This is a genomic window from Lysinibacillus sp. TE18511 (assembly GCF_054062295.1).
Window position 1 is genome coordinate 1 of the sequence record NZ_JBSSFD010000022.1, and the last position, 57,671, is coordinate 57,671.

Annotated in this window: 58 protein-coding genes (1 of these 58 running past the window's edge); 33 read left to right on the forward strand and 25 right to left on the reverse strand. The window is 37.3% G+C overall.

Annotated features, from left to right (window positions below; translation table 11 throughout):
* Positions 1-168 precede the first annotated feature (168 nt).
* Positions 169-297, reverse strand: a complete 129-nt coding sequence (locus ACVWXS_RS15690; RefSeq protein WP_456958949.1) for a hypothetical protein — start codon at positions 295-297, stop codon at positions 169-171.
* A 59-nt stretch (positions 298-356) separates the two neighbouring features.
* Between ACVWXS_RS15690 and pduL the strand changes: the two genes are divergently transcribed.
* The 5 genes from pduL to mdh are packed head-to-tail and all read left to right on the forward strand — an operon-like array spanning position 357 to position 3,449.
* Positions 357-947, forward strand: a complete 591-nt coding sequence (gene pduL / locus ACVWXS_RS15695; RefSeq protein ID WP_368637358.1) for a phosphate propanoyltransferase — start codon at positions 357-359, stop codon at positions 945-947.
* Positions 948-959: 12 nt separating this feature from the next.
* Positions 960-1,829: a phosphate propanoyltransferase gene (locus ACVWXS_RS15700; protein WP_456958950.1), complete on the forward strand. Its 870-nt coding sequence runs from the start codon at positions 960-962 to the stop codon at positions 1,827-1,829.
* 33 nt (positions 1,830-1,862) lie between these two features.
* Positions 1,863-2,147 carry a EutN/CcmL family microcompartment protein gene (locus ACVWXS_RS15705; protein ID WP_368637360.1) on the forward strand — a complete coding sequence of 95 codons (285 nt, stop codon included), beginning with the start codon at positions 1,863-1,865 and terminating at the stop codon, positions 2,145-2,147.
* The gene (locus tag ACVWXS_RS15710; RefSeq protein ID WP_368637361.1) at positions 2,140-2,505 is read left to right on the forward strand and encodes a BMC domain-containing protein; all 366 of its coding nucleotides are present in this window, start codon (positions 2,140-2,142) and stop codon (positions 2,503-2,505) included. The genes ACVWXS_RS15705 and ACVWXS_RS15710 overlap by 8 nt, the downstream gene beginning before the upstream one ends.
* Positions 2,505-3,449: a malate dehydrogenase gene (mdh, locus tag ACVWXS_RS15715; protein ID WP_427521295.1), complete on the forward strand. Its 945-nt coding sequence runs from the start codon at positions 2,505-2,507 to the stop codon at positions 3,447-3,449. The genes ACVWXS_RS15710 and mdh overlap by 1 nt, the downstream gene beginning before the upstream one ends.
* 490 nt (positions 3,450-3,939) lie before the next feature.
* Here mdh and ACVWXS_RS15720 read toward each other — a convergent pair whose 3' ends face one another.
* Positions 3,940-5,082, reverse strand: a complete 1,143-nt coding sequence (locus ACVWXS_RS15720) for an MFS transporter (protein WP_456958952.1) — start codon at positions 5,080-5,082, stop codon at positions 3,940-3,942.
* Positions 5,083-5,144: 62 nt separating this feature from the next.
* On the reverse strand, positions 5,145-5,741 hold the full coding sequence (locus ACVWXS_RS15725) for a TetR/AcrR family transcriptional regulator (RefSeq protein ID WP_423474474.1): 597 nt from the start codon (positions 5,739-5,741) through the stop codon (positions 5,145-5,147).
* Between the two features lie 177 nt (positions 5,742-5,918).
* Between ACVWXS_RS15725 and ACVWXS_RS15730 the strand changes: the two genes are divergently transcribed.
* The 5 genes from ACVWXS_RS15730 to ACVWXS_RS15750 all read left to right on the forward strand — a co-directional run bounded on the left by ACVWXS_RS15730 (position 5,919) and on the right by ACVWXS_RS15750 (position 13,687).
* Positions 5,919-6,743 (forward strand): MerR family transcriptional regulator, encoded by an 825-nt coding sequence (locus tag ACVWXS_RS15730; protein WP_456958953.1) that lies wholly within the window; start codon positions 5,919-5,921, stop codon positions 6,741-6,743.
* A 24-nt stretch (positions 6,744-6,767) separates the two neighbouring features.
* Positions 6,768-7,769 carry a serine hydrolase domain-containing protein gene (locus ACVWXS_RS15735; RefSeq protein WP_456958954.1) on the forward strand — a complete coding sequence of 334 codons (1,002 nt, stop codon included), beginning with the start codon at positions 6,768-6,770 and terminating at the stop codon, positions 7,767-7,769.
* A 95-nt stretch (positions 7,770-7,864) separates the two neighbouring features.
* Positions 7,865-9,361, forward strand: coding sequence for a carboxypeptidase M32 (locus tag ACVWXS_RS15740; RefSeq protein ID WP_456958956.1), 1,497 nt, complete (start codon positions 7,865-7,867; stop codon positions 9,359-9,361).
* Between the two features lie 420 nt (positions 9,362-9,781).
* Positions 9,782-13,327 carry an SIR2 family protein gene (locus tag ACVWXS_RS15745; RefSeq protein WP_456958957.1) on the forward strand — a complete coding sequence of 1,182 codons (3,546 nt, stop codon included), beginning with the start codon at positions 9,782-9,784 and terminating at the stop codon, positions 13,325-13,327.
* Positions 13,328-13,507: 180 nt separating this feature from the next.
* A complete protein-coding gene (locus tag ACVWXS_RS15750) occupies positions 13,508-13,687 on the forward strand; it encodes a hypothetical protein (protein WP_456959022.1) in 180 nt (59 codons plus the stop codon).
* A gap of 32 nt (positions 13,688-13,719) precedes the next feature.
* On the opposite strand, the gene ACVWXS_RS15755 is transcribed toward ACVWXS_RS15750, so the two are convergent.
* The 4 genes from ACVWXS_RS15755 to ACVWXS_RS15770 all read right to left on the reverse strand — a co-directional run bounded on the left by ACVWXS_RS15755 (position 13,720) and on the right by ACVWXS_RS15770 (position 16,823).
* Positions 13,720-15,381 (reverse strand): b(o/a)3-type cytochrome-c oxidase subunit 1, encoded by a 1,662-nt coding sequence (locus ACVWXS_RS15755; protein WP_456958958.1) that lies wholly within the window; start codon positions 15,379-15,381, stop codon positions 13,720-13,722.
* Positions 15,368-15,859: a cupredoxin domain-containing protein gene (locus ACVWXS_RS15760; RefSeq protein ID WP_368637369.1), complete on the reverse strand. Its 492-nt coding sequence runs from the start codon at positions 15,857-15,859 to the stop codon at positions 15,368-15,370. Before ACVWXS_RS15760 ends, ACVWXS_RS15755 begins: the two co-directional genes overlap by 14 nt.
* 24 nt (positions 15,860-15,883) lie before the next feature.
* A complete protein-coding gene (locus ACVWXS_RS15765; RefSeq protein WP_423492299.1) occupies positions 15,884-16,006 on the reverse strand; it encodes a hypothetical protein in 123 nt (40 codons plus the stop codon).
* A gap of 361 nt (positions 16,007-16,367) precedes the next feature.
* Positions 16,368-16,823 (reverse strand): chemotaxis protein CheX, encoded by a 456-nt coding sequence (locus tag ACVWXS_RS15770; RefSeq protein ID WP_368637495.1) that lies wholly within the window; start codon positions 16,821-16,823, stop codon positions 16,368-16,370.
* A gap of 618 nt (positions 16,824-17,441) precedes the next feature.
* Here ACVWXS_RS15770 and ACVWXS_RS15775 point away from each other — a divergent pair.
* Complete coding sequence (locus tag ACVWXS_RS15775; protein WP_456958960.1) at positions 17,442-18,056, forward strand: pyroglutamyl-peptidase I; 615 nt, start codon at positions 17,442-17,444, stop codon at positions 18,054-18,056.
* 344 nt (positions 18,057-18,400) lie between these two features.
* Here ACVWXS_RS15775 and ACVWXS_RS15780 read toward each other — a convergent pair whose 3' ends face one another.
* Together ACVWXS_RS15780 and ACVWXS_RS15785 are read right to left on the reverse strand one after the other, a co-directional pair.
* Positions 18,401-18,721 (reverse strand): DUF4183 domain-containing protein, encoded by a 321-nt coding sequence (locus tag ACVWXS_RS15780; RefSeq protein WP_456958962.1) that lies wholly within the window; start codon positions 18,719-18,721, stop codon positions 18,401-18,403.
* 36 nt (positions 18,722-18,757) lie between these two features.
* Positions 18,758-19,219 (reverse strand): DUF4183 domain-containing protein, encoded by a 462-nt coding sequence (locus ACVWXS_RS15785; RefSeq protein ID WP_456958963.1) that lies wholly within the window; start codon positions 19,217-19,219, stop codon positions 18,758-18,760.
* Positions 19,220-19,750: 531 nt separating this feature from the next.
* On the opposite strand from ACVWXS_RS15785, the gene ACVWXS_RS15790 reads away from it, so the two are divergent.
* Complete coding sequence (locus tag ACVWXS_RS15790) at positions 19,751-23,362, forward strand: dynamin family protein (protein WP_456959024.1); 3,612 nt, start codon at positions 19,751-19,753, stop codon at positions 23,360-23,362.
* Between the two features lie 10 nt (positions 23,363-23,372).
* The gene (locus ACVWXS_RS15795) at positions 23,373-24,182 is read left to right on the forward strand and encodes a sulfurtransferase (protein ID WP_427420174.1); all 810 of its coding nucleotides are present in this window, start codon (positions 23,373-23,375) and stop codon (positions 24,180-24,182) included.
* A 44-nt stretch (positions 24,183-24,226) separates the two neighbouring features.
* On the opposite strand, the gene ACVWXS_RS15800 is transcribed toward ACVWXS_RS15795, so the two are convergent.
* Genes ACVWXS_RS15800 through ACVWXS_RS15820 form a run of 5 tightly spaced genes read right to left on the reverse strand, consistent with a single transcriptional unit; the run spans position 24,227 to position 25,914 of the window.
* Positions 24,227-24,421, reverse strand: coding sequence for a hypothetical protein (locus ACVWXS_RS15800; protein ID WP_456958964.1), 195 nt, complete (start codon positions 24,419-24,421; stop codon positions 24,227-24,229).
* Positions 24,422-24,436: 15 nt separating this feature from the next.
* Positions 24,437-24,709 carry a hypothetical protein gene (locus ACVWXS_RS15805; RefSeq protein ID WP_456958966.1) on the reverse strand — a complete coding sequence of 91 codons (273 nt, stop codon included), beginning with the start codon at positions 24,707-24,709 and terminating at the stop codon, positions 24,437-24,439.
* On the reverse strand, positions 24,622-24,852 hold the full coding sequence (locus ACVWXS_RS15810) for a hypothetical protein (RefSeq protein WP_456958967.1): 231 nt from the start codon (positions 24,850-24,852) through the stop codon (positions 24,622-24,624). Before ACVWXS_RS15810 ends, ACVWXS_RS15805 begins: the two co-directional genes overlap by 88 nt.
* A 15-nt stretch (positions 24,853-24,867) precedes the next feature.
* Positions 24,868-25,098, reverse strand: a complete 231-nt coding sequence (locus ACVWXS_RS15815) for a hypothetical protein (protein WP_456958968.1) — start codon at positions 25,096-25,098, stop codon at positions 24,868-24,870.
* Positions 25,099-25,113: 15 nt separating this feature from the next.
* Complete coding sequence (locus ACVWXS_RS15820; RefSeq protein WP_456958969.1) at positions 25,114-25,914, reverse strand: hypothetical protein; 801 nt, start codon at positions 25,912-25,914, stop codon at positions 25,114-25,116.
* A gap of 214 nt (positions 25,915-26,128) precedes the next feature.
* On the opposite strand from ACVWXS_RS15820, the gene ACVWXS_RS15825 reads away from it, so the two are divergent.
* Both ACVWXS_RS15825 and ACVWXS_RS15830 read left to right on the forward strand, forming a co-directional pair.
* Entirely contained in the window at positions 26,129-26,959 is an 831-nt protein-coding gene (locus ACVWXS_RS15825) for an MBL fold metallo-hydrolase (RefSeq protein ID WP_456958970.1), read from the forward strand.
* Positions 26,960-27,375: 416 nt separating this feature from the next.
* Entirely contained in the window at positions 27,376-28,578 is a 1,203-nt protein-coding gene (locus ACVWXS_RS15830; RefSeq protein ID WP_456958971.1) for an NAD(P)-dependent malic enzyme, read from the forward strand.
* 59 nt (positions 28,579-28,637) lie between these two features.
* On the opposite strand, the gene ACVWXS_RS15835 is transcribed toward ACVWXS_RS15830, so the two are convergent.
* The 3 genes from ACVWXS_RS15835 to gdhA form a co-directional block, all read right to left on the reverse strand.
* Positions 28,638-29,285, reverse strand: coding sequence for a Yip1 family protein (locus tag ACVWXS_RS15835; protein ID WP_456958973.1), 648 nt, complete (start codon positions 29,283-29,285; stop codon positions 28,638-28,640).
* Between the two features lie 279 nt (positions 29,286-29,564).
* Positions 29,565-30,251: a phosphoribosylaminoimidazolesuccinocarboxamide synthase gene (locus tag ACVWXS_RS15840; RefSeq protein WP_423492304.1), complete on the reverse strand. Its 687-nt coding sequence runs from the start codon at positions 30,249-30,251 to the stop codon at positions 29,565-29,567.
* Between the two features lie 185 nt (positions 30,252-30,436).
* A complete protein-coding gene (gdhA, locus tag ACVWXS_RS15845; protein ID WP_427420167.1) occupies positions 30,437-31,810 on the reverse strand; it encodes an NADP-specific glutamate dehydrogenase in 1,374 nt (457 codons plus the stop codon).
* 187 nt (positions 31,811-31,997) lie between these two features.
* Between gdhA and ACVWXS_RS15850 the strand changes: the two genes are divergently transcribed.
* Complete coding sequence (locus tag ACVWXS_RS15850) at positions 31,998-32,471, forward strand: YaiI/YqxD family protein (RefSeq protein WP_456958976.1); 474 nt, start codon at positions 31,998-32,000, stop codon at positions 32,469-32,471.
* Positions 32,461-33,801: a D-serine ammonia-lyase gene (locus tag ACVWXS_RS15855; protein ID WP_456958978.1), complete on the forward strand. Its 1,341-nt coding sequence runs from the start codon at positions 32,461-32,463 to the stop codon at positions 33,799-33,801. Before ACVWXS_RS15850 ends, ACVWXS_RS15855 begins: the two co-directional genes overlap by 11 nt.
* Before the next feature lie 78 nt (positions 33,802-33,879).
* Here the strand turns inward: ACVWXS_RS15855 and ACVWXS_RS15860 are convergent, their stop codons facing one another.
* From ACVWXS_RS15860 to ACVWXS_RS15870, 3 genes are all read right to left on the reverse strand, one after another.
* On the reverse strand, positions 33,880-34,071 hold the full coding sequence (locus ACVWXS_RS15860; protein WP_049666523.1) for a hypothetical protein: 192 nt from the start codon (positions 34,069-34,071) through the stop codon (positions 33,880-33,882).
* A 269-nt stretch (positions 34,072-34,340) separates the two neighbouring features.
* Positions 34,341-35,414, reverse strand: coding sequence for an LLM class flavin-dependent oxidoreductase (locus ACVWXS_RS15865; RefSeq protein WP_456958980.1), 1,074 nt, complete (start codon positions 35,412-35,414; stop codon positions 34,341-34,343).
* Positions 35,415-35,517: 103 nt separating this feature from the next.
* Positions 35,518-36,699: an MFS transporter gene (locus ACVWXS_RS15870; RefSeq protein WP_456959025.1), complete on the reverse strand. Its 1,182-nt coding sequence runs from the start codon at positions 36,697-36,699 to the stop codon at positions 35,518-35,520.
* Between the two features lie 292 nt (positions 36,700-36,991).
* Here ACVWXS_RS15870 and ACVWXS_RS15875 point away from each other — a divergent pair, with 292 nt between their 5' ends.
* A complete protein-coding gene (locus ACVWXS_RS15875) occupies positions 36,992-37,573 on the forward strand; it encodes a TetR/AcrR family transcriptional regulator (protein WP_456958982.1) in 582 nt (193 codons plus the stop codon).
* Between the two features lie 242 nt (positions 37,574-37,815).
* Here the strand turns inward: ACVWXS_RS15875 and ACVWXS_RS15880 are convergent, their stop codons facing one another.
* Entirely contained in the window at positions 37,816-38,997 is a 1,182-nt protein-coding gene (locus ACVWXS_RS15880) for a pyridoxal-phosphate-dependent aminotransferase family protein (RefSeq protein WP_456958983.1), read from the reverse strand.
* Between the two features lie 311 nt (positions 38,998-39,308).
* Here ACVWXS_RS15880 and ACVWXS_RS15885 point away from each other — a divergent pair, with 311 nt between their 5' ends.
* The 4 genes from ACVWXS_RS15885 to ACVWXS_RS15900 all read left to right on the forward strand — a co-directional run bounded on the left by ACVWXS_RS15885 (position 39,309) and on the right by ACVWXS_RS15900 (position 43,579).
* The gene (locus tag ACVWXS_RS15885) at positions 39,309-40,925 is read left to right on the forward strand and encodes an amidohydrolase (RefSeq protein ID WP_456958984.1); all 1,617 of its coding nucleotides are present in this window, start codon (positions 39,309-39,311) and stop codon (positions 40,923-40,925) included.
* 16 nt (positions 40,926-40,941) lie between these two features.
* Positions 40,942-41,793 (forward strand): nitrilase-related carbon-nitrogen hydrolase, encoded by an 852-nt coding sequence (locus ACVWXS_RS15890; RefSeq protein ID WP_456958986.1) that lies wholly within the window; start codon positions 40,942-40,944, stop codon positions 41,791-41,793.
* 98 nt (positions 41,794-41,891) lie between these two features.
* Entirely contained in the window at positions 41,892-42,089 is a 198-nt protein-coding gene (locus ACVWXS_RS15895; RefSeq protein WP_049666508.1) for a DUF3311 domain-containing protein, read from the forward strand.
* A complete protein-coding gene (locus ACVWXS_RS15900) occupies positions 42,089-43,579 on the forward strand; it encodes a sodium:solute symporter family protein (protein WP_456958988.1) in 1,491 nt (496 codons plus the stop codon). Before ACVWXS_RS15895 ends, ACVWXS_RS15900 begins: the two co-directional genes overlap by 1 nt.
* Positions 43,580-43,791: 212 nt before the next feature.
* On the opposite strand, the gene ACVWXS_RS15905 is transcribed toward ACVWXS_RS15900, so the two are convergent.
* Together ACVWXS_RS15905 and ACVWXS_RS15910 are read right to left on the reverse strand one after the other, a co-directional pair.
* Complete coding sequence (locus tag ACVWXS_RS15905) at positions 43,792-44,277, reverse strand: hypothetical protein (RefSeq protein ID WP_456958990.1); 486 nt, start codon at positions 44,275-44,277, stop codon at positions 43,792-43,794.
* A gap of 564 nt (positions 44,278-44,841) precedes the next feature.
* Positions 44,842-45,345: a hypothetical protein gene (locus ACVWXS_RS15910; RefSeq protein ID WP_368637393.1), complete on the reverse strand. Its 504-nt coding sequence runs from the start codon at positions 45,343-45,345 to the stop codon at positions 44,842-44,844.
* Positions 45,346-45,710: 365 nt separating this feature from the next.
* Between ACVWXS_RS15910 and ACVWXS_RS15915 the strand changes: the two genes are divergently transcribed.
* The 5 genes from ACVWXS_RS15915 (at position 45,711) to ACVWXS_RS15935 (ending at position 48,138) form a co-directional block, all read left to right on the forward strand.
* Positions 45,711-46,034: a pyrophosphohydrolase domain-containing protein gene (locus ACVWXS_RS15915; protein WP_456958992.1), complete on the forward strand. Its 324-nt coding sequence runs from the start codon at positions 45,711-45,713 to the stop codon at positions 46,032-46,034.
* Between the two features lie 7 nt (positions 46,035-46,041).
* The gene (locus tag ACVWXS_RS15920) at positions 46,042-47,043 is read left to right on the forward strand and encodes an HNH endonuclease signature motif containing protein (RefSeq protein WP_456958993.1); all 1,002 of its coding nucleotides are present in this window, start codon (positions 46,042-46,044) and stop codon (positions 47,041-47,043) included.
* A gap of 129 nt (positions 47,044-47,172) precedes the next feature.
* Complete coding sequence (locus ACVWXS_RS15925; RefSeq protein WP_456958995.1) at positions 47,173-47,406, forward strand: hypothetical protein; 234 nt, start codon at positions 47,173-47,175, stop codon at positions 47,404-47,406.
* Positions 47,407-47,609: 203 nt separating this feature from the next.
* The gene (locus ACVWXS_RS15930; RefSeq protein ID WP_456958997.1) at positions 47,610-47,831 is read left to right on the forward strand and encodes a YdbC family protein; all 222 of its coding nucleotides are present in this window, start codon (positions 47,610-47,612) and stop codon (positions 47,829-47,831) included.
* A gap of 199 nt (positions 47,832-48,030) precedes the next feature.
* Positions 48,031-48,138: a putative holin-like toxin gene (locus ACVWXS_RS15935; protein WP_220443510.1), complete on the forward strand. Its 108-nt coding sequence runs from the start codon at positions 48,031-48,033 to the stop codon at positions 48,136-48,138.
* Between the two features lie 179 nt (positions 48,139-48,317).
* Here the strand turns inward: ACVWXS_RS15935 and ACVWXS_RS15940 are convergent, their stop codons facing one another.
* Positions 48,318-48,944, reverse strand: a complete 627-nt coding sequence (locus ACVWXS_RS15940) for a nitroreductase family protein (RefSeq protein WP_456958999.1) — start codon at positions 48,942-48,944, stop codon at positions 48,318-48,320.
* Positions 48,945-49,072: 128 nt separating this feature from the next.
* Positions 49,073-50,353 (reverse strand): ferredoxin reductase family protein, encoded by a 1,281-nt coding sequence (locus ACVWXS_RS15945; RefSeq protein WP_456959001.1) that lies wholly within the window; start codon positions 50,351-50,353, stop codon positions 49,073-49,075.
* 162 nt (positions 50,354-50,515) lie between these two features.
* Between ACVWXS_RS15945 and ACVWXS_RS15950 the strand changes: the two genes are divergently transcribed.
* The 6 genes from ACVWXS_RS15950 to ACVWXS_RS15975 all read left to right on the forward strand — a co-directional run.
* Entirely contained in the window at positions 50,516-51,004 is a 489-nt protein-coding gene (locus tag ACVWXS_RS15950) for a metal-dependent hydrolase (RefSeq protein WP_423492358.1), read from the forward strand.
* Between the two features lie 376 nt (positions 51,005-51,380).
* Entirely contained in the window at positions 51,381-52,778 is a 1,398-nt protein-coding gene (locus tag ACVWXS_RS15955; RefSeq protein WP_456959003.1) for an APC family permease, read from the forward strand.
* Between the two features lie 295 nt (positions 52,779-53,073).
* A complete protein-coding gene (locus ACVWXS_RS15960; protein WP_456959026.1) occupies positions 53,074-54,546 on the forward strand; it encodes an aldehyde dehydrogenase family protein in 1,473 nt (490 codons plus the stop codon).
* 60 nt (positions 54,547-54,606) lie between these two features.
* The gene (locus ACVWXS_RS15965) at positions 54,607-55,785 is read left to right on the forward strand and encodes an iron-containing alcohol dehydrogenase (protein ID WP_456959005.1); all 1,179 of its coding nucleotides are present in this window, start codon (positions 54,607-54,609) and stop codon (positions 55,783-55,785) included.
* A 70-nt stretch (positions 55,786-55,855) separates the two neighbouring features.
* Positions 55,856-56,866 carry an agmatinase gene (gene speB, locus ACVWXS_RS15970; RefSeq protein ID WP_223555019.1) on the forward strand — a complete coding sequence of 337 codons (1,011 nt, stop codon included), beginning with the start codon at positions 55,856-55,858 and terminating at the stop codon, positions 56,864-56,866.
* A gap of 360 nt (positions 56,867-57,226) precedes the next feature.
* Positions 57,227-57,671: the 5' portion of a MerR family transcriptional regulator gene (locus ACVWXS_RS15975; protein ID WP_374967362.1), read on the forward strand. 386 nt of this gene lie beyond the right edge of the window; 445 of the gene's 831 nt are visible here — the first part of the coding sequence; its start codon is at positions 57,227-57,229; the stop codon falls past the right edge of the window.

The window sequence follows — 57,671 nt, forward strand, 5'->3', positions numbered from 1 at the left end:
AGCCAGAGCGACGGAATGAAGGTCCGAACCGACGGAAGGAAAAGTCGAACCGACGGATGAAATCACTGGAGCGACGGAAAGAGAAGCCGAAGCGAAGGAAAGAAGCCAGAGCGACGGAATAAAGGTCCGAACCGACGGAAGGAAAAGTCAAAGTGACGGAAAAAAGAGTCAAAGCGACGGATAGAAGCCAGAGCGACGGAATGAAGGTCCGAACCGACGGAAAGAAAAGCCAAAGTGACGGAAAGAAGAACCGAAGCGACGGAAAGAACACATAAAGAGAAGGGCAGGGTGCATCACATTGTGCCTCATCCTGCCCATTCATTTTCAACAGTAATTAAGATATAGAGGTGGCTAACGTGAAAACAGCGACAAAATCATTTCCTGTGGCCATTTCAGCTCGGCATATACATGTAAGTGAAGAGGATTTACAAGCACTTTTTGGTCCAAATGCGGCGCTAACAAAGGATTTTGAACTTTCGCAGCCAGGACAGTTTGCAGCAAAAGAGCGTGTATCCATAGAGGGACCAAAAGGTGTCCTTCACAATGTACGTGTATTAGGTCCTGTAAGAGCGGCAACACAGGTGGAAATCAGTCGAACAGATGCAATGAAATTGGGATTAACCCCTCCTTTAAGGCAATCTGGTGATATCGAAAGTTCAGCTGGCATCAAATTAATTCATCAAGAAAAAGAAATAATGATCGAGCAGGGTGTCATTATTGCACAGGCACATATTCATATGACGGAAGAAGATGCGTTGGCATTGGACGTACAAAATAATGAACTAGTATGTGTTGAAGTGGATAGTGAGCGACCGGTGACATTTCGTGGGGTTGTAGTTCGTGTGTCGAACGATTTTAGTTTAGAGATGCATATCGATACAGATGAAGCGAACGCGGGCTTTATTGAACAGCAAGCGCAAGGAAGAATTGTCAGATCATTGACGTAAGGAGGAGGTTAGATGCAAGAAAATTTAGTCCAAAAAATTGTTGAAGAAGTATTGCAGCAAGTCTTGAAAAATCAGCCTTCCCCTCAACATGACGGAAAAATTCCTATTGGTGTATCAGCACGACATGTACATCTTGCACAAGCGGAAGTGGAGAAACTTTTTGGTGAGAATTATCAATTAACACCTAAGTTTGAGCTTTCACAGCCAGGCCAGTTTGCTGCTGAGGAAACAGTTGTTATTGCTGGTCCAAAGGGGTCCATTGAGCGGGTACGCATTTTAGGTCCAGCTCGTTCATTATCTCAAGTAGAAATTAGCTGGACAGACGCAATGAAATTAGGGGTTAAGCCGCCTTTAAGAGTATCAGGAGATATAAAAGGCTCTAGCCCCGTTACACTTATTGGTCCAAAGGGCAGTGTCGTGCTAAATGAAGGACTCATTATTGCTCAAGCTCATATTCATATGTCACCAGCTGACAGTGCTCGCTTCCAAGTAGCGGATGGACAATCAGTGCAAATCAAAGTTGAGGGTATAAGACCCATTATTTTATCAAATGTAATAATTCGTGTTTCTGAGCGTTATCGATTGGAGATGCATATCGATACAGATGAAGCAAATGCAGGTTTAATCCAACAAGGTGTCTTTGCAGAAATTGTCAATGCTCAAGCGAATGAACAAATGAATGTCAAAGAACTTCCTCCAGTCGTAAGCCAAGCTGACAAACCATCGATCTATCATTTTGATAAGAAGCTACTTTCGCAGGTAGAAGTACTTGAAATAGAAGCAAAGGAAATTGTTGTTCCTAAAAAAACAATTGTGACAGCATTGGCTTATGACAAAATAAGAGAGTTGAATAAAACGTTAACAATTCGCTCTAGTAATTAGAAAAGTCCAGGCAGAATAAAGAGGGTGAAGTTCATGCAGATGGGAAGAGTGATAGGTAGTGTATGGGCAACACGTAAAGAAGAAGGGTTGAATGGCTTAAAATTATTAATTATTCAACCAATCGATTCCAATCAACAGCCGATTCGCACAGAAATTGTAGCAGCTGACCGGATCGGGGCGGGAATTGGAGATGATGTGCTCATTACGAGTGGTGGATCATCACGATATATTATGACAGACAATCCATTACCTATCGATGCAGTTGTTATAGGTATTATTGATTCTACGGAAGTTATGCGAGGTGAAGAGAATGAGTAGCGCTATTGGAATGATTGAGACAAAAGGATTAGTAGGCTCTTACGAAGCTGCTGATGCGATGATTAAGTCATCAGATGTAACCATCGTCAAGCAAGAGTTTGTTGATGGTGGGATTGTGACAGTCGTCGTGAAGGGTGATGTTGGTTCTGTCCAAGCAGCAGTAGAAGCTGGAAAAGCCGCTGCAATGCGTGTCGGTGAATTATTAGGCGCTCATGTTATTCCGAGACCTGATGAAGATGTGTTCCAAATGATTAAAGGACCAGAAGCACCAAAGAAAAAGCCAGCACCGACTACAACATCAACGCGTGCTAAAAAAACGACGGAAACAGCAGCTACTGAAAATCGAGGTGAGGCTTAATGACATTTCGAAAAAGTAAAATCGCTGTGATCGGAGCTGGTCATACAGGCGCGACATTAAGCTTATTTTTAGCACAAAAAGAGCTAGGAGATGTAGTTCTGTTGGATATTCCAGAAGCGGAAAATCCGACAAAGGGAAAGGCGCTGGATTTATTACAAACAGGACCGATTGAAAAGTTTAATGTTTCCATTAAAGGAACGAGTAATTATGAGGATATAGCTGGAGCAAATATTGTCATTATTACAGCTGGTATCCCTCGTAAACCTGGTATGAGTCGTGATGACTTAGTGACGACGAATGCGAAAATCATTCAACAAGTTTCTAAACAAATCAAACACTATGCACCTAACAGCATTGTTCTTATTTTAAGCAATCCTGTAGATGCTATGACTTATGTTTGCTATAAGGAAACAGGCTTTCCGAAAAATCGTATCATTGGCCAATCAGGTGTGTTAGATACAGCACGTTTTAATACATTTGTAGCACAAGAGCTTCAAATTGCTCCAGAGGATGTTTCAGGATTCGTCTTAGGTGGACATGGCGACGAAATGGTGCCATTAATTCGATATTCTTATGCTGGAGGTATTCCCTTAGAAAAACTGATTCCGCAAGACAGACTACAGCAAATCGTAGAACGTACACGTAAAGGTGGCGGAGAAATTGTTGGGTTGTTAGGGAATGGCAGTGCTTATTATGCACCAGCTGCAGCATGTGCTCAAATGGTAGAAATCATTATGAAAGATCAGCGAAAAATAATTCCTTCTATCGCCCTTTTAGAAGGTGAGTACGGTTACCATGAATTATTTTTAGGGGTACCGACAATATTAGGTGGCAATGGCATTGAATCAGTTATCGAATTGCACCTGACAAATGAAGAAAAAACGGCGCTCCATCAATCAGCAGAAGCCGTCAATCAAGTATTACAAATTTGCCGAAACATCTAAATAAGGTAATCAGACCCTATTCGTCAATAGGATATATTGGATCCCCAACTATATATCTATTGTCCTGAATTTTAGCTCTTAAAAATGTTTGATTGGAAACCGAACATATAACTTCTTTCAGCAGTAGTCTTCCACCTCTATAGGTGGTTAGATGAATGCGGTTTTAAGTCACTTTTCAGCGAGTGTCCAAACATCCGCTGAAAGAAGTTAAAGCCTCCGGCGGATGTCACGGAAATCGGAAAGGAGTTCTTTGTGCAAGCACAAAGCCGATTCCGGACGCAATTATGCCGAGGCATAATTGATTTTGAAAGCTAGTAAAATTCCCCGTATTTATATAAAAGTAGAAGCTCTCCTTGATCGTGAAAATGATGAGGAGAGCTTCTTTTGTATATACAACTCAAATTGAGCAATTTAAAATAGGGTGAATGTTTAGGCACACTTGCTGAAAAACAGCTTGATAGTCATCGGAACACATGTGATGTAGTACCCATTAATTTTTCTTCCTTTTATGTAAATAGGGGAATAATGATAGTAATCCTAGGATAGCTAAACTAACGCCAATCCACAGTGGTGATATATAGCCATATCCCTTACTAATACCTAGACCGCCAAGTGATGAACCAATAACAATACCAAGCGTAATAAAAGAACTATGAATGGTATTGATCATCGTGCTATTATTAGCTGTTTTCATCACTCTCGCCACCATAGCTGGATTCATTGCAACACCAGTAAAGCCAATAAAAATAGTCGTAATAACTGCAATGTATTTATTTTCAGCACCTAAAGCAAATAAAGACAATGCTACGATTAAAATAATCAATCCACTCAAAAGTGTTTCCATTGTATATTTATCAGCAAACTTGCCAATCACTATATTCCCGATTACTGTTGCACTACCATAGAGAGCAAGTAAATAGGGAATACTTGCGCTTGAAAAGCCTGTGATATTTGTAAAGATAGGCGTGAAATAGCTAAATGCTGCAAACGTACCACCTATAATAAACATACTTGTTATGTACGCTGCCCAAAGATGAATATTTTTAAAGCTCATGAGCTCGTCTTTCCAGTTTAATAGTTCTTTGTTTGGCGAAGATGGTAGTAACAATTGAATCAAAATCCCGGAAACTAGTACGAGAATAGAAACAAAGCCAAAACTAATACGCCAGCCAAAATTTTGCGAGATAACTGTTGTTATAGGTAAGCCTAAGACTGTTGCGATCATTAAACCTGCAAGAACAATAGATGCAGCTTTTCCTCTTGAATTAGGGGGAACCAATGTTGCAGAAAAGGAAATGGCAACACCAAATGCTGAAGATGAAGCAATGCCGGTAATAATGCGTGAAACCATCATACTATCATAGTTCCAAGCGATAGCTCCAAGTGACTGGCCGATTAAAAATACAAACATTAAAAATAATAATGCTTGTTTACTGCGTATTCGTAGAAGAGTTGCAGTTAAAATAGGTCCTCCTACTACCATTGCTCCTGCATAAGCTGTAATTAAATACCCGATTGAAGATACAGAAACCCGAAATGCTAGAGCAAGCTCGTTCATCATACCTGCAACCATAAACTCAGATGTAGTCATACAAAAAATTGCTAAAGCTAGTAAATAAATAATCGATGGCATAAAAACACTCCTAATTTATTATTGTAACGCTTGGTACAAAAATGATGCTAAAAAAGAGCGCACTAAGCGCCAAAAATAGATTCCAATGTTCCTTTCATAATCTGCTCAGACAACATCCGATTTTGCATCGAAACATTAAGAACACGAAACCCGTAATAACTGCTTAAAAATAGACTAGCTAATTCCTCAGCTGTTTGCTTTTTTGAAAATTCGCCAGTTTGCAATCCTTCCTCCATTACTTTTTCAATAGCTTGTCTAAGAAGCTCGACATGTCGTGAGAAAATTTCCTGAACCGCTGAATCGTTTTGAGCTCGTTCCACGCCGGCATTAATTAATAAACATCCTTTTTGATCACTGTTCTCAAAGTCTTCTTTCAATGCCCATTGAAAAAAATTACTTAATCGTTCTTTAACTAGGATTGGAGCATCTAGCAATTTCATTTGTTCCCTAATCCCAGTTTCATGATAGCGTTCTAATACTTGTTCATACAGTTCATGTTTACTACCAAAAGCATTGTATAAGCTGCCTTTCCCAAGTCCAGTATCATTGCATAAATCCTGTGTAGAACACCCCTCATATCCTCTTTTCCAAAAGGTTTTCATGGCGACATCTACAATTGAGGAATACTCAAACTCTCGGGGTCTGCCTCGTTTATTCAAATTTATCCTCCTCCCACATACATTAATAGAATATCTTTTTTGTACTAAACGGTCAATAAAAGTTTTCAGTCAAGGAAAGTTAAAGGGAGTAAAGCATAAATCTTGATTGACTTTGCCCTAAGGGGAAGGTGTATAAATGAATTGTAGCAATAACAAATCTTTGAGTGAGGTGGTTTTGTGCTCTCAATAGGAGAATTCTCGAAAATATGTGGTGTATCTACAAAAACACTTCGATATTACGATGAAATTGGATTAATTAATCCTGATGAGATTAATGTAGAAAATGGTTATAGATATTATTCTATTAAGCAATTAAAAAAGATGCTCTTTATAAATCGACTAAAATCTTATCAATTTTCACTTGAAGATATTAGGGCCATTATAGAAATGGAAGAACATCAAGGAGAAGAAAAGCTCTTTTTAATGCTCCGTCAGAAGGAAAGAGAAATGCGGGAAAAAATAAAGGCTTATGAAAATACGTTGAAACAAATGAGCGAAGATATTTTATGTTTAGAGAACGGTACATCCATTATGTCTTACCTTGAAAATATTCAAGTGCAGCTTGTTGAAACAAAGCCAATGAATATCCTTTATAAGCGCCAGATGATGAGTAGTGATGACTATGCATCGGGATATGGCAATTATTTTAGTGAAATATATCAAAAGATTGCGACGGAGAAGCTCACATTACTTGGTAAGCCGATGACGATTTACCATAGCCCTGAATTTAATCCTGCTGGCAATGATACTGAGTTTGCCATCCCAATAGCCGAGGCTGTCAAAGGGACAAGAGATTTACCCGGAGGACTTTGTGCAAAATCAATGTTAAAGGGAGCTTATCCAGAGTTATCATCAGTCTATGCTAATTTAATTGAATGGACTGAAAAAGAGGGGTATGAATTGATACTGCCACCATATGAAATATACATAACAGATCCAAATCTAGCAAATGTTCCTGAAAATTATGTAACAGAGGTATATTTTCCGGTAAAGAAGAAATGACAAAACCAACATTGGGAGGTTCCTATGCAAACAACAATCAATTGGCAAATGGTAGAATCGAAGAACGTAAAGATGGACAGTAATAAGCTATCCGAGCTAGAGCAGACGATAACAAGTGAGTATAGCAATATAAATGGCATTGTTATTGCCAGAAATGGTTGTTTAGCTTATGAAAAATATTTTCATGGCAAAGGTCGTGAAGATACTCATCATGTAGCATCTATAACAAAAAGTGTCCTATCTGCACTTATTGGTATCGCAATTGCTAAAGGTTATATTAAAAGCGTTGAACAGAAAGTGTTGGATTTTTTCCCTGAATATATTTTAGATGCTAAAAAACATGATATTACTTTACGTCATCTTCTTACGATGACGGTACCATATCCATTTGAGGACTGGCATGAACCATTAGATATACTTTGTCAGCAACAGGACTGGGTACAGTATACGCTAGATATTATGGGGGAAAAGGGGGATGTGGGCACGTTTAAGTATTCCACAGCAGGGGCTCATTTACTGTCAGCCATTCTTACTCGAAGTACAGGCAAGAATGCTCGTGCGTTCGCGAATGAACATTTATTTACACCGCTTGGCATGAAAGAAATTCCTGACTATCGAATGGATGCATATGGGTTTGATGATTTATTCGGGAAAAACGTAAAAGGGTGGGTTCACGATCCAAACGGTAACTCGACAGGTGGATGGGGGCTAACTTTAACTACTCGTGATATGGCACGATTTGGCTACCTCTATTTAAACAATGGCGTTTGGGGTAATAACGAGATTCTTCCTGAGAGATGGATTCGTGAAACAACAGAGTTGAACGATAATAATTACGGGTATTTATGGTGGCTACGACAAGAAGATGGAATTTTTACATATGCAGCAATAGGGGATGGAGGCAATATGATTTGTTGTATACCGAAAATGAATATGGTTGTGGCAATTACATCAGAATTTATGATGAATCCACGCGATAGATGGTTATTAATTAAAGAGCATATTATTCCTGCGGTAATAGATTAAATTTTCTTACCATTTATACAAGGGAAGTTTGTCCATAATATACAAAATATTCGAAAATATGATAAACTAGTAGCGTGAAAAAGGAGGATGATAGTATGACTGTACAACAATTTACAGACTATGTGAAAAAAATGCAGCACTATGAAGAAGCGCTCAATGTGATTTATTGGGATATGCGCACTGGTGCACCTAAGAAGGGATTAGCACAACGCGCAGAGGTAGTTGGAACATTATCCGCCTCCTTGTTTGATATGCAAACTAGTGAAGAATTAGGGGAGTTATTAACTGTTCTAGAGGCACAAAAGGCAGAACTCGATTATGTTACGCAGCGTTTAGTGGAAGAAGTACGCAAAAATTACGATCAAAATAAAAAAATTCCTGCTGATGAATATAAAGAATACGTTATTCTACAATCAAAAGCAGAAACAGCTTGGGAAGAGGCAAAAGCAACTAATAATTATGCTTCATTCCTACCTTATTTAGAGGAAATTATAAGCTGGCAGAAGAAATTTATTCAATATTGGGGTATTAAAAACGGGTCTCCATACAATACATTATTAGATTTATATGAACCGGATATGACGACAGATGTTTTAGACCAAGTATTCGGTGAATTACGTGAAACAATTGTTTCTCTTGTGCAAAAAATTACAGCTTCACCAAATAAACCAGATACAAGCATGTTATTTAAGCATTTCCCGCGAGAGTCACAGCGTGCATTATCATTAGAAATGTTAGCGCAACTAGGCTATGACTTTGAGGCAGGTCGCTTGGATGAAAGTGTGCATCCATTTATGATTGGGTTGAATCATGGAGATAATCGTATTACAACGAAATATGATGAAAATGATTTCCGTTCAGCAATTTTTGGCACAATTCATGAGTGTGGACATGCCATGTATGAACAAAACATCGATGCTAAGCTTGGTGGTTTACCATTAGCAACAGGTACATCCATGGGTATCCATGAATCGCAATCTTTATTTTATGAAAATTTTGTTGGTAGGAACGAAAAGTTCTGGGAGCATAACTATGAGCGCCTTCAAAAGTATTCACCTGCACAGTTTGGAGATATAGCTTTAGCTGATTTCCTTCGAGCAATTAATATGGTAGAGCCTTCTTTTATTCGTATTGAAGCGGATGAGTTAACATATCCACTACATATTATGATTCGTTATGAAATTGAACGTGACCTATTCAATGGCGATCTTCAAGCAAAGGATCTTCCGCAAGTATGGAATGATAAGTACGAAGAATATTTAGGTATTCGTCCTGAAACAGATGCAATAGGCGTATTACAAGATATGCATTGGTCAGGAGGCATGTTTGGTTATTTCCCATCCTATGCTTTAGGCATGATTTATGCTGCGCAATGGAAGCATGCCATGGATAAAGATATTCCAAACTTTGATGAGCTGTTAGAAAAGGGTGAGCTTCTACCAATTCGGGAATGGTTAACAGATAAAGTCCATCAATATGGTGCACTGAAAAAGCCGTTTGAATTACTACAGGAGGCGACAGGGGAAGGCTTAAATGCTAAATATTTAGCAAACTATTTACAAGAAAAGTATACGAAGCTGTATCAACTTTAATGAAAAAAGCGATTTCTCAACTAGAGAAATCGCTTTTTTGAAGATGCTAAAGATTGTTACCAAAGTTGATAGCCTTTAGAGCCAGGTGGAGAATTAGCAATGATATCGAAAATTGGGATAGTATAATTCTACAGATTATTAAGAGGATAGTTAGATCCATTCAAAAATGGTGTAAAACGTGGCATAGAAACTGTAATAAACATAACATTGGAAAACAGAAAAACTAACTACTCTACAAATATAATCTAAGGGTTGTTGTCAACTTAATTGTTCTGCTCTCAGCACGTTTTACTAGAAATTGTTGTTTGAGCATTCTTTTTCTTTTGTTAATATTATGGAATATGTATAATTATATGTAATATTGTGAAAAAACGGTTTGTAAATTGGTAATTCTATTAAATAATGATTGGAGAACAAATTATGAAAGAGTATAAGATTAATATAGATTTAATAAATGCAATACAAAATGATAACTTATTAGTATTTGTTGGTGCAGGTTTATCTAAGAATTATGAATTTCCTTCTTGGAAAGAATTAGTCTTTGATATACTTAATCAGCTTTCAATTGACGACAAAAAGTATGAAGGGTTAAAAAAAGTATTAGAAGAAAATATTTTTTCTGAAATAGAGATACTTGATAGATTACTGATAATGAACCCAGGTAATCGAGGAAGAGTATATGAAGTTTTGGAATCCAGCATTAATCGTAATATAATTGATTTAGATCTTAGTATACCTAAAAAGATTGGAAATGTGTGTTCAAAAATAATAACTACAAACTATGACATGATTTTAGAAAATGCATTACCTAATTTTAAGAAGATTGTACATGATGATACTTTTCATTTAGCTCGGTTACCAGATTATAAAGAATATATATTTAAAATTCATGGATGTATCGAGAAACCAGAAAGCTGTGTTCTTTTTAGAGACGACTATAAAGCTTTGTATACCACAACTGCTGCTATAGATCGTTTAAAATCAATTATATCAGATAAAACAATATTATTTATAGGCTTTAGTTTTAATGATGAATATGTAAAAGAAACATTTAAATACATTTGCGATGTGTATAATAATTTTAATAAAACTCATTATATACTAACTACAGAACATGTTGATTTTTCGGATTATAATTTAATGCCTATATCTATCGATTCTTGGAAGGAACTACCTGAATTTCTGGATTTTTTAATGGAAAAAAAAGAAAATTCACTCTTGCCCCAGATCACTAATGAAATTGTGAAGAAGAAAGACCCTCAATTAGCTCTAGTCGAAGATAGTGTATTCAAAATTGCAATACTTTATTGTAATCCTATAGATTCAGACCCTTATTACAATTTAGATGATTTATTAAAATATTTTAATAAATTTAATATTAATATCGATTGTTATCACTTGACTGAAGAGAACTTAAATGAACTTGAATCCTATAATTATTTATTTATTTTTACAAAAGAAATTCAAAAAAGAATCATAATTGAAGATGAATATTTTAGAAAAAAAACAATAACAATAAAACGGTTAGAAGATCAACTAGCAATACTAAAACCAGATGGGATATTTTTGTTTTTAGATAAAGTAACTGACCTGACTGACAGCGAGAGCCTTAGTTATCCAATTGCAGTTGTTCAATATGAGGGGAATTTAAATAATTTATTATTTAAATTATTTAAAAAAATCGAACTAGACAACTTGAGCAACTCTATTATTTATAACCGTTCAAGTTTTTTTGTAACTTCCGTAAATAAGGGTAAAGGACTTGTCAAAAATAAAAATTATGGTAATCACATATCTAACAATATAGAAAAAAAGAATCTCATTAATTTTGTGGGTAGAAAAATTGATATTACTGATATTATTCGAAAAATTATAGTAAGCCGCCAAGATAAAATAGTCACAATTAAAGGTTCAGGGGGTATTGGAAAAACTTCAACAGTAAAAAAAATTGCACTAGAGTTTTATGAACGAGGACTATTTAAAGATGGAATTGATTTTATTGACTGTGAATTTGTTAAGGATTATAAGACTTTTGAAAAGAATATCGCTAGAACCTTTAACCTAGAAGGTTCAATAGACTTTGTGGAACATATAAGTAATTACGAAAATAAATCTGACTCATTAATAATATTAGATAATTTCGAACCCTTATTATACTTAGAAGACATTGAAAAAATGAAGAATTTAATTACATTTATTAGTGATTATAAAACTGTTATTATTACTTCAAGAGAGTGGATAGGTTTTGAATTTGAAGAAATGCATGAGTTGCGAAACTTTACTTCTGAAGAAGCTGAGGCTCTCTTTGAAAGACTTTACCCATCAATGCTCAAGGAAGATGACAGAAAAATATTAAAAGAAGATATTCTTGAAAAATTATTAAACAATAATCCATTAGCAATTAAAATTGTCACACAAAATCTTCCTAAATTCATTAGAATGGATGCATTAAGGGAGGAACTAAAAGAGGACTTTTTCAGAGCTACAAACACGGGGTACATAGATATATTCGATAAGAAAGTAGATGGTAATATCGAAAGGTCTGTGTCTTTATATCAGTCTATTTACTATTCCTATAAACGATTAACACCAAGGGAACAATTAGGTTTTGAACTTTTGTCTCTGTTCCCTAATGGAATACATATGGAATCGTTTAAGGATTTCTTTAAAACTGATGAATTCAAGACAGATATCTATAAAATTACCAATAAAGAAATACGAAGCTTGGAAAATAAATCATTAATAGAAATAAATGGAGGTTTTATTTCCCTACAATCAATAATTGGTAGATTTGCTGAGTTCCACTTCAATAAAAGATCGGAAGAGGAGAAGTATAAATATTATAAAAGAGCGTACGCCTTTAATCGATATCTATTAGAAATATTAGATGAGAGATTCGATGAGTATAGAGTAGAAAGCTTATCAGTTTTTGATAAAAATGAAGATAATTTTCTAAAATCTTTAGATTACCTAGAAAAGCTTAACTATGAAAACAAGGATTATATTTTTTATATAGAAACACTCACAAAATACTATCATGGAATAGGACAGTTAAAAAAGTTCCGTATGAAATTAACAAAATTTGATAAATTATTTCAGGGTGTAACTAATGGACCTTTACTGAGGGACATACTTATTGCATATTTAAAATATTATGAGGGAGACTTTGAAGCAGCATTTAATTTTTTAATTTCTGAAATCTCTGTTGAATCTTTAGATAACATTGAACCAGACACTGATCCATTTATAAAAAAAATAATCATTAGTTATGCACTTCATTTATATGCTTTAGAAGGTTATGAATACCAAGTGATAGAGTTTTATATAAAAAATAGCAACTACGCGAGAGGGCAAATTTATAGCATTTTATTTAAGCTTGGTGCCTATAAGGCTGTTGAAGAATACACGAGAAAAGAAGATTTTTTCCAATTTGAAGTTAAACTAAATACAGGAAAAATTAATCTTGAGGAGCTTGAATCATATATTGAAGCTGGCATTTATAATAAACAGTATATAGAATTAATGCAAACAAACTATATTAAAACTAAGTTAGGAATGATTAATAGTGAGGTAATCGATAAATTAGTTGTAACCAACCCTTATACAATGGGCATAAAAGCTCTAATGTTAGCATTAATTGAGGAAGATGTAACCTATAAATCTACGCTTTTTGAAAATGCGATTGATAAGCTCACTCACATAAAATATTACTATGTAGAGGCAATCTATTTCTATTGTGAATTCTTAAAAGAAAAAGACCTGGAACAATTCACGTATTGGTATGATTTAGGTAAGGGTCTATCAGAAAAATATCATTATTATTATCATCTCCATAGGTTTAACACGTTAATAAGTGAATTAGATTTCATTGAGTATGATGAAGAGATATATCTATCTCTTATTAAAAATGAAATTAATCAGCTAGTTGATGAAAATAATAAAGATAAATTTGTATTAGTTGAATAGCTAAGCTCAAAATGGGAGTCCTACTTTTGGAGGTCACAGAAAAATTATAAACTTTTATTAAAAGATGATTTAATATAGAAAAAGTGTATTTTAAACAATCTTGTTTCAAAACACACTTTTTTATTTGCTCTTTTATTAAGGTTTATTAAGTTAGCTTAATGAAACTTTTTTAAAACTACAATACATACTCATTTCCTCCCATTAGGCGATTCAGCACCAAGTCCAGAAGACATTGAAGTAACAGAACGTCTTGCGGATGCTGGTAGGTTACGGGAATCCCACGCATTTAAACGCAACATTCTCGAATATTTCTTTGAATATTATGCTATCAACATTCGGAAAAAGCGATTTCTCAACTAGAGAAATCGCTTTTTTGAAGACGCTAAAGATTGTTACCAAAGTTGATAGCCTTTAGAGCCAGGTGGAGAATTAGCAATGATATCGAAAATTGGGATCGTATAGGCAAATAAAATTAATGCTACTAAAATAACAAGCCATACTTTAAAGTTTTCTAAAATAGCTGGTGTTGTTCCGCCATTTTCATGTACTTCACCAACCGGGAACTCCTCTTCGCCTTTTGGCGCAAACCAGGCTAATTTCACCACAATATAAATAATGACTAAGATGGCGATGAATAGGATCGTGCCACCAACTGCTTGCGCAATTTGATAAGGAATCCAATCATAAGCTTGTTGAGCACCACCATACTCAGAGTAATCAGAGCGGCGAGGTGCGCCAATAAGACCAGCTATATGCATAGCAGAAGACATAATTGTCATACCAGTTGCCCATAAAATACCAGCAAAATTACCAAGATTGTTTAAAGATTTAGTCAGTGTGCGACCTGTTAAATGAGGAATTAACCAAAATGCAGCACCGAAATAAGTTAATACGACTGTTGTTGCAATTGTTAAATGGAAGTGTCCTGTCACCCAAATGGTATTATGGATTAGTTGGTTCATTTGGTAAGACGCATTGACGATACCGCCTGCACCACCAGGAATAAATGCCACCATACCGATAAATGGTACGAAGAAACGAGCATCTTTCCATGGTAATTTTTTAAACCAACCGAAAAGCCCTTTACCACCTAATTCACGACCACGTAATTCAAACATTGCAAACATTGAAAAGGCAGTCATTAAAGATGGTACGATTACGGCAAATGTTAAAACAACTTGTATGAATTTCCATGTACTATCAATACCAGGCTCTGTTAATTGGTGATGAATACCAACTGGTACAGAGAAAATTAAGAACAGCATAAATGACAGTCTTGCTAAAGAATCTGAGAAAATTTTTCCACCAATAACCTTTGGAATAATGACATACCAAATCATGTAAGCTGGTAATAACCAGAAGTACACAAGAGCATGACCGAAATACCAGAATAATGTACGTGATAATGCTACGTCAACACGTTCGATGAAGCCTAATGACCATGGAAGTAGCTGGAATAGAACAGAAGTAGCTACGCCTAAAGTTGCTACGAACCACATGAGATTGTTAACAACAACCATAAATGATAGTAATGGGCTTCGTTGTCCGCTTCCTTTGTTTTCTTTCCGCCACTGTGCATACCGTAAAATTTGACCTGCGCCGCCAACCCAAGAACCGACAACGACTAATGTAAGGCCTAAATAGAAAATCCAGTGAGCTTTCAGTGGTGCATAGAACGTATATAAAACAGTTGCTTTGTTAAGTAAAACCATTGTTGCAGCAGCAGCTGTACCAATTGTCATTAACCAGAAGCCGATCCAGCCAAGACGACGTTGACTAGCTGTAAATGTCCCGGACGTACGGCTAACACTAGCAATTTGGAAACCATAAATGAAGAACGTTGTTAAAATAAGTCCGAGTAAAACACCGTGTACAGTTAAAATTTGATAGTAACCAATGCCTGCTGGTAATGTGAATTGACCAGAGCGTACGAAAACTTGTAATAAACCTGCAAGACCTCCTAATAACAATGCGATGAATGCCACGTAAATATGTGCCATTGCAAGCTTCGCATCACGATGATCCACCTTAGTCAAATTATTATTTAGACTCATTTGGATCCACCACCTTTAGCATAGAGTGCATCATCGTATGTCCTGTACCACAGTACTCATTACATACAATTAAAAACTCGCCTACTTTATTTACTTCTGTTACATATTCAGAAATATAACCAGGTTCAAGCATCATATTAATATTTGTACCTGCAACCTCAAAACCGTGCATCACATCTTCGCTTGTTGCGATAAATTTCACCTTTGCGCCAAGCGGAACTTCAATTTCAGGTGGGTTGTAATAAAATGCGGATGCTAAAACAACAACTTCATAATCCCAATCCTTACCTTCGACTTTATGAACACCAGGATTATCGAAAGGTGGAAATTCTTTTACTTTCTCATAATCTAGTGTTTTTTTACCAATGTTCGGATGTGAACCTTGATGAAATGCACCGATGCCGAGAATGATCAGGAATGCTACTAAAGTAGTAACTCCAAACACAAGCCAATATTTCTCATACTTATGTAAGTGCATAAGTCTCTGTCCCTTCTTAGTAGATTAAAAACGTTCGATGAACAAATTGAAGCAGTACACCCAAAGCAAGATGATAATGATGCCTACTCCAAATACCGCATAGAGTGAACCTTTTAAATTCTCATCAGGTTTTTTTTTATTTGCCATTTTTGCTCCTCCTACGCTTTTATTGTGGTCTTTCTTATTGACATGATATATAAATAAATTTTCTTTCGATGTGAAAAAAATCACACATATTAGCGAATTATGTGAAGGAAATGTGAAATATTGAGGAGGGGATTTAAAAAAGCCACCTCAATAGTCATTGAGATGGCATGAATTAAAGTTGAAATTGGAGTAATTTTATTAAAATCTCTTATTTTTCTAGAAATTTTACTATTAGTTAATTTGGCTCAAGGCTTATGATGTAGCCTCTACTAATTAATGCGAATGACAATGCGTATTCATAGATGCAAATTGCAGTACATAGGATATATTATTTGGAATAGTCCGATATCCTATCGTTCTATTATCCTTCTTCAATCGTCAATAGAACTGTTAGTGCACCAATGTTTGGAATTGTAACAGGGAGTACGAATGCCTTATCAAAGCCATATAGTTTTGTGTTACCAACCATTACTGTTGGCGGTGTGATATCAATTTCTAAGTTTTCTTGTCCTACGGTTGTACATAAATTACCTGCAATCATATTTCCAAACTCACCGGTGAAAGATTCTAGCATTTCTCCTTCAAGAGGCATACCAAACATAGTATTGCCGATGCCACTAAATACTTCAGGCGAAGAATCGATGATTACACGGCCTTTTAAATCTCCTATTAAGCCAATTAAAACACCCATTTGCTGTTGTTGAAAGGGTTCTGAAATTATATTTGGCGTTTTCACTTCAATATCCACAGGGAGGATCGATTTTAAAGCGTGAATTGTCCCGTTTAAAATAGTTTGAAAGTACTTCGAATTACTCATCATTACCGCATCCTTTTTCCGACTTTTCTACATCTTACCATGATAAATAGGTAAGATGAAAGTATGTCTTGACGAATTACTGGGAAATTTATATTATATTAATGAGAATGATTTTCAAATTCAATAAATGGACGCTTACGTCTACATTAAAATAATTCTTTAGTCCAAATTTTTTATAAAAAAGGAGCGGTCGGCAATGACATTCGTATTTATTGGAGCAACAGTAGCTATCTATATAGGGGTAGGAAAATACGTCATGAAACAGGCTACTGCACATTTAAAATAAGAAAACTATGCATGTTGATTAGGGAACTATGGGTTTATTAAAGGTTTTTTTCGATCCTTGCTTATGTATATGATGATTGTAGCGGAAGCTAGCGGTTCTATTATATAGATAAAAGTGGGCAATAATATCACGTATAAATAGCGACCATTTTCATACAGGTAGAGCATGACCCGAGTAATTTTTGGGTTATGCTTTTTTATTAATTTTAAACCTAACGTTGCAATGAAGCACAAAAAGTTGTTTGTTTTTTCTGAAATTTATTTTAAAATTAAATAAATCCGTACGGTTAGGAAACAATGAAAAAATGTTCAATAGAAAATTAGGTGAAGAAAATGACAAAAATATTATTAACAGGGTTTGTACCATTTCTTGAATATAAAATTAATCCAACAATGCAAATTGTAGAAAATTTAAATGGAGAAAAGATGGGTGGCTATGAAATTGTAGGACGGATTTTGTCTGTAGATTTTCAGCAATCTGCTCAGCAACTGAAACAATATATTGCTGAGATAAAGCCACAAATTATTATTTCATTAGGATTAGCTGGAGGACGTTTTAAAATAACGCCAGAGCGAATTGCAATTAATGTTAAAGATGGTGAAGCAGATAATAATGGTTATACACCAGTAGATGAGCCCATTTATGATGGCGGTGTAGATGCCTATATAACGAATTTACCTATCAGAAATATGGTGAATCGATTATGCAAAGAAGGGTATCCAGCGGAAATTTCAAATACGGCAGGTACCTATTTATGTAATAATATTATGTATGAAGGGTTAGCTTACGCAAAGCAATTTAAAGGGGTCCGTGCTGGATTTATACATATTCCTGCGTCATTTGATTTGGCGATTCAGCATGGAAAAATACCGGGATGGAATATTCAAGATTTAATGACTTGTATTAGACTTTGCATCGAGGAGACAATTCACGTAACAAATGATTGATTTTCCTCATACGATGTGGAGTAGCCAATACACAATTCGTTTTGCATTTAATGAAGAAAATTCAAATGCATATATATATCAAAGGAATTTTGACATCGAATGAAGTTATGTCTACAGCAAAAGAAAATCAAAATTTCCGTGCAAATAATATGTATACACGGAGAAGACTCATATGCATGGGACGATTAAATCGTCAAGCGACATAGTTAGTAGTATGGATGGATGCCCTAAAATGTAGGGCATCCACTTTTAATTATAGGAAGGTATTTTATTGGAAAGTAGTGTCTCTATATGATTGTAGTATTCGATTACATATACATCTCAACCCAATTTATTCAAGAATACTAAATTGTAGTCACTAACTCTACAGCTTCAATAACGATTGGTGTTCCAGCGGAGATAGCGCCTGTAACAGTATGAAACGTTAATTCTGTAGCAGAAACTGTATAGGATGCACCTTCTTGAAGCACACCATTTATATATAAATTATAGTAACCATTTGTTACGATTGGAAAAGTAGTTGCAGCATTACCGCTATCAGTTAAGAAGGTAGTAGCAGCAACCGTTGTACCATCCGTGATCGTTAAGGGTGTAGCTAAAACATTAAAAAATCTTGTCGAAGTACCTGAAACATTTACATGGATATTAATAATGGAAAGCGCCACTTATTTTCACCCCCTTTCAAAGCGATGATTCTTATCTTATTTTGTAGAAAATCCTAATGATTCTATAATAATGGGTGTTCCTCTATAAATTGTTGAATTATAAGGATTCAAGGTTAGGGAGGTTGTAGTTATGGTATATATCCCACCCTCCTGCATAACACCATTGATATAAAGATTGACGTAACCATTTGGATTAAAAATTGAAAATTCGGTTATTGGATTCCCGTTGTCATGGAAAAATAGGTTAGCTAGTAGAGTTGCCCCATTAGTCAAATCAATATCTGATGTAACGATATAGAAATATCTATTGACTGTTGGAATAATTTCTCCATTAGGCACAATGACTGGGGGAGGGGCTACCGTAGGAATGGTGCTGACTTTTATACGGGGCCATATAAAACGATCTTCACAATCACATGCCCATTGTCGCTCGAATTTTCGGTGTTTACTATAATTTACCATATTTTTATCACTCCATTTATTTATTGTTACCCCCATAGCTTTGTTGCTTAGCTTTCATTGTTATTAGTGATGCAATCGCTCATCAAACAATTTTTAAACTTTATTTATCCTTACCTTAAAATATGAAGAAAATTATTTGCTTCTTAGATATGCATCCTTTATGAAATAGAAATTAGTAGTTTTTTTAGAAGTATCATGCTTTATTACAACACCGTGTGTACAAATATTACGTCTGAAACCCTGATATATATGCTTTTGAAAGTAAATTAGTGTTATACTTTGCTTGTCGAATAAGGTAGAATACTAATTATGACTATCTTCATTCAGAGAAACTACCACCTCTGAAATGGTAAGATGAATGCGGTTATAGTTCCTTTCCAAACATTACTGAATGAAGATCAAGCCTCTGGCGGATGTCACGGATTTTTAAAGGAGTGAATTGTGCTTGCACAATTCAAAATCCGGACGCATTGTTTATCTGTGCGAAAGCGAAGCGACAGCAACAATTACGCCAAGGCTAAATTGATTAATATGAAGATTAATATGAATAAAGGGGTTACTGGTTTTATGAATGATTTTGAACAACAGTTGGAGGGGCTTTTAAAGCAAGCCGCGTTACAATACATAATTTATCAGCATAATGATGATACAGAGCGTATGGATAAGACATCACTTTTTGCACGTAAAATACAGCAAAAAGAATATGTTATTGGCTTTGCAGGTCATTTCTCTGCTGGTAAGTCGAGTATGATTAACGCATTATCAGGTGAAGACTTACTTGCGTCAAGTCCAATTCCAACGAGTGCCAATATCGTAAAAGTCCATAAATCAGATGAAGACTTTGCGATTGTCCATATGCACAATGAAAAACCTGTGAAATTTGAAGCAGGCTATGATTTTAAAACGGTAAAAGAGCTAAGTAAAAATGGGGATCTCGTGTCACAAATTGAAATTGGACATAGCACATCGACATTACCACTAGGCGTCACTGTAATGGATACGCCAGGTGTCGATTCAACAGATGATGCACACCGTATGTCAACTGAGTCAGCCCTTCATATTGCTGATATCGTATTTTATACAATGGACTACAATCACGTGCAATCGGAATTGAATTTCCAATTTACTAAGCAATTAATGAAGTACAATCCAAACGTTTATTTAATCGTTAACATGATTGATAAGCATAAGGAAAATGAATTAAGTTTTGAGGAATTTAAAGCAACGGTTCACAATTCTTTTGCGGCTTGGGGAGTAGTACCAAAAGGCGTATTTTTCACTTCCTTAAGAGAGCCTGAACACCCTTATAACGATTTTGAGGTCGTAAAGAAAATCGTTATGGATAGTATGAATGATTGGCAGGATCAGCTTGTACAGACTGCATCAAATACATTGCGTTTATTACAAAGTGAGCATGACAATTATTTAACGGAAGAAAGACAGGATCGTTTAGATATCGATGAAGAAGTATTAAGTGCCGATGACTGGGCACACCATAAAGATATTTTAGAACAGTACAATAAATTAAATCGTCAAGTTGAATTGTTCTCAGTAGAGGCATGGAATGAAACGTTTGAAGAGCAACGTAAAGAACTACTTGCGAATGCAGCGATTATGCCTGCAGATTTACGCGATAAATTACGTCTGTATTTAGAAAGTCAGCAAGAAGGCTTCAAGGTGGGAGGTTTATTTACCGCCAAGAAAAAAACAGAGGAAGAGCGTAACCGCCGTAAAGAAGACGTCTATAGCACTTATCAAAACGTGGTGCATGCACAGATTACGGGACATTTAAAAGGGTTGATGAAAAAGGTGATAAAGGATGTTGGTGCGTTAAATGAAGAACGTGCTACAGCTATTGATGCCTACGCCTTTGAATTACCATTTTCACTTATTGAGCAGCATGTACAAGTAGGTGCAATTTTAACGGGAGATGCTGTGTTAAACTTTGCTAATCGTGTGGCAGAGGCGACTAAACGCTACTATATCCAGGAAACAGATAATTGGAAGGATGCGCAAGCCTCAACATTACAGGCGGTAGCAACAGAAACAGCTGCTCCATCTAAATTAAAAATGGCAGGGATGCAAGCGAAAGTTGATGCCATTCGTGCAGTGCTTGAAATTGAGGGTTATCAGCAATATAGTGCAAGCATTATGCATCAGGCGAGTAATGAAATTCGTAAGTTGGCAAATCAACAGCTTACAAACTGGGACAATGCCTTTAAGAAAGATTTGGCAGATATTCGATTATTTGATGAATCGATGTTAAAGCCAAAAGAGGAAGCGTTACAGCAGGAAGAAGCGCAGCAAGCCGTTAGTGCAACAAGTCTTCCTATTGAAGGTGTAGTTAAGCGTGCACTTCATACGGCAAATGCGGTAAAAGATGTACAAGGCTTTGCAGAAGTGGCAAGTTACTTAGAAAATAAAGTAGAACGATTACAGAAAAAGGATTTCACAATCGCGCTGTTCGGTGCATTTAGTGCAGGGAAATCTTCGTTCTCTAATGCGTTAATGGGTGCCAAGGTTTTACCTGTATCACCAAACCCTACAACGGCGGCAATTAATAAAATTCGTCCTGTGACTCCAGAGCATCCGCATGAAACAGCAGATGTATTGTTAAAAACAGCTGACCAAATGCTAGAGGATATTCAAGCTTCATACGCAGCAGTTGGTTTATCAGTTTCTTCTTTAGAAGAGGCATTTAATCGTGCAGATGAGGGACTTGCGGTGCAGCTATCGGACGAACGCTTAAATGTGCATAAATCATTTATTCGTGCATATAAAGAAGGATTCCCAACATTTAAGTCTGAGCTTGGGAAAGTATTACGTGTTGACCGTGTGGAGTTCGAAAAATTTGTTGCACAGGAAAACAAATCATGCTTTGTTGATAATATTGATTTCTATTATGATAGTCCGTTAACACGCATGGGTGTGACACTTGTTGACACACCAGGAGCAGATTCTATTAATGCGCGTCATACAGGTGTTGCATTTGAATATATTCGTAATGCAGATGCAATTTTGTTTATTACTTATTATAATCATGCATTTGCTAAAGCTGACCGTGAGTTTTTAATCCAGCTAGGACGTGTGAAGGATGCTTTCGAACTTGATAAGATGTTCTTTATCGTCAATGCGATCGATTTAGCGACAACGGAAGAAGAACAGGAAGATGTAAAAGGCTATGTACGTTCAGAGTTACAACGCTTTGGCATTCGCTTCCCTCGACTTTACGGTGTGTCGAGCTTAATGGCTTTAAAAGAAAAAGTAGAGGGTGCTGATTTAACATCAGGTATGCCACCATTCGAAGAAGCCTTCGACACGTTCTTAAATGATGAATTAAGCGCATTGGCTGTTCAGGCACTGGCAGAGGAAGTCGATAAAACTGAACAACGTTTAGGTGATTTGATTGCACAGACAGAAGAGAACTTAAAGCGTAAAGACGAGCGTTTAGAGGAATTAACAACACTAGAACAGCATATTAAATCGAAGTTCAATACGCTCAATACAAGTATGTTAGAAAGTGAAACGAAGCAAGAGCTTGATGAATTACTGTATTATGTCCTTCAACGCGTGTATTATCGTTACCCAGAGTTCTTTAAGGAAGGCTACAATCCGTCAACATTTGCAGCAATGCCAGCCCAGCAAGCTTTAGAGCATGCATTAAAGGAAGTAATGCAAAGCTTACGATTTGATTTTACGCAAGAAATGCGAGTAACAAACTTCCGTTTATCACAGTTTATAAGTAAGAAGATGCAACTGCGCTTTAAAGATGAAGTACGTGAGCTTAAAGAATTAAACCGCAGCTTCTCATTTTTAGCGTTTGAACCTTCTGAGCCGGATTTGCTTGATTTTGAAGGACCATTTACAGATATCGCGAAATATGCAGGGGTGAAATCACACTTCCGCAATCCAAAGGCATTCTTTGAAAAGAATGAAAAAGTGAAGCTAAGTGAGGCGCTTGAGGTATTAACGAAACCAGATGCACAAAACTACTTAGATGCACAGAAAATATCTCTCATGACATGGGCGATTACTTTTATTGCTGAGGAAGCAGAGAAATTACGTCTGTATATTTACCATCAGGCACTTGAACAAATTGCCACAGAAAGACTTGCACTTCAAGAAGAAAGTCGTTTAGCTTCTTGGAAAGCTATTTACACTCAATTACAATACGTGTGAGGTGATTCACTTGGGAAAAGTATTCAAATTAGTTGAGGAAATTCAATTAGACGGAGCCCGTTTCGTAGATGCTCGCTTTGATTTACAAGACAAAGAAGCAGGTAAAAAAGCATTTGAAGAAGGTCATGCACCAGGAGCAATTTATGTTGATTTAGAGCAAGAGCTGTCAGATATGGAGTCCAACAATGGTCGTCATCCAATGCCAAACAAGGAAAAGCTAGCGGCCGTATTTCAAGGATTAGGGTTACGCTATGAAGACCAAATTGTTGTTTACGATCAAGGAGCTGCACCATTTGCACCACGTGCTTGGTGGATGCTGACGTATGCAGGCTTTCCAAATGTAGTGATTGTGAATGGCGGTGCACCCGCTCTTGAGGAAAAGATATCGTTCACAAAAGATATTATTAAATACCCACCAACTACGATTGAATTTACTTGGCAAGATGAATTGTATGCTCCACGTCAAGCGGTAAAAGCCATTGTAGATGGAGAGGTGAATGCGACGTTGTTAGATGCGCGTGCCGCAGTTCGCTACCGTGGTGAAATAGAGCCTCTTGATAAGGTAGCTGGGCATATTCCAACGGCGAAAAACTTTGACTGGGAGCAATTAAAATCCGATGGTCAATTGCAAGCCAATGATACGTTACGTAGCAAAGTTGCACGCGACGAGCACGTAGTTGTTTATTGTGGCAGCGGTGTTACAGCATCACCATTGTATGCAGTGCTAGCAGATGAAGGTTATGAAAATATTCAACTGTATGTAGGCAGCTTTAGTGACTGGATTACAGAATATGATGTAGAAAAAGGTACAAATGAATAATTGATTGAAGACGAAACGCTCACTTCGGTGGGCGTTTTTTGGTTTTATTGGAGTGGAAAGGGGAGTAAGAGCCAAGGTGACGGATAGAAATCAGAGCGACGGAAAGAAAGGCAAGAGCGATGGAAAGAAGAGCCAAGATGACGGATAGAAATCAGAGCGACGGAAAGAAAAGCCGAAGCGACGGAAAGAAAGGCAAGAGCGATGGAAAGAAAGGCAAGAGCGATGGAAAGAAGAGGCAAGGTGACGGATAGAAATCAGAGCGACGGAAAGAAAAGCCGAAGTGACGGAAAGAAAGGCAAGAGCGCCGGAAAGAAGAGCCAGGGTGACGGATAGAAATCAGAGCGACGGAAAGAAAGGCAAGAGTGATGGATAGAAAGACAAGAGTGACGGAAAGAAAGGCAAGAGCGACGGAAAGAAGAGCCAGGGTGACGGATAGAAATCAGAGCGACGGAAAGAAAGGCAAGAGTGATGGATAGAAAGACAAGAGTGACGGATAGAAAGGCAAGAGCGACGGAAAGAAGAGCCAAGGTGACGGATAGAAATCAGAGCGACGGAAAGAAAGGCAAGAGCGATGGAAAGAAGAGCCAAGATGACGGATAGAAATCAGAGCGACGGAAAGAAAGGCAAGAGTGATGGATAGAAAGGCAAGAGCGCCGGAAAGAAGAGGCAAGGTGACGGATAGAAATCAGAGCGACGGAAAGAAAGACAAGAGTGACGGATAGAAAGGCAAGAGCGACGGATAGAAGAGGCAAGGTGACGGATAGAAATCAGAGCGACGGAAAGAAAAGCCGAAGTGACGGAAAGAAAGGCAAGAGCGCCGGAAAGAAGAGGCAAGGTGACGGATAGAAATCAGAGCGACGGAAAGAAAGGCAAGAGTGATGGATAGAAAGACAAGAGTGACGGAAAGAAGAGGCAAGGTGACGGATAGAAATCAGAGCGACGGAAAGAAAGACAAGAGTGACGGATAGAAAGGCAAGAGCGATGGAAAGAAGAGGCAAGGTGACGGATAGAAATCAGAGCGACGGAAAGAAAAGCCGAAGCGACGGAAAGAAAGACAAGAGTGACGGATAGAAAGGCAAGAGCGACGGAAAGAAGAGCCAAGGTGACGGATAGAAATCAGAGCGACGGAAAGAAAGACAAGAGTGACGGATAGAAAGGCAAGAGCGATGGAAAGAAGAGCCAAGGTGACGGATAGAATCGTCAAAGCGACGGATAGAAATCCAAAGTCGCGGATAGCGCCGCCTAAATCGCGGATAGAACCGCCAAAATGATGGATAGACCCATCAAAATCGTGGATAGAACCGTCAAAATCGCGGATAGCACCGCCCAAATCGCGGATAGCACCGCCCAAGTCCCAGATAGCGCCGCCCAAATCGTGGATAGAACCGCCAAAATGATGGATAGACCCATCAAAATCGTGGATAGAACCGTCAAAGTCGCGGATAGCACCGCCCAAATCGTGGATAGAACCGCCAAAATGATGGATAGACCCATCAAAATCGTGGATAGAACCGCCCAAATCGCGGATAGCACCGCCCAAGTCCCAGATAGCGCCGCCCAAATCGTGGATAGAACCGCCAAAATGATGGATAGACCCATCAAAATCGTGGATAGAACCGTCAAAGTCGTGGATAGAACCGTCAAAGTCGTGGATAGCACCGCCCAAATCGTGGATAGAACCGTCAAAATGATGGATAGACCCACCAAAATCGTGGATAGCACGCCAGAGCAAGCAATTTTTGAAACAATATATGTGGATTGTACCCTCTGCTACAGCAAGCTGGACTTTTTTTAATGATTGTAAAATATGATGCCATGGTCTCTCTATTAATACTGAGAGTTTTAATGGTAATCATCAATCGATGCGAATTGTTATGTACTCTTAAAATGACTGACTATTCATTTTGTGCTACACTCTTTTTACAAAGGGCAAAGGGGGAGAAAGGATGTTTAAACGAGAGAAAAGTATAGAAATTCAACGAAATCGAGATGTGCAATGTTCACATGGTAAAGTAGCGGTTGAGGGTTTTGGATTGAGTGTTTATTGCTTTTTTGTCGATGGGTTATTAATTGATACAGGTTCTTACTCACTGACACAGGAGTTCCAATCCTTTTTTAACGAGATACCGATTGAACAAGTGGCACTGACACATTCCCATGAGGATCATGCAGGAAATGCAGCATGGATTCAACAGCAAAGAGATGTACCAATCTTTGTTCATCGTGATTCGGTTAGCATTTGTGCGGAGGATGGAGACTATCCAATTTATCGACAGGCATTATGGGGGGAACGACCGGCTTTTGTAGCGCAACCATTTGGCGATACATTGCAAACGAATTCAGCAACATTGGATGTTATTGCAACACCGGGACACACAACAGATCATGTATCATTTTACAATCGTGAAACAGGTGCTATGTTTACAGGCGATTTGTATATACAGACGAAAACTAAGGTTGTCCTTGATGAAGAAAATATCGTACATACCTTGGCGTCTTTAAAGAAAATATTAAACTATGATTTTGAGGAAGTGTATTGCTGTCATGCAGGCTATATAGCGGATGGTCGAGCAAAAATACAAGAAAAAATTGCTTATTTAGAAGACTTGGAGGGTAATGTCAAGCAATTGTTTAATAAAGGTTATTCAGTAGAAGAAATCAAAAAAGCAATCTTTGTTCGTGATTATCCGATTACTAAAGTATCAAGGGAACAGTGGTCTTCCAAACATATTATCACCGCTTTTATCAATCAATTTAGGCAAGAGTCCTTTATATAAGGGCTCTTTTTTGTTGATTAGAATGAAATCTCAAAGGAAAAAGAATACTTTTGGGAGAATAATAAAAAGCTTTGTGAAAAAATGTGAAGAAAATGTGACGAAACTAGATGTGATAATGGATGCGCTTACATTAGTTTGTGAAAAATTTCTCATTTACATAAGAAAAATACTATGTGAAAAGTTGAACAGGCTAAATGGCGATATTTGTGCATTTTTTCAGATGGAAACTAATCAATTAATTATATTAAAATAATTGATTGTGAAAGTGATAACAATATGAAAAAGTGGTATTATCGATAGTAAATGGCTTTGTTTCGAACAAAAAATAAAATTGACAGAAAATTCGTTGACTTTACTTTCACAAAGTATTATGATTCTAAAATATATAATAATTCATAAGAAAAGGATGGGATTGAATGGATGTTATGAAAAAGGCTTTAGAAATGCACGAGCATTATTGTGGAAAATTAGAGGTGATCTCAAAGGTACCTGTGCAAGATTCCTATGATCTAAGTCTTGCGTATTCTCCAGGGGTAGCTGCACCTTGTATAGAGATTGAAAGAAATCCATCACTTGTTTACGACTATACAATGAAAGGAAATATGGTGGCGGTTGTTTCAGATGGTACTGCGGTATTAGGTTTAGGAGATATCGGTCCGAAGGCAGCATTACCAGTAATGGAGGGGAAGGCGATTTTATTAAAGCGTTTTGCCAATGTTGATGCTTTTCCTATTTGTTTAGATACGAAGAATACGGATGAAATCGTCAGCATTGTGAAGGCGCTTGCTCCAACTTTTGGTGCTGTAAATTTAGAAGATATTTCAGCACCAAGATGCTTTGAAATTGAAGATCGTCTCCGCCAAGAATGTGATATTCCTGTGTTCCATGATGATCAGCATGGGACGGCGATTGTCGTAGGTGCAGGGATGATTAATGCTAATCGTATTGTAAAAAAAGATGTGGCAACAATGAAGGTTGTAATTAATGGCGCAGGCGCAGCGGGGATTGCTATTTTACGTATTCTTGTGCAAATGGGTTATAAAAATATTTATATGTGTGATACAAAAGGCCTTATTTATGAAGGGCGCGCTGAAGGGATGAATCCAATTAAAGAAACGGTTGCCCATTTAACAAATCCGGAAAAATTACATGGAACATTGGAGGATGCCCTAATGGGTGCTGATGTCTTTATCGGTGTATCTGTTGCAAATTTATTAACAGAAGCGCATATTGCTTCTATGAATGAAGATCCAGTCGTGTTTGCACTAGCAAATCCAAATCCAGAAATTACGTATGAAAATGCTAAAGCGTGGGGTGTACGTGTAATGGGAACGGGACGCTCAGATTATCCAAACCAAATTAACAATGTGCTTGCTTTCCCTGGTATTTTCCGTGGGACATTGGATGTGCGAGCAACGGATATTAATGAAGTGATGAAGTTAGCCGCAGTTGAAGCGATTGCATCCCTTGTAAGTGACGAGGAATTAACAGAGGAATATATCGTGCCTAAATCATTAGATGAGCGGGTAGTTGCAATTGTTTCACGTGCTGTAAGTGGTGCTGCTGTTGAGTCAGGTGTATCAGAACTATTCCAACAAAATACAGTACTTTCAGTTTAAAAATTGCTCAAATTAAATGAAAATCTCCCACTCTCGTTATATTGAGAGGGGAGATTTTTTTACATCATACTAAAGCCGATTATGCCGAACATAAGAATGATAAAGAAAACAAAGAAAATAATAAACAGAGTAATAGAAGGGATAATAACAGTCAATATCGCTTTCCAAATTTCAAATTGATGAGCTTCTGCCACAACACCTACTGTGATAACTAATGACCAGATTGCTAGAACAAAGCTAACAAAACCAGTTATTAATAATAACCAAGGTATTGTTTCAATAGAGCTAGTGTTCATTAACGTTTCAGGTGATGTAATCAGCCAAATTAAGTAAAGTGGTATAAGAACGATATATGGTATAGCAGTTAAACTAAGGCCTTTAAATAAATCAGAGAATGTACCAGTCCCTTTGAAAATCTTACCAAACAGCCAAAATATTAATGTTGATAAACATGTACCGATAATCCCAGCAATTGGTGCAAATATCACACACAATAGTGCCATAAGCCAAGGAGAAAAATCTGAAAATTCTGGATCGATAAGCCCTGATAACGTAGAACCGATATAGCCAATTGACATAATAAGAATCGCAAACCCAATTGATTTTTCATCAATCATGTAACGTGCAGTTTGTTTAGGGTGTATCCAAGCCGATAGAAATGGATTTAGTTTTGTCCTCGCCTGTGGTGTGTCATTATAGTCTTCCATTAAACTACCTCCAAAAGAATAGAATATTGCATTATGCGTATAGTTAGTATACGGCTATGCTAATGAAAAGTTTCAAAAAAATTATTTTTTATAGAAAAAGGGCAATCGAACATTAAAAGTCAATAATGTCAGGTGTGTTGATTAAACATTTTTATCCATTCAAGAACCCTTATTTCCGCCACGGGCTACAAGTAAACCTGTCTTTTGTTGGCGCATTAAAATAGCCCTGTTAATAGTAGATTAACAAGGCTAATTTTGAATTTCATGAATGTATTATTTTTATTCAGCAAGCATAATTTTTTCTAGTTCCAAAGGCTCGATATATTGTTCGCCTTTGTAAGCACGCATATTTCCGCCAGAAATTTCATCTATTAATAAAATTTCATTTGTTTTAGCATCGCGGCCAAATTCTAATTTGATGTCGTACAGTGTTAATCCTTTTTTTGCAAGCTCGGCAGCAACAAATTTAGCAATTTCAATTGTACGTTGCTTTAAAATTGCATACTCTTCGTGTGATAACAGGTTTAACATTGCTAATGCATCTTCAGAAATAGGAGGATCTAGGCGATCGTCATCTTTGATGGTAACTTCTACGAAAGAATCTAAATCTTGTCCTTCTTTTACGTAAGCACCATAGCGACGAAGGAAAGAGCCAACTGCTTTGAAGCGGCAAATAACCTCTAAGCCTTTTCCGAAAACTGTAGCAGGTTTTACTGTCATTGTTGCATCGTTAAAGTTTGCATCAACATAGTGAGTAGGAACACCTTGATCGTTTAGTTTTGAGTAGAAATAAGAAGTTAAGCGAAGTCCAGCAAGTCCTGCACCATCGATTGTTAAGCCTACAGTGTTAGCACCAGGGTCGAATACGCCGTTTTCACCAGTTACATCATCTTTGAATTTTAATAAGTAGTGACCATCTTCTAATTTGAACACATTTTTCGTTTTACCTGTATACAATAATTCCACAAAAAACCCTCCAATATTTCATAGTACTCCATTATTATAACACGAATATTTTAAATGTTTAATAATAAAAATGTTCGTTTTAGGAGTTATTTTTGTGTTTATTAACTTTCTTTATACTAAAAAAATAAGATGATAACGAATATTCGCTATCATCTTAGGTGGAGTTGAATGGGGAAAGAATGTTATTAATATACGCCTTCAGCTAGCATACCATCTGCTACTTTTACGAAACCGGCAATGTTCGCGCCTACTACCAGGTTCCCAGGGTAACCGTATTTTTCAGCAGCGGCTTTACTGTCCGCGTAAATATCTTTCATAATTTGATGTAATTTAGCATCTACTTTTTCAAATGACCAGAATACACGGCTTGAATCTTGCGCCATTTCAAGAGCAGATACAGCAACACCGCCCGCGTTAGCAGCTTTAGCAGGTCCGAATAAAACGCCAGCGTCTAAGAATTCGTTAATTGCTTCAAGATCAGATGGCATGTTAGCTCCTTCACCAATCGCTTTTACACCATTAGATATTAATGTGCGAGCTGATTCACCGTTAATTTCGTTTTGAGTAGCACATGGAAGCGCGATATCACAAGGAATAGTCCAAATACCTGTGCAACCTTCTGTAAATGTTGCATCTGGACGATAGTTTACGTAAGTTGAAATACGATCGCCTTTTACTTCTTTAATTTCTTTAATTGCGTCAAGATCTAAACCATCTGGATCGTAAACGTAGCCTGAAGAGTCAGAACAAGCAACAACTTTTGCACCGTAAGCTTGTGCTTTTTCAATTGCATATATTGAAACGTTACCAGAGCCAGAAACTACAACTGTTTTACCTTCGAATGAATCATTGGCATCTTTTAGCATTTCGTTTACAAAGTATACTGTGCCATAACCTGTTGCCTCTTTACGAGCCAAAGAACCGCCATATCCAGGAGTTTTACCAGTTAATACACCAGATTCGCTTGCATGTGTTAAACGCTTGTATTGACCCCATAAATAGCCTACTTCTCGAGCTCCAACTCCGATATCACCTGCAGGAACATCGACATCTGGACCAATATGGCGGTATAATTCAGTCATGAATGCTTGACAGAAGCGCATGATTTCAGAGTTTGATTTACCTTTAGGATCGAAGTTTGAGCCACCTTTACCACCACCGATTGGTTGGCCTGTTAAAGCATTTTTAAAGATTTGTTCAAAGCCTAAGAATTTGATAATTGATTCGTTAACGGAAGGGTGGAAGCGAAGACCACCTTTATATGGTCCCATTACGTTGCTGTATTGTACACGATAACCACGGTTTACTTGAACTTGGTTGTGATCATCTTGCCAAGCAACACGGAAGGAAATGATGCGGTCTGGCTCAACGATACGAGATAAGATATTAGCTTTAATATATTCAGGGTGTTGTACAAATACAGGCACTAATGAAATGAAAATTTCTTCAGCAGCTTGTAAGAACTCCGCTTGATGACTGTTCTGTTGTTTTAATTGCTCGAATACGCCATCTACGTATTCTTTGGCTAATTGTTCGTTGCTAACAGTTGTAATTGTCATAGTAAAAAACCTCCAGTTAGTTGATAGTTGTATCGTATATCTATTTTTCAAACTATTCAATAAAATACTTTTTACAAAGACCTTGAGTTTGTGAAAAAATGAGCAAGGGGGGTTGAAAATTTATTATATTTAAATAATAATTGGCTACTTGATTGATCTAATTATGAGAAAGGAATGATGCCTTATTGTGAAGGTTTTAATTGACGCTGATGCCTGTCCAGTAGTGGATTTAGCGATATCTATATCATCTGAGTTTGAGATGGAAACAATCTTGTTTTGCGATACATCTCACCGTATTGAACGTGATAATGTAATAACAATTATGGTTCCGAAAGGACCAGATTCGGTTGATTTCACGCTAGTGAATGCGCTTTCAAAACATGATATTGTCATTACACAGGATTACGGTTTAGCAGCAATGGTTTTAGCAAGAGGGGGCTATCCGATTGATCAAAATGGACGAGAAATGTCCGATGAAAATATCGAACGTTTGCTCGATATGCGCCATGTTGGACAAAAGATTAGACGTGCTGGTGGACGTACGAGGGGACCTAAAAAACGAACGCAAGAAAACAATATTTCGTTCGAATTGAAATTTCGACAAATTTGTGAACGAGCAATTTTAGCCCAAAAAATGGAGGCATCTGAAGATGAAAAATAAACTAAAACACGAACTATTAAATCAATTTCCGAAACTAAATGAGTTAGCAAATAAAGATACTGTACTTTGGGAGAATACGAATTGGCAAAAAAAGGCGAGCACAAATCTTTTTTCAATGGAGGAAGTCGGGGAGGCAGAAGAGACACTAAAACGTTTTTCTTCCTATTTAACTGTAGCATTTCCAGAGCTTTTGGAAAGTAAAGGACTCATTGAATCATCTATTCAAGAAATACCATTGATCAAGAAAGCACTTGAGAAGGAATTTGATCTTCTAATACCAGGTCAATTTATCTTAAAATGCGATCATGCTTTGCCAATCTCAGGCTCCATTAAAGCTCGTGGTGGTATTTTTGAAGTATTAAGACATGCAGAACGGCTTGCGATTGCTAGTGGAAGGCTAACAATAGAGGATAATTACGCGGTGTTGGCCACAGAAGATTTTCAAACGTTCTTCCAGCAGTACACAATTGCCGTAGGTTCTACTGGTAATTTAGGACTGAGTATCGGCATTATGGGCAAAAAACTCGGCTTTAATGTCGTTGTACATATGTCGAGTGACGCAAAAGAGTGGAAGAAAGCATTACTACGAGAAAAAGGTGCGACAGTTATTGAATATGAGGCCGATTATAGCGTGGCTGTTGAACAAGGTCGCCGAGAGGCTGAACAAGATCCTATGTGTCATTTCATTGATGATGAAAATTCAAAAGACTTATTTGCAGGCTATGCGGTGGCAGCAAAGCGTTTAAAAACACAATTTGAAAAGACGAACATTACAGTGGATAATGCGCATCCATTGTTCGTTTATTTACCGTGTGGTGTAGGAGGGGGACCAGGTGGGGTTGCGTACGGCATCCGTGAAATTTTTGGAGAACACGCCCATATTTTCTTCGCTGAGCCAGTAGCATCCCCTTGTATGACAATGGGCTTAATGACAGGCTTACATGATGAAATCAGCGTAGAAGATATCGGCTTAGACAATAAAACGGAGGCAGATGGTCTAGCTGTAGGTCGTGCTTCGAAATTCGTAGGAAAAGTGATGGATACGTATATTAGTGGCTGTTATACAGTGAAAGATGAAGAATTGTTTACGTCACTTGGGTTGGCTATGAATTCGGAAGGTCTATTTTTAGAGCCATCTGCACATGCAGGGATGTTCGGACCCATTCAGTTAATGAAAAATGGACAAAGTTATTTAGAAAAGCATGATTTAGTTGATAAGATGGAGCAAGCTACCCATCTTGTATGGGCAACAGGTGGCAGTATGGTGCCGGTGGAAATGCGTGAGGAATACATGGCAAAGGTAGCGCGAGTAGGAAGAACTAATGATTAAGGTAGTTAGTTAATGAGAAAACGCAAGAATGCTATCGGAATCAACATTCTTGCGTTTATTACTTTTGCTCATCTAGAGTTATTTATATAAATAGTCCAACGCTTGATAATCTTGCTGATAGCGTCCACCGTCCGCTACTTCAGCGTGATATAGCGCTTTTAAAGCATAATTTTTTTGCAAATCCATTTCGGACATTAACTCTTTTAGGCGATCATGTAATTCACGGTTTTCTTTCACAAGTTGCTGCATTTGTGGTTTAAAATATTTCATACTGTCTAACTCCTCAATTTATAACGTGCTTATTAGTATAACACTTTTAGCTTTTGAAAATGCACTTATATTCATAATTCTGGCGGTAAAAGATTATTCAGTCAATCATGCCGTGAAGTATTGGCCTGAATTGCAATTTTACTTCAGATTTCCTAAGTCCTTGTTTTAGGTATATCGACTTGGCAACAATTCAACACTGCTAATATTTCTTCAAGCAAGGAGGGAAGGGTGAAGATTTGTATAAATTCCTCCTGTTAAATAATAATATCTTAAAGAAATGGATGTCCTTCTAGTGCCATTTCCGCTTCCCATTTGGCAACTTCCTCACGTACTCGAGGAGCAACTTTTGTTCCGAGCAATTCTATAGCTTGCATAACTTGATCATGTGGCATTGTGCTTAATGGTACGTACAGCATAAAACGTGTAATCCCTACATGTTTACGAAGATGGATGATTTTTTCAGCAACTGTATCTGGATCACCTACATATAACGCCCCTTCAAAACTGCGTGCAGCATCATAACTAGAGCGATCATAATATCGCCAACCTCTTTCTTTGCCCAATTTATTCATACCCGCCTTCGTTGATGGGAAAAATGTATCCGCTGCCCAGTCAGTATTCGGGCCAACAAAACCTATTGAATGAGATCCAACCTGAAGTTTTGATAGATCATGCCCTGCTTGAGCAGCTGCCTTTTTATAGAGTTGTACGATAGGTGCAAACTGCATTGGACTGCCACCAATGATTGCTAGCATAAGTGGTAATCCTAAAAGTCCTGCGCGGATGGCAGATTGTTGATTTCCTCCACTACCAACCCATATTGGTAAGGAGTTTTGAACAGGTCTTGGATACACACCTAAATTATTGATCGCTGGTCGATGTCTACCTTCCCATACTACTTTTTCTGACTCGCGAATTTTAAGGAGTAAGTCCAAATGTTCCTCAAAAAGTTCATCATAATCATTTAAATTGTAGCCAAACAAGGGGAAGGATTCGATAAAGGAACCACGACCTGCCATAATCTCAGCACGCCCATTTGATAGTCCATCTAATGTGGAAAAATCCTGAAAGACACGTACTGGATCAGCTGAAGATAGAACTGTTACCGCACTTGTAAGTCGAATCTTTTTTGTTTGTAGAGCTGCAGCAGATAGCACCATTGCTGGAGAGGATGCAGCATAATCTTCTCGATGGTGCTCACCAACACCAAACACATCCAGCCCCACTTGATCTGCAAGTACGATTTCTTCTACCACTTCACGCAAACGTTGTGCATGACTAATCACTTCACCACTATGAACATCTGGTTTTGTTTCTACAAAAGAGGTAATTCCTATTTCCATTTGTTATCTCTCCTAATCAAATTTAATTTCTTTCAGCAAGTGTTTTGTAACGAAAGCAAAGCGTCAGCTACAGATGTCTTTTGTAACGAAAGCAAAGCGTCAGTTACAGAAGTCTCTCAAACCGTTTAGTCGTAGCCCAAAAAATAAGAGCAATTGCACTGATTAAAGCTCCGAGGAAACAAACCCCTCCCCAACCAAAGTGTGCATACATCTGTGTAGAAGCAATTGAGCCGCCAGCACCGCCGATGGAATAAAACATCATATATCCAGCGGTAAGTCGACTCCGTGCCTCTGTACATAATGGAAGAATCATCGTCTGATTAGTGACATGTACTGCCTGCACGGCCAAATCGAGCAACACAATACCTACAATTAATGCCAATAACGACTGTTCTAGATAGTTGATAAACAACCATGAAATGAGTAATAGAACTAAAGCAATACCTGTCGTTCTTTGTCCGAAACCTCGATCGGCCAGTTTCCCGGCCTGTGCCGCAGCTAGTGCACCAGCCACTCCAACGAGACCAAATGCGCCAATGACACTATGTGAAAGAGCTAATGGTGGTGCACTAAGTGGCAGAACAAGTGAAGTCCACAAAATACTGAAATCAGCAAAAATTAGCATGGCTAGAACTGAGCGGATGCGTAATGTTCTTTCTTGCACAAACAGAGTGAATACGGATTTTATTAGCTGATGATAGGGGAGTGATTTTACTTCACGCTCCACCTTTGGTAACACCTTCAGAAACATACAAACCATGACAAGCATGAGGGCAGCAGAGACTAGATAGACGGAACGCCATCCTGTAAGGTCTGTTAATAGACCAGCGAAGGTTCGAGCGAGCAGAATGCCAATGACAATCCCGCTTGTGACAATGCCAACGACACGTCCGCGTTCTGTAGGGGAAGCCATAGTTGCTGCAAACGCCACAAGTGTCTGCGTCACAACAGCAAGTAGACCTACTAAGGCCATACCAGTAAAAAGCATCACGCTAAAAGAAGCAGTACCCACTATAACCAAAGCCGTTGTGGATAATAGCATCTGTCCGATAATCAAGCGTCGTTGGTTAAGTAAATCTCCAAGAGGCACTAGAAGTAATAAGCCTAATCCATAAAAAATCTGCGTGATGGTAATTACAACACCAATTATCGAGTGATCAATATTAAATTCATTAGACAATTGATCAAGCAACGGCTGCGCGAAATAAATATTAGCAACAGACATTCCACAGGCTGTTGCGAATAATAAAGTTACAGCTCTAGACATAGAAGGCTGTAGATTCATCACAGATGCATCAACTTCTTGCTTCAGATTATGATCCACGCCATATCCTCCGTTCATCATTGGATTTTAATTATAACATACCGTTCGGTACAATATAATTATTGGTAAATATATCTTAGGGCTGTTTATAATGTCAAGGGTTTATTTAGAAATAATTTATTTCGCAGTTACTTAATGCAACGAAAATTGACAATGAAAGCAGCTGATTATACAATGTTTACATACTGTTTGGTATTTAAAAAAAATATAGTAACAAACTCGCAAACTCTTAAACAATGGAGGTGGAATGTTTATGGCAAGAACCCGTGAATTTGATGAGGAAAAAGTTTTAGAGGCTGCCATGCAGTTATTTTGGGAGAAGGGCTATGAAGCTACATCTTTAAGTGATCTCACTGCTAGAATGGGGATTCAACGTCCGAGTATTTATTCAACCTTTGGAGATAAAAAGGAACTATTCGAAGCAGCACTTCGTAGATATACGACATCTCGTGCAGCTGATATACGAGCTAGACTTCAAGGTCATACCTCTGTAAAACAGGCATTTGCTATTTTTTTTGAAGAAGTGATTGCTGCTGAATATACGAAAGATATTAGTAACGGCTGTTTTTGCATCAATACAATGGTTGAACTAGCTCCTCATGATGAGAGATTTGAAATCTTAACGAGAGAACATCAACTTTATCTAGCCGTCATTTTTCAGGAGACAATTGAACGAGGAATCCGATCGGGTGAGTTAGAGGAAGGCACAGATGCAAAGTCTATAGCACAGGCTCTAATTGTGGCGTTAATTGGATTAACGGTCATGATGAAATCTCAACCACAAAAATCATTTATTGACAATGCAATCGCAACAACTCTCACATTACTTAAATGACTTTTATGAACTATTAACATCTTTTTTCCTCAATATAAAAAACCATACGATAAGTTTGTTTCAGACCCATTGAAATAAAGGGATTAAATTAACTTAAATAAACAAACCTCCAAATCAATGCATAGATTTGGAGGTTTAAATCTTTATCCCACATTAGCAAACAGTAAAATGGAGAATAACTACCCATATAAGCCCGATTGGTTAAGACAAATCATCGGTGGAGATACAGAATACCACACTGATTAAAGTTTTACTTTATCGTGGCATTGTTTTCGCTGAGCGGTTATAAATACTTCTTGTGCTGCCCGCACACCTGCACCTGGTTCAAAGTCGTAAGCAAAGTCTTGAAGTGCTGCTTCCATTAAAGAAACGGCCTGTAACACATCACTTGGGAAACAATAGCCCATATGACCGAATCTGAAAATTTTACCTTGTAAATGACCGAGTCCTCCTGCGAAATCTAAATGATAGTGCTGCTTTAAATGTGACAAGAAATCGCCAAGTGCAATGCCTTTAGGTGCCATAATTGCTGTAATGGTTGGAGAAGCATGCTCATCAGTAGTAAGAAGTTCAATATGAAGTGCATTCATAGCATTTCGCACCATGTTTTTCATTAATTCATGGCGGGTAATTGTTTTTTCAAAGCCTCCCTCTTCCTCTATAAGCTTACATACCTCATGAAGACCGTTTATTAGTGTGATCGTAGGCGTATTGGGGGTCATCCCTTGTTCTGCCCAGCTACGATAGCTTAATAAATTTAAATAATAGGACGGTGCTTTATTTTCTTCAATGACTTTCCAAGCTCTGTCACTGACGCTGACAAGAGAAAGTCCAGGAGGTAGCATCAATGCCTTTTGAGAGCCTGTAACAAGAATATCGATTCCCCAAGCATCCATTTCAGCAGGAGCTCCACCAATGCAACTTACACCATCGACAACACATAATGCACCCGTTTCCTCACGAACAACTTGTGCTATTTCAGCAATTGGGTTTAAGATACCAGTCGAAGTTTCATTGTATGTTACAAAGACAGCTTTAATATCTTTTAACGGCTGCAAAAATTCTCGAAGCTCATGGGCTGTGCATGCTTGCCCCCATTCCTTTTCAAGCTTATGTACATGAAAGCCATATTTCTCACAAATCGAAACGAAATAGTCTCCGAACGCCCCAACAGTGATTACAACAACATCTTCACCAGCAGAAACAGTATTAACAGCTGCAGCCTCTAAAGCAGCTGTACCACCTGAGGGAAGTAGTAAAATGTCCTGTTTTGTCCCGAAAATAGGTTTCACTAATTCGATTGTTTCACGGTAAAGATCCACAAATTCATTGCTGCGATGACTAATAATATCTTGATTCATCGCAAGCTGGACCTTTTTCGGAATAGGTGTAGGTCCTGGGTGTCTTAAAATATTTTCATACACAATTATCAAACCCCTTTGTCATTTAAAGTCGGAAATTCTAAATTTTCTAACTATAATATAGCATATTTTTACTGTTATCTACTTCTTTTTCAAAAAAGTGGTGGTATTTGCTATGTAAAGCATTTATATAACTTAATTAGGCTGTTTTATAGTTACGTAGAAATAACCCTTTTAACCTTTTGTCTAAAAAAAAGTAAAATTAATTACCTTTTGTAAAAATAAAAGACAATCTATTTTTAGTAAAATAAATGAATAGAACAACATAATTAATATTTTCCGAATATTCAATTTATATAATGAGGAGGATCTATATGAAAGCTAATATTGCTTTTTTAAATGGTGAAGTAATTACTGTAGATGGACAAGATTCTATCCGAGAGGCTCTAGCGATTTCTGATAACAAAATAGTAGCAGTTGGTTCGAATGAGGAGATTAAAGATTTAATTGGTGATTCTACACAAGTAATTGACTTGGAAGGAAAGTCCATTCTACCTGGAATTATTGATGCTCACTTACATCTGGTCATGTATGGTACTTTTCAACTCAGTATCAGCTGTAAAGAGCCCGGGTTGGACTCCATAGATGCAATTTTGACTGCTTTAAAAGACAAAGCTGCTACTACACCAAAAGGTCAGTGGATTCGTGCTTGGGGTTTCAATGAACAAACTGTTAAGGAAAAACGATATCCTACTCTTGAAGAATTGGACAACATTACAATCGACCACCCGATTGCCATTACCCGTACTTGCGGTCATATCGGGATTGTAAATTCAGTTGCTTTACGTCTATCAGATATTGACGAAACCACACCTGATCCTCAAGGAGGTTTAATTGAAAGAGATGCAAAAGGTCAACTAACTGGACGATTGATCGAAAATGCTTATATGCAGTTTAATGAGATAGCAACTTTTTCAAATGAAGAAGTTTATCAAGCCATTCAAATCGCGCAGCAACATTTCTTAAAAGTTGGCATTACAAGTGTTCATGAAGCTGGAACATTTTCAAAAGAAAATTACCGAATGTTACAATTAGCCTCCCAAAAAGGAGACTTGAAAATTCGTGTCTATGCGATGATTGCTAGTATAAGTGACTGTAAGCAGTTCACATTAAATATGATGGAATCTGGGGTAATAACTGGAACTGGAAATGAATTTTTTAAAGTGGGTCCTGCTAAATTGTTTACAGATGGTAGTAGTACTGGTCCGACTATTGCTACCCGTGAAGGTTATACAAGTAATCCCGACGATCATGGAATTTTATACTACACCGAGGATGAAATTTATGAAGTACTTGGTAAAGCACATGAATTAGGCTATCAAATTACTGTACATGCACAAGGTGATCAAGCAATTGAAGCGTATTTGAATGTTGTAGAACGCGCTTTAAAAGAAAATCCTCGTGAAAATCATCGACATCGTATTGAACACGCTGGAATTTCAAGCCCTGATTTACAGCAACGAATGAAAGAGTTAAAGATGATTCCAATACCTAATCCACCATTCCCATATGAATTTGGTGAAAGTTATTTAACGAACTACGGTGAACGTACGGACTTTATGTACCCTGCACGAGACTTTATTGATCAAGGAATTATTGCTGCTGCGGGCTCAGACTCACCAGTTACAACGCATAATCCATTTGTTGGAATTCACGAAGCGGTTAATCGACTCACTGCCAATGGAACTTCATTTGGTGAAAAGCAAAAAATAGATGTTCTTGAAGCCATTCGTCTTTATACCTATAACGGTGCATATGCAAGTTTTGAAGAGGATATAAAGGGTAGTTTAGAACCCGGTAAATTAGCAGATATGATTGTACTTGATCGAAGTATTTTGAAAACCCTTCCACAAGATTTAAAAGATATTCAAGTCGAATTAACAATACTAGATGGTGATATTCTTTTCGAACGCTCTAAAACGAAAATATAGTGATGAAGGGGTTCTTATGACAATAAAAATTTCAAGCTGTCAATTTGAATTGCAAAAAGTTGATCATTTCTCTACCTTTAAAGATCGAATTTTACATGCATTCAATGATGTGCCACTTACAAGTGATTATGTGCTCTTACCAGAGTTATTCACGATGTCTTTACTAACAACTTATAACAATTACAATCAATTCACAGAAAAAGATAATGAGAAACTAGGTTTCTTTTTAGATGACTACCTTGAATTTTTTAATAATCTTTCACAGAAAAGAAGACAGATTATTATTGCAGGTTCTACAATTGAACCCACCAATAAAGGAAATTACAATACGACTTATATCTTTGATGGTAATGGCAATGTATTAAAACATCGGAAGACACATATTTTCCCTGCTGAATCTGCTTGGAACACTAGAGAGGGGGATGAATTAGAAGTTTTCAAAATTGGACCAGTAACTTTTGGTATTGCCATATGCTATGAAATAGAGATCCCAGAAATTGCCCATATATATAGTCAAAAAGGTGCCGATATTATCTTTTGCCCTTCCTATACGTTCTCTGAATATGGTTTCTGGAGAGTTCGTCATTGTGCTCATGCACGAAGTATTGAAAACCAACTCTATGTCGTTCATTGCCCTACGATTGGCGAAATCCAAGGACCTATTCAAAATGGATTTGGGACTACCGCTATTATAGGACCTGCTGACTTACCTTGGACAAAAAATGGCGTAATTGCAGAAACTACAAGTAAATCAAGTACAGTTGTTACAGCTGAACTATCTCTTGAAGATCTTCGCGAAAATCGTAAAAATGGGGCTGCAACAACTTATAAAGATCGTATCCGTAGAAAAGACATTTATACATTATGAATCCGTATTTGAACTCCAAATTTCCAGGCTTATTCTCGGTAAGCTGAGGGTTGCGCTACTCTTTTGTAAGATAAAAAAGAAATTCCATGGAGGCATATATGAAAAACATTAAACTGTTATTGTTGATACCGTTTATTGGAATGTGCTTGTGTTTGCCCTTTGCAAATAAAATAGAGCCTTATATTTTTGGTTTACCGTTTCTCCTGTTCTGGATTATCTTATGGATGATTTTATCATCATTAGTGTTAACGATTGTGTATAAATTGGATCCTGAAAACCAAGGGGGCGATGAATAATGAATATAGCGTTACTGATTATCTTTGCATTTGCATTGATTGCTCTTTTCCTTGGTATCCGAGCAACACATGGAAAAAAAATGAATGTCGATGAATTTGCTGTTGGTAATAAGGGTTTTGGTACATTATTCATATTCCTACTAATTGCAGGAGAAGTTTATACTACTTTTACATTCCTTGGTGGTAGTGGTTGGGCTTATTCGAATGGGGCCGCTGCTTTTTATGTACCTGCATATATTTGTTTAGCATATGTTTTATCTTATTGGATTGCACCAAAGATATGGAACTATTCAAAAGATCACCATATTATTTCTCAACCAGAATATTTTGCTTCTCACTATAAAAGTCCGATATTAGGATTAGTTGTATCGTTTTTGGGTGCTATCGCTTTGATTCCATATATAGTTATACAATTAAAAGGGTTAGGTATTATTGTTTCGGAGGCTTCCTATGGAGGGATTAGCCCAATTATGGCTAGTACTATTGGTGCCATAATTATTACAATTTATGTTACCATTTCAGGTATCCATGGCTCTGCTTGGACAGCTGTATTAAAGGATATCATGATATTAGGCGTCATTGTATTTTTAGGAATTTATATTCCCTACCATTATTTTGGAGGCGTACAACCTCTATTTGAAGCTGTGGAAAAAATAAAACCGGAAAGTTTAACTCTCGCTAGTTCTGGATTAAGTATTTCTTGGTTTGTCTCAACCATTATATTAAATGCGTTCGGATTCTATTTATTACCAAACTCCTTTTCAGTATTATTATCATCTAAGAGTGCAAAAGCATTGAAGAAAAATGCCATTACCTTACCTTTATATACTCTATTACTCTTATTCGCATTTTTCATTGGTTTTGCAGCCATCGTAGAGATTCCAGGATTACAAGGGGCTGAAGGAGATTTATCATTACTCCGATTAACGATTCAAACATTTGATCCTTGGATAGTAGGCGTTGTCGGTGCTGCAGGATTATTAACTGCTTTAGTACCCGCATCTGTTATGTTAATGTCTGCTTCAATTGGATTAATGACTGGATTTTACAAGCTTGTGAAACCAAAGGCAACAGATCGCCAACAGTTATTTGCTTCAAAAATATTTGTGGTTGCTATAATATTAGTTGCATTTATCTTCACGATTACTGGAGGGGATGCATTAGCAATCTTAAACATTATGTCATACAGCTTAATAACACAACTTGTTCCAGCACTCCTATGTAGTTTTTATAAAAATCGCATTCTTAACAAAATCGGTGCGATGGCAGGAATTTTAACAGGTGTAGGAATCGTATTTTATGGTGCCATAACATCACATAAACTAATTGACTTTTTCCCGAATATCCCACATGTAATTAATGACATCAGCACAGGAATGATTGCTGTTATTATTAACTTTGCAGTAGCTATTGTAGTAAGCCTTGCAACCAATCATTTAGTTGCGGCAAAGAAGGACGATATTAATACACTTGTCGAGGTAGAGGCGTAGGGGGAAGCTGAGCTTTTTTTGAATAGGCGTAGGTCCTGGAAGTCTTAAATCCGTTACTAACTGGCAGTAATGGATCTGTACCGAAAGCGAAGCGCCAGGTATAAAACTCCCACCTCAAAATGCAGCGAAAGCAAAGAAGGGTGAAAACTAATAATCAGTGGGGATGAAGAACCCCCACTGACTAAAATTTCACTTTATAGGTGCATCAGTAATTATGCAACGAATGGTTTATTCATTCTCATTAAGCCATAGATACAATAGAATAACCCGAAAGTAATAACCGTTAAAATAATATAAAGTACTGCTCTTCCGGTTTCACCTGACCAACGATAAAAGAGTCGATACATGAAATACAAAGCATAGCCAATAAGACCAAAAGAAGCAATTATACCAATAAACGGAATAAATGAAACAAGTAGTAATCCAGCATAAATTAAAACATTCTTTTTGGCGTTTGCACGAACTGTTGCATCATCATCACCCGTAGCAGTTAATAAAAATAGGCTATAAACGTTAATAATAGGAATCCAAGCAATATAAGCTACATCACTAAAGCCATTTGTTTTAGATGCATTATAATATATAAGAGAGCTAATAACATAGCCTACAATACCCACCACGATGCAAATTAACATAATAATAAGAAACAAACCACCTAAAGCCGCATCGAGATCATTGCTACTATAAGAATCGTACATAAGAAAACCTCCTTTCTAAAAAATACTTCATAATAATAACAATACTATAGTGTTAAATCTATAGTGAAAAATATCCGGTATTTAGTGGTAACAATACATTTGTACTATTTTAGTTGAGGATATATGCTGTTTTGATAATAAATTTTTGATAAAAAATTGATTGATTTGCAAAAATAAAATGGAATTAATGGAAAACTAGTGGTGAAGAATCATTTTATACAATTTTTTGATTTTTACTTTGGATTCAAGCAATATTGAAATGAACATATGGAAGAGTACATCATATGCATTAAATCGGTTAAGAATGTGTGGTTCAACTTAATCTTTAGAAATAGATAGACATCACAGGAGCTAAGCCAAATCACCTCCCAATATTTGAAATGGTGATATTGCAAAATACAAAAATATACATCCAACATTTATGAAGTGAAAAACCTCTTCACAGTCTTAGATAGACGTGAAGAGGTTTTGCGATGTATTTTATCTTCATTCAGCAAGTAGCGTAAGCAAATTGTTAACGAAGCGTCAGCAGCACTTACGCTAAGGTGAAATTGATACTTTAGGCTACGCTTTGAAAGGTTGATTCATATGCATTAAGCCATAAATAGCATGGAATAATCCGCCTGTGATCACCGATAAAACAGTGTAAAGTACGGCTTTACCTGTATCACCAGACCAGCGATACATTAAGCGATAAGAATAATAAATCCATAAACAAAACATGATAGGGAGTGTAATAAGGCCTATTAAAGGGATGAGAAATAAAAATAATATTAATCCCGTAAAAATCAGGGTAGGCTTTAACGCTGCTGCACGTATTGCTTTATCATCATCGCCACTGGCAGTCAAAAGGAAAAGACTATAGATGTTTACAATTGGAATCCAAGCAATATAAGCTAAATCACTAAAGCCATTTTTTTCAGAAGCCTTATAATAAATTAGTGCGTTAAAAATATAGCCTGCTAATGCTAAGACAAGAAGAGATAACAAAAAAATGGCTATAAACAAATCAGAGATTGCCTCATTATACTCAGTAGCCTCATAGCTCATTTGAAAACCTCCTTTCAAAAAAATTCCTCCTTATCATAACAAGTCAAAAGTGTTAAATCTAGAATAGTTTGAATGTAAATTTTAATTGAAATCGAACATTAGTCCTGGGATATTTTTTAAAAATAATCTTTTGATGATAAATATTTGAATAATAATAAAAAAATGAAAAAAATATCCTTGGAAATATTGGTATAATAGTTTTGAAGAATCATTTTTGAATTTTGTCCGTTTACGTGAGATGAAAGATTAGGGAGAAGGTTGTTTATATTGAAAGTGATTAGTTTTTACTGTAGACAAATATCCAGAGCAAGAAAGAAACAACTTATTCAAACGATTCGGTAGAAATACGGGATATAATCTTATATTAAGAGGAGGCAGTAAAAATGCCTGTATACAATAAATTAGTACGTGATTTGATTCCACAAGTAATTGAAGCAGGGGGAAAAACATGTAGTATAAGGATGTTAGATTCCAGCGAACACTTAAAAGAAATAAAAGTGAAAATGCAAGAGGAGGCATTAGAATTTTTCGAGGCAGCTTGTCAAAAAGAGGCCGTTGAGGAACTTGCGGATATTTTGGAATTAGTCCATGCAGCTATACATATGTACGGTGTATCCTATGAACAGTTGGAACAGATACGAACACAGAAGAAAAAACAACGCGGAGGATTTTCTCAAGGTATTTATTTAATTGAAGTGAGGGAGTAAGAAGAGTATGTCTCATGATTTAAAGGTTGGTGAAATACGTGAACAATATGTAACTGAACATCAGATTTGGCAACATCTGAATAATTTTTACTATCGTTCATCAGTGTCAACTTCTTATAAGTATGTGTTTTTCAAAGCATTACTCGAAAATTTATACAATGTAGACGATAAGCTAGGACTTAGCTACAATCAAATATTTTATTCGTTCACCAATATTTATTGGAATTTAGTAATCCATCATAATCTAGCGCAGTCGCATAATAAAAATAAACCTGCCAGAGCCCAAACCATTTTGCAAAAATATGCAAATGACAACGCTATTCCTTCCGAATGGCAATTCGATCAACTTATAGATTCTTTGCAACTAAAAATCGTCAATGAAGTGAAACGTGACTGCAAGCAAAACGTAATCGGCGCATTTTACGGAGATACAGCGGGGATATTCTATGAATTTGACATCAAACAAGCACATTTTCGTTTCAACAAACCTGTCTATCAATTCATGAAAAAGTATCAACGAATTTTAATAAATCTAACAAATTATCATTTAGGCAAATATCTTGAAAAAGTGAATGAAGCCACAAGTACAATGGCTTTACTCTCAAAAATAGAGGTAATATCAAAGCGTAGTTCTTTAGAGACATTTTACAAAGTTCTTACCCAATTTGAACAAAATCGATGTTTCTATTGTAACTGTGATTTATCAACTAATCGTCGAAAAACACACGTCGACCACTTCATTCCGTGGAGTTTTGTTCAAAATGATAATTTATGGAATTTAGTGTTGGCATGTAATGATTGTAATTTACAAAAAAGCGACAAAATCACGGCTCGTTTTTATTTAGAGTCGATGCTCAAAAGAAATCACAATTTAGTGTCAATTGTGAGAGAACCAACTTATTTTAGTACATATGAAAATAAAAAGCTTGTGGATTTATATGATTATTCAATAATGAACGGATATACGACGTTATGGGAGCCAAGGAAGGTACACGGATTGAAGAATTAATTTGATAATAGAACAGTCGTGTTGCTTAGGAAAAAATAGGTTTATTATTGAGCAAAAAGATTTTTTGTGGCTCATCACCAAAAGTTGTGGATGACATTTGTTAAGACGTATGCTTTGTATATTAGTTGATTGGAGTGGAGACTGGGCGACTCCTTGGGGATTAGCGTCACAGATGAGACCCTGGAGCGAGCAACGCGAGTGAAGCGGCTCATCGGACGCCCCCAGGAAAGCGCCCAGTCGGAACGGAAATCAACCACACGTTATGGTGATGATCCTTTTTTGTTGCTATTTTGGAATATATTCCTATTTTCAACTGATTGTAGCGTAGGGCTACTCGACGCACGCCCGCAGGAAAGGGAGTAGCCTGTAGCGGAAATCAGCGCCTTCAAATTAATTAGGATGGATAAAAAAGGAATAATCAACACACCTGATCATATAACGGAAGAACATTGAATACAGATTTCACGTTTCTTAGAAAGTGCAATTATTTCAAGTGTTGTCACGTTTGATAATCCTATTATTTCAAGATATAGTTCTTATTACAGATACTATAAGGAGGAATGTATATGGCAGAACTTAAATACGAAATTATTGAAACAATTGCGGTATTATCGGAAGGTAATAAAGGCTGGAAAAAAGAATTGAATTTAATTAGCTGGAATGGTCGTGAACCGAAATACGATATTAGAGATTGGTCGGAGGATCATACAAAGATGGGAAAGGGCGTTACATTGTCACTGTCTGAATTACAGCTCTTGAAAGAGTCGTTAGCTAATTTGCAGGCTTAAATTAATGTACAGAGGTACTTGTGCGTGTTGTTTTAGGTTAATTACGTAAACCGGGATTCATGTTCATGATGCCCAAGGTGAAATTGGTTTTTTTGAGGATTTTCCATAGAATATATTTCATAAAATTGTTAGACTAACAATAGCAACAATTCATAATGCAGGTGGCGGCTGAACTCCCTTTTGAAAGGGGGTGAGGCGGATGACAGTATTTGAAGCATTCAGTTTGATTGTACAGTGTAGCCTTTTGCTAATTGCAGTACTTACACTGATGCTTAGCATTATTGTCTCACAAAATAAAAAGAAATAGCCACCCTGCCGGCTAAGTAAGGTGACTATTGCTATAACTTTAACTTGGTCAGCCGCTATGGTGCGGCATGATTGTTGCTGTTTTGACTGGATGTTGACGCATCCAGTCTTTTTTATTCTATATTTAGTGTATCATATTTATTCTAAAAGAAAATATTTTGTACAATTTCTATCTTTCGATTAAATAAATTTTGCAATGTTATTTAGTGCTAAACGAGATGAGCCGTGAGCGGGTACTGCAGCTTTTCCGATGGCAATTAAGACGATTGGCACTAGATGATCTGTTAATTCAAAGCGTTGCGCAAAAGCCTCTTTATTGAAGCCACCCATTGTTACTGTATCATAGCCCATATCCTTTGCTAAAAGCATGATTTGCATAGAAATTAAGCCTGCATCAAATGTAGCTATATTTTTTAAAACTTCTTTAGGAAGGTTTGAATAAAGCTTTAATGAATTTTCAATCATCATATTTTTTGTTGCTTCATCCATATAGCCAAGTTCGAAATTTTTTGTGTAGACTTCCTCTACATTTTTGTACATGGCAGTATCGCCTAAAACCGCAATGATGGCAGAGGCAGTTTCCACTTGCTCCTGGTTATTAGCAATTGAACGTAATTCTTTTTTTACTGCCTCATCTTGGATCACTAAAAAGCGCCAAGGCTGTAAATTGCTTGATGATGGAGCTGTTGTTGCCTCTACAAGTAATTCTTCTAATTCTGCTTGTGGGATTTTATAGTTTTCCTCATATTTACGAACAGATTTACGTTCGTGCATAACTTTATTTAAATAACTTTTTGTTATAGTCATCGTGAAAAATCTCCTTTGTATATGATGAGATTTTACTATACGATAAACTTTTCAATATTCCAAGTAAATTGCTTGAATTAAAGATTCTTGAATTCAGGGGTTCTCTTAAATCTTTAAAATTAAATTCTTCATCTAATTTTAAAGGCTTCATATTCGATGTCCGCACCTGTATTGAAGGACTTCAATTGCTTGGCAAAACGTTTCACCATTTTTTCTGGGCCACACATAAAAATGCTTGTCTTTGCTGGCACCGAAAAATTTTCAAATGAAAGCCTGTCCATTTGGGTGGTATCAATAAAGTTCACGCTAAAATATTGGTTAGTTTTTGCATACTCCTGTAAAAATTCTTGATAGATCGCATTGTCTTGACCATGATAAGTGTAAAATAATTCAATGTTACGATCGACGGGATGAGATTGCAAATAGGATAAAAAAGGGGTGATGCCTATGCCACCTGCTATCCAAACTTGTTGTTGTGTCCTTTTTTCAAAGTTTAAATGACCATATGGACCATCAAGTGCGACTGGTGTATTCAGTTGAATTGAATGAAATACTTTCTTTGTGAAATCACCAAGCCCTTTTATGGTGATAAATACTTTTTTTCCATCACTACCTGAAATAGAAAAGGGATGAGGTGCCTTTTCTAAGCCATCTTGAAAAATCTTAATAAAAATAAATTGTCCATGTCGATAGGGGATTTTTTTATCAAGTGTTAGCTCCAATTGAATTACATTGGAGCCCAATTTATTAATGCCCGTAATTTTGCCTTTATAGTTAAAGTACATATCCTGATACATCGTCAGCATATACAATGCCGACATAAATCCAATAGTCGCTGTGAGTGCGGTGAAAATTCCTAAAGATGTAGGCTGGAATAAATCGTATCTACTTGAAAAATAGGCATGATAAATACCGAATGCATAAGGAATAAGAAATAGCCGATGTACGATCCGCCAGTGTTCATATTTTAGAAATTTAGCAAAAAGCGCTATTAAGATAAGGGCAATAAAGCCATATTGTCCTAGCTCCCCTAACTCCTTGGCAAATTCGCTGAGCGGGGTTTCTTGTGCTTCATCCCAATCAGGCACCATATCTTGTAATTGCCCGTGTAAAATCACTAATCCTAATGAAAAAATGGCTAACCATTTATGAAGAAAATATAGACGCTCTAGACCATGGAACCAGTGCTCAAGGATTTTCATTCTTGTTGCTAATAAAAAGACAAGAAAGAAGCCTGTAATGGCCAAACCTCCGATGATGTGACTAAGCCTGTTAACGGCATGTATAGGCTCTATAGGTGTAGCAAAATACCATAGTAAAGCACTACTACTCATCGTGAGTATGATAAACAAAATTCCTTTGATCGCTTTCATAAATAACCTCCAGTACTCATTTTTATCGTTAATCATCCTACATATACAATAAGAACCTGAAATGTTTCTGATATTTTGTTGATATGAATATTTGATGGTGAAAAAGGGAGTGTGTGTTCGGAATATATGTTCCCTTTTAAGGTGGGATGTGTTAAATTAAGAAAGGTAAAAATAGAGATATAAGGAGTGGAAGTAATTTTGCAAGGGAATACACATATTATTGGAGGCATCACTGCAAGCCTTGCCTTTGCACAAGTTTCTAATGATAATCCGCTTGTTTTAGTAGGAGCAGGCGTTATCGGTGCATTACTTCCAGATATTTGCCATGGTGGTAGCAAAATCGGGAGGAAGTTTCCCATCATTTCAAAAACTGTCAATACGCTGTTTGGACATCGTTCTTTTACACATAGTGTGCTTTTTTTATTTCTAGTTGTGATGCTACTACATACATTTATACCTTACGAATCCATTTCAATAGGTATATTATTAGGAATGGCAAGTCATATTTTCCTTGATATGGGGACGAAGAAGGGCGTAAAGCTGTTTTTCCCAGTATCCATTTCGGTACGTTTACCACTTACGACAAAAACGGGTAGTAAAGCTGAAAAGGTAGTGTTTATGTTGTTAACGATGCTTTCCATCTATTTTAGTTATGAAATTATCGTTAACCTTATTGATAGCGTATAAGCAAAGAAACTCAGTCAATGAGTGAGGTACTCCTCCTAAGGTAGACAGATTAAAAATCTGTTTATCTAAGGGGGAGTGTTTTTTTCATTCAGTAATTATTTTGAGTAGGGAAAGTGAAACGTCTGTCACTATCTACTTAAAAGGGAGCATTTCATTATAAAGAATTTTTTGGAGAGTTTGATAGTAAAACCTTCGTCGAATAAGTAGCTTTCCCTCGCTAGAAACCTTACATACAGCCATCCAAACAGATGCATTTTGTAGTATTAATATGTCTGATATTTACATTTAAGATAATCTTAATCTAGCTATTGACCTTTGTGTAACAAAAACCTTTATATTCATTATTAATAAAAAGAATCTTCAGAAGATTCGAATTATGCCAACGGATGGGGGAGTTATTATAGAACGACAAACATTAATGCGAACACTGACTTTGTCTCAAGTTGTATTTTTAGGGATTGCATGGAATAACCCAATGGTATTCTTCAATACTTATGGAATCGCAACCGTCACTTCCCAAGGTGTCATCATGGGGGCGTATATCATTGCATTTCTCGCAATCATGTTTACCGCATTTAGTTATGGAAAGATGGCAAAAGCATTTCCAATCGCCGGCTCGGCTTATACATTTACACAAAAATCAATTAATCCACAACTTGGATTTCTGATTGGTTGGACAATCATGTTGGATTATATGTTGACGCCAATGGTCACTTGTTTAATGTCTACTGTTTTTTTACATGCAGTTTTTCCAGGAGTCCCTCACGCCCTGTGGATTATCCTCTTAACTGCAACTATTGTAATACCTAGCATCTTGGGTGTTAAGTTCACCGCATCTACGGGTAAGATTTTTGTTATTGCTCAAGTCGTTTTTGTTTGCATTTTCTGGATTTTGACCATCAAAAGTTTATTGGCAGGTGAAGGGGCAGGTACACTTTTCTCAATGCAACCTTTGTTCAATGCAGACGTCGATTTGCCTGTAATTTTAGCAGGAGCGTCCATTCTTTGTTTCAGTTTTCTTGGCTTCGACTCCCTTACTACGTTGTCTGAAGAAACAATTAATCCTGAAAAAACAATACCAAGAGCGATTATCGTCATGTTGCTGATCATGGGTGTCCTCTATATCGGATCAGCCTATTTGGCACAATTGGTTCACCCGGGCTTTTCTTTTGAAAGCATTGATTCTGCAGCTATGGAAGTTGTCTATATGGTCGGAGGGAATTTGTTCCAATCTTTATTTGTGACAGCAGTAATTTTAGGGAATTTCTCTTCCGGTGTTGCTGCGACTACAAGCGCATCCCGTGTACTGTATGCAATGGGGCGAGATTCTGTACTGCCTAAAAAAGTGTTTGGGCATATCCATTCACGTTATAAAACACCGTCAACAGGAATTATTGTAATCGGTTTCATTTCATTGCTCGGTATTGTGCTGACACTCGACCAAGTCATTAAGTTTATTAATTTTGGGGCGCTAATTGCGTTTGCTTCAGTTAATTTGTCTGTTATCGCACATTATTTTATTCGGAATCGTAAGCGCTCTACTATCACCGAATACATGCGTTATCTGGTTATGCCACTAATTGGAGCAGGATTTACGCTTTGGCTATGGTCTCACTTAGAGTTGGATGCAATGATTCTTGGAGGCATCTGGATGGCAATTGGCATGGGGTATCTAATTTATATGACAAAGTTTTTCAGACAGGGATTGCCTGAATTCAGTTTCGATAAGGAGATTATTCCTGAAAATGTTCTTATAGAAGACATAAAAATGTAAAGGCTTACATGGAATGATTCTCGTGTTATTTTGCAGGTAGGATAGGCAATTGAAAGGGGTGAGGCGATTCGAAAAGGCTGAATTTGGAAAATGGGTACAGCTTTTTTGGAAAAAAGAAAGATCGTAAACTTTGAAAATGATATGACGAAACGATTATTTTGGGGAATGTAGTTCTTTGACAGTTAATCGGAACAGAGACGTCATGTAATTCCTCCCACTTATAGGTGAGGCTAAATATGAATTTAATAAAATATGGATAATAAATTAGGGGGTTTTTAGAATGCTAAACTTGAAAATGTTAGATTTGAAAATGTTTATTAATGGTAAATGGTCGGATTCTGTGAACATGGAAAAACGTAATATTATCAATCCAGCGAATAACGAAGTGATTGCAGAGGCTCCGAGAGCAAGTGTAGAAGAAACGCGAAATGCCATTGAAGCAGCGCGAAATGCATTTGATTCAGGAATTTGGTCAAACTTGCCTGCTTCCGAAAGAGCCTCCTATTTATTCAAAATTGCAGATAAACTTGAGGAAAAAGCATCAGAGCTGAGTGAACTTGAAATGTTGAATACAGGAAAGCCCCTTAAAGAAGCAGAGTTCGATATTGGGGATGCTGTGAATTGCTTCCGTTATTATGGTGGCCTTGTCACAAAACCAAGCGGTCAAACATATCCAGTTGCCGATCCAGTACAGGCGCTTGTTGTCCGTGAGCCTGTAGGCGTATGTGGTTTGATTGCGCCTTGGAATTTCCCATTATTGACAGGAGCTTGGAAAATTGCGCCTGCTCTTGCAGCAGGAAATACGATTGTGTTCAAGCCAGCGGAGTTGACGCCAATTACCACTTTCAAGCTCTTCGAAATTCTTGAAGAAGTAGGGATTCCAGCGGGCGTTGCGAATTTGGTGACTGGAGGAGGTTCAACTGTCGGAAATGAATTGGCTGAAAGTGAAAAAGTCGATATGGTTTCCTTTACTGGCAGTACAACGGTAGGCAGATCAATCATGAAAGCAGCATCAGGAAATATTAAAAAAGTTGCACTCGAATTAGGTGGTAAATCGCCGAATATCGTCTTCGCTGACGCAGATTTCGAAACAGCAGTCGATTATGCGCTTTATGGAATATTTGTGAATGCGGGCCAAGTATGTAATTCAGGTTCACGTTTACTTCTTGAAGAAAGCATTCATGACAAGTTCGTTGAAAGCCTGATTAGTAAAGCGAAAAAAATTCGTGTAGGTCGTGGTGATGATCCGTCGACTCAAATGGGTGCCCTTGTCGGGGAAGATCATATGAACTCAGTGCTAGATTATATTCAAATCGGCATCGATGAAGGAGCAAAATTAGTTTGTGGCGGTAAACGGATTACAAGTGGTGGGCTTGAGCATGGCTGTTTTGTTGAGCCGACAATCTTTGTAGATACAACGCCTGACATGAGAATTGTTCAAGAAGAAATATTCGGCCCTGTGCTAGTTGTCCAAAAGTTCAAAGATGAAGCGGAGGCGATCGAGCTCGCAAATGATACGCCGTACGGTCTTGCAGCTGGCGTGTTCTCTCAAGATGGGGCTAAAGCTTTACGCGTTATTAAAAAAATTAGAGCAGGTATTACTTCAATTAATGCATACAATCTTGCTTACAACGAAGCTCCATGGGGAGGATATAAGCAAAGTGGACTCGGTCGTGGGTTAGGCACGTTCGGTTTGGATGAATTTTCGGAAGTGAAGCAAATAAATATCAATTTAGAAGTTAGTCCGACGAATTGGTTTGAAAATTAACATCTCGTGAAAGAAGTTCGCTGACGTAAGGTCATGAAAAAAGGAAAGGGGAAATGATGAATGATTTGGGATTTCAATTTCAATTTACCGACTTCTATTGAGTTTGGTAACGGGACAGTAAACAATGTAGGGAAAAGAGCGAAAGAGTTGGGCGGCAATAAAGTACTAATCATTACGGATAAAGGGCTGGCACAAACGGGGATTTTAAAAAGGGTAACAGATTCATTGGAACAAGAAGGGGTTTCTTTCCTTGTTTATGATGAAATTACTCCGAATCCGAAAGATGTAGACTGCGTAAAAGCCTACGAAAAATTCAAAGACGAAAATATCGACTTGTTATTGGGCCTTGGTGGTGGAAGTTCAATGGACACTGCTAAAGCAATTGGGGTACTTTTCACACATGAAGGGGAGCTTAAAGATCGCTATGGTTTCAATCTGCTGGAGCGCGATATTACACCTCTTATTTGTATCCCTACCACATCGGGTACAGGTAGTGAGGTGACGACGGGATCTGTCATCACAGATACAATCACGAAACAGAAAGAAGCAATCCTTGATATAAAGTTAGCGCCGAAACTGGCAATAGTAGATCCTGAATTGACCCTAACTTTGCCTAAATCGATTACGGCTGCTACTGGAATGGATGCATTGACACATGCAATCGAAGCGTATACGAGCAATATTGCTGAACCGATTTCTGATGCACTCAGTCTTTATGCTATTGAAATTATTGCTAAGTATCTTCCACTCGCTGTAGAAAACGGCAACGATTTAGAAGCAAGACAAAATATGCTTGTAGGAAGTTTGATTGCAGGTATGGCATTTACGCACGCCGACCTGGGTGCGGTGCATGCAATGGCTGAACCGCTTGGAGGGCTATATGACACACCACATGGAGTGGCAAATTCCATCTTCCTTTCTCATGTATTTGAATATAATATTCCTTCCAATCCGGAAAAACATGCGACGGTTGCTGTGAAGCTTGGCGCGAAAGCGGAAGGGAAGACAGTAGAGGAAATTGCTCAAGAAGGTGTTGTATTGCTACATGAACTCGCAAGCAAAATTGGCATTCCGAAATTCCGAGATTTAGATAATGTTGACCCTGAAGATTTCGAATTCCTTGCTGAAGGCGCATTCAAACATTTATGTACAATTACAAATTCTCGTAAATTATCAAAAGATGACTACTTGAAATTGTTTCAAATTACTTATGGGATGAAAATGCAACATTCATCTTAATCACCTCACGATACACTGGAGGGCTCCCGTGTACATAACGTGAGAATCAAGAATAGTAGGGGGAAATAATATGGTTAGTCGCGATGAGAAACAATTTTTGAATTTACCATTTACAGGGATATGTACGTTTGGGAAATATCCGATTTGCTCAGATTTGGACCAGCTGGATGCCGATGTAGCGGTTATTGGGGTTCCGAATGACATGGGTACCCAATGGAAATCAGGTGCCAGAATGGGACCACGGGGAATCAGGGAAGGTTCAACACTTTACAGTTTTGGATTAGATGGTGCGTATGACATCGAAAATGATATTACGTATCTCGGGCCAGATTGGAAAGTAGTGGATTGCGGCGATGTCGATATGGTACATGGAGACCTAATGCAATGTCATGAAAATACAGAAGAGGCAATCCGCAAAATTGTTTCTAAAGGAGCTATGCCAGTAGTACTAGGTGGAGATCATTCTATCACGGCTGCAGTAGGAAAAGGACTGGAAGAATTGGGTCCATTTCATGTTATTCAGATTGATGCGCATCTAGATTGGGCGGATCACCGCTCAGGAATGCGGTATGGCCATGGGAACTGTATCCGCCGTTTATCGGAGCTAGATCATGTACAGCAAATATTCCAATTAGGTATTCGTGGTATTAGCAGTAGTAAAAAAGAGGATGTTGATGCTGCAAGAGATTATGGTAGCGTCATTCTATCTCCACGCCAAATGAGAAAAATGGGAATTGAAGAAGTGCTGGAACAAATCCCAGCAGGAGAAAGATATTATGTGACGATTGATATTGATGGGTTGGATCCATCAATCGCACCGGGGACTGGTACTCCTTCCCCAGGTGGCCTTCTTTACGATGAAGTAAACGAATTATTGGAAGGTATCGCAAAACGGGGAGATGTGATTGGATTCGACTTAGTCGAAGTGGCGCCTCCTTATGATCCTACCGGTATAACGCAGCAAGTAGCGGCTCGCATCATGCTAGATTTGCTCAGCTATGTTTTAAAGGAGAAAGAGACTAGAGGACTAGCAAAAAAGGAAAATAGTACGCAAAACACGATGGTTGCTGAACTGAAGTAAAGTATACCTGTTTAACCGTTTGGAAGCGCTTCTGAGTATTGAAAGAACTTCCATGAAAACTTGAAAGCTTTACTTGGGCTTTTATCTACTAGCGGAGATGGGGATCGGAATTGTACTTGACAAATAGTCGAAAAAGACTGCATATTTTGAATTAGGGACTCGCTGAAAATTGAATCCACCTGTGAAAGGGTTCTAAGAGGTTTTGCAGGAATTGAATTAGACAGGAAAATAATTGAGGATACAACGTATCACTTGTTTTTTGAAGTTTGTTGTATGTATGCCAACTTTAGATTTGGTGAGTTTTTAAATTCCTACTATAAAAATTTTAGCAGTCCTTAAATTTTGTAGGAGGTATGCTGATTGAAAGAAAAACTGACAATCGGTGAAATGGCAAAACTGCGAGGAGTGACTTCGGAGACATTACGCCACTATGACCGGATCGACTTGTTCAAGCCACAATTTATCGATCCTCATTCAGGGTATCGATACTATTCTATTTTCCAATATGAAATTCTAGGTACCATAAAAGAACTAAGGCAACTTAGGATGACTACAGATGAAATAAAGGAATATCTTAATGAACGTAATTTTAGTAAATCATTGGATATTATGAGAACCAAACACGAAGAACTCGTTTCAAATCTGAAAGAATTGAACGAGATGGAAGAAAATATCAGGGAAAAGATCGCCTACTTGGAACAGGTGGAAAAAGAAAATGAACTTCAGAAAGTCATATTCCGTGAAATGAAAAGTAGGCGATTACTTACCCTGCATGAGAAAATTAATGATAACTTTGAACTCTGTT

What these genes read in the sequence shown, in the direction of transcription:
- ACVWXS_RS15700 (WP_456958950.1), top strand. Translation starts at nt 960, where the DNA reads ATGCAAGAAAATTTAGTCCAAAAAATTGTTGAAGAAGTATTGCAGCAA.
- ACVWXS_RS15705 (WP_368637360.1), top strand. Translation starts at nt 1,863, where the DNA reads ATGCAGATGGGAAGAGTGATAGGTAGTGTATGGGCAACACGTAAAGAA.
- ACVWXS_RS15710 (WP_368637361.1), top strand. Translation starts at nt 2,140, where the DNA reads ATGAGTAGCGCTATTGGAATGATTGAGACAAAAGGATTAGTAGGCTCT.
- mdh (WP_427521295.1), top strand. Translation starts at nt 2,505, where the DNA reads ATGACATTTCGAAAAAGTAAAATCGCTGTGATCGGAGCTGGTCATACA.
- ACVWXS_RS15720 (WP_456958952.1), bottom strand. Translation starts at nt 5,082, where the DNA reads ATGCCATCGATTATTTATTTACTAGCTTTAGCAATTTTTTGTATGACT.
- ACVWXS_RS15735 (WP_456958954.1), top strand. Translation starts at nt 6,768, where the DNA reads ATGCAAACAACAATCAATTGGCAAATGGTAGAATCGAAGAACGTAAAG.
- ACVWXS_RS15740 (WP_456958956.1), top strand. Translation starts at nt 7,865, where the DNA reads ATGACTGTACAACAATTTACAGACTATGTGAAAAAAATGCAGCACTAT.
- ACVWXS_RS15745 (WP_456958957.1), top strand. Translation starts at nt 9,782, where the DNA reads ATGAAAGAGTATAAGATTAATATAGATTTAATAAATGCAATACAAAAT.
- ACVWXS_RS15755 (WP_456958958.1), bottom strand. Translation starts at nt 15,381, where the DNA reads ATGAGTCTAAATAATAATTTGACTAAGGTGGATCATCGTGATGCGAAG.
- ACVWXS_RS15760 (WP_368637369.1), bottom strand. Translation starts at nt 15,859, where the DNA reads ATGCACTTACATAAGTATGAGAAATATTGGCTTGTGTTTGGAGTTACT.
- ACVWXS_RS15765 (WP_423492299.1), bottom strand. Translation starts at nt 16,006, where the DNA reads ATGGCAAATAAAAAAAAACCTGATGAGAATTTAAAAGGTTCACTCTAT.
- ACVWXS_RS15770 (WP_368637495.1), bottom strand. Translation starts at nt 16,823, where the DNA reads ATGAGTAATTCGAAGTACTTTCAAACTATTTTAAACGGGACAATTCAC.
- ACVWXS_RS15775 (WP_456958960.1), top strand. Translation starts at nt 17,442, where the DNA reads ATGACAAAAATATTATTAACAGGGTTTGTACCATTTCTTGAATATAAA.
- ACVWXS_RS15785 (WP_456958963.1), bottom strand. Translation starts at nt 19,219, where the DNA reads ATGGGGGTAACAATAAATAAATGGAGTGATAAAAATATGGTAAATTAT.
- ACVWXS_RS15790 (WP_456959024.1), top strand. Translation starts at nt 19,751, where the DNA reads ATGAATGATTTTGAACAACAGTTGGAGGGGCTTTTAAAGCAAGCCGCG.
- ACVWXS_RS15825 (WP_456958970.1), top strand. Translation starts at nt 26,129, where the DNA reads ATGTTTAAACGAGAGAAAAGTATAGAAATTCAACGAAATCGAGATGTG.
- ACVWXS_RS15830 (WP_456958971.1), top strand. Translation starts at nt 27,376, where the DNA reads ATGGATGTTATGAAAAAGGCTTTAGAAATGCACGAGCATTATTGTGGA.
- ACVWXS_RS15835 (WP_456958973.1), bottom strand. Translation starts at nt 29,285, where the DNA reads ATGGAAGACTATAATGACACACCACAGGCGAGGACAAAACTAAATCCA.
- gdhA (WP_427420167.1), bottom strand. Translation starts at nt 31,810, where the DNA reads ATGACAATTACAACTGTTAGCAACGAACAATTAGCCAAAGAATACGTA.
- ACVWXS_RS15855 (WP_456958978.1), top strand. Translation starts at nt 32,461, where the DNA reads ATGAAAAATAAACTAAAACACGAACTATTAAATCAATTTCCGAAACTA.
- ACVWXS_RS15860 (WP_049666523.1), bottom strand. Translation starts at nt 34,071, where the DNA reads ATGAAATATTTTAAACCACAAATGCAGCAACTTGTGAAAGAAAACCGT.
- ACVWXS_RS15865 (WP_456958980.1), bottom strand. Translation starts at nt 35,414, where the DNA reads ATGGAAATAGGAATTACCTCTTTTGTAGAAACAAAACCAGATGTTCAT.
- ACVWXS_RS15870 (WP_456959025.1), bottom strand. Translation starts at nt 36,699, where the DNA reads ATGAATCTACAGCCTTCTATGTCTAGAGCTGTAACTTTATTATTCGCA.
- ACVWXS_RS15875 (WP_456958982.1), top strand. Translation starts at nt 36,992, where the DNA reads ATGGCAAGAACCCGTGAATTTGATGAGGAAAAAGTTTTAGAGGCTGCC.
- ACVWXS_RS15885 (WP_456958984.1), top strand. Translation starts at nt 39,309, where the DNA reads ATGAAAGCTAATATTGCTTTTTTAAATGGTGAAGTAATTACTGTAGAT.
- ACVWXS_RS15890 (WP_456958986.1), top strand. Translation starts at nt 40,942, where the DNA reads ATGACAATAAAAATTTCAAGCTGTCAATTTGAATTGCAAAAAGTTGAT.
- ACVWXS_RS15895 (WP_049666508.1), top strand. Translation starts at nt 41,892, where the DNA reads ATGAAAAACATTAAACTGTTATTGTTGATACCGTTTATTGGAATGTGC.
- ACVWXS_RS15900 (WP_456958988.1), top strand. Translation starts at nt 42,089, where the DNA reads ATGAATATAGCGTTACTGATTATCTTTGCATTTGCATTGATTGCTCTT.
- ACVWXS_RS15905 (WP_456958990.1), bottom strand. Translation starts at nt 44,277, where the DNA reads ATGTACGATTCTTATAGTAGCAATGATCTCGATGCGGCTTTAGGTGGT.
- ACVWXS_RS15915 (WP_456958992.1), top strand. Translation starts at nt 45,711, where the DNA reads ATGCCTGTATACAATAAATTAGTACGTGATTTGATTCCACAAGTAATT.
- ACVWXS_RS15920 (WP_456958993.1), top strand. Translation starts at nt 46,042, where the DNA reads ATGTCTCATGATTTAAAGGTTGGTGAAATACGTGAACAATATGTAACT.
- ACVWXS_RS15930 (WP_456958997.1), top strand. Translation starts at nt 47,610, where the DNA reads ATGGCAGAACTTAAATACGAAATTATTGAAACAATTGCGGTATTATCG.
- ACVWXS_RS15935 (WP_220443510.1), top strand. Translation starts at nt 48,031, where the DNA reads ATGACAGTATTTGAAGCATTCAGTTTGATTGTACAGTGTAGCCTTTTG.
- ACVWXS_RS15940 (WP_456958999.1), bottom strand. Translation starts at nt 48,944, where the DNA reads ATGACTATAACAAAAAGTTATTTAAATAAAGTTATGCACGAACGTAAA.
- ACVWXS_RS15945 (WP_456959001.1), bottom strand. Translation starts at nt 50,353, where the DNA reads ATGATTAACGATAAAAATGAGTACTGGAGGTTATTTATGAAAGCGATC.
- ACVWXS_RS15955 (WP_456959003.1), top strand. Translation starts at nt 51,381, where the DNA reads ATGCCAACGGATGGGGGAGTTATTATAGAACGACAAACATTAATGCGA.
- ACVWXS_RS15960 (WP_456959026.1), top strand. Translation starts at nt 53,074, where the DNA reads ATGTTAGATTTGAAAATGTTTATTAATGGTAAATGGTCGGATTCTGTG.
- ACVWXS_RS15965 (WP_456959005.1), top strand. Translation starts at nt 54,607, where the DNA reads ATGATTTGGGATTTCAATTTCAATTTACCGACTTCTATTGAGTTTGGT.
- speB (WP_223555019.1), top strand. Translation starts at nt 55,856, where the DNA reads ATGGTTAGTCGCGATGAGAAACAATTTTTGAATTTACCATTTACAGGG.